This window comes from Bacteroides stercoris ATCC 43183, assembly GCF_025147325.1.
GTDB classification, from domain to species: domain Bacteria; phylum Bacteroidota; class Bacteroidia; order Bacteroidales; family Bacteroidaceae; genus Bacteroides; species Bacteroides stercoris.
The window spans coordinates 1152624-1210294 of sequence record NZ_CP102262.1 but is presented as its reverse complement, the minus strand read 5'-3'; the positions used below and the strand labels follow the sequence as shown (position 1 = coordinate 1210294).

54 protein-coding genes, 2 tRNA genes and 1 pseudogene (2 of these 57 cut by a window edge) are annotated in these 57671 nt (G+C 46.2%); 28 read left to right on the top strand and 29 right to left on the bottom strand.

Going from position 1 to position 57671, the window contains the following annotated elements; translation table 11 throughout:
* Nucleotides 1-1003 carry the beginning of an alpha-L-rhamnosidase gene (locus NQ565_RS04985; protein WP_081448455.1) on the bottom strand. Its footprint begins 1787 nt before the window's first position, so 1003 of the gene's 2790 nt are visible here — the first part of the coding sequence; the start codon lies at nucleotides 1001-1003; its stop codon lies beyond the left edge, outside the window.
* 2 nt (nucleotides 1004-1005) lie between these two features.
* Nucleotides 1006-3534, bottom strand: coding sequence for a glycoside hydrolase family 88 protein (locus NQ565_RS04980; RefSeq protein WP_005652812.1), 2529 nt, complete (start codon nucleotides 3532-3534; stop codon nucleotides 1006-1008).
* Between the two features lie 431 nt (nucleotides 3535-3965).
* On the opposite strand from NQ565_RS04980, the gene NQ565_RS04975 reads away from it, so the two are divergent.
* The 9 genes from NQ565_RS04975 (at nucleotide 3966) to NQ565_RS04935 (ending at nucleotide 11861) form a co-directional block, all read left to right on the top strand.
* Nucleotides 3966-4439 (top strand): arginine repressor, encoded by a 474-nt coding sequence (locus NQ565_RS04975; RefSeq protein WP_005652816.1) that lies wholly within the window; start codon nucleotides 3966-3968, stop codon nucleotides 4437-4439.
* Between the two features lie 45 nt (nucleotides 4440-4484).
* Nucleotides 4485-5042 carry a GNAT family N-acetyltransferase gene (locus NQ565_RS04970; protein WP_005652819.1) on the top strand — a complete coding sequence of 186 codons (558 nt, stop codon included), beginning with the start codon at nucleotides 4485-4487 and terminating at the stop codon, nucleotides 5040-5042.
* Nucleotides 5043-5137: 95 nt separating this feature from the next.
* On the top strand, nucleotides 5138-6346 hold the full coding sequence (locus NQ565_RS04965; protein ID WP_117740470.1) for an argininosuccinate synthase: 1209 nt from the start codon (nucleotides 5138-5140) through the stop codon (nucleotides 6344-6346).
* Nucleotides 6347-6565: a PspC domain-containing protein gene (locus NQ565_RS04960; protein ID WP_005652822.1), complete on the top strand. Its 219-nt coding sequence runs from the start codon at nucleotides 6347-6349 to the stop codon at nucleotides 6563-6565.
* On the top strand, nucleotides 6558-7526 hold the full coding sequence (gene argC, locus NQ565_RS04955) for an N-acetyl-gamma-glutamyl-phosphate reductase (protein ID WP_005652824.1): 969 nt from the start codon (nucleotides 6558-6560) through the stop codon (nucleotides 7524-7526). Before NQ565_RS04960 ends, argC begins: the two co-directional genes overlap by 8 nt.
* A gap of 33 nt (nucleotides 7527-7559) precedes the next feature.
* The gene (locus NQ565_RS04950; RefSeq protein WP_005652826.1) at nucleotides 7560-8681 is read left to right on the top strand and encodes an aspartate aminotransferase family protein; all 1122 of its coding nucleotides are present in this window, start codon (nucleotides 7560-7562) and stop codon (nucleotides 8679-8681) included.
* A gap of 123 nt (nucleotides 8682-8804) precedes the next feature.
* Entirely contained in the window at nucleotides 8805-9578 is a 774-nt protein-coding gene (gene proC / locus NQ565_RS04945) for a pyrroline-5-carboxylate reductase (RefSeq protein ID WP_005652827.1), read from the top strand.
* Nucleotides 9579-9606: 28 nt separating this feature from the next.
* Nucleotides 9607-10161: a helix-turn-helix domain-containing protein gene (locus tag NQ565_RS04940; RefSeq protein WP_005652831.1), complete on the top strand. Its 555-nt coding sequence runs from the start codon at nucleotides 9607-9609 to the stop codon at nucleotides 10159-10161.
* A gap of 44 nt (nucleotides 10162-10205) precedes the next feature.
* Nucleotides 10206-11861: an AMP-binding protein gene (locus NQ565_RS04935; RefSeq protein WP_040315571.1), complete on the top strand. Its 1656-nt coding sequence runs from the start codon at nucleotides 10206-10208 to the stop codon at nucleotides 11859-11861.
* A gap of 128 nt (nucleotides 11862-11989) precedes the next feature.
* Here the strand turns inward: NQ565_RS04935 and NQ565_RS04930 are convergent, their stop codons facing one another.
* Nucleotides 11990-12115, bottom strand: coding sequence for a hypothetical protein (locus tag NQ565_RS04930; RefSeq protein ID WP_259319068.1), 126 nt, complete (start codon nucleotides 12113-12115; stop codon nucleotides 11990-11992).
* A gap of 201 nt (nucleotides 12116-12316) precedes the next feature.
* Between NQ565_RS04930 and NQ565_RS04925 the strand changes: the two genes are divergently transcribed.
* Both NQ565_RS04925 and NQ565_RS04920 read left to right on the top strand, forming a co-directional pair.
* Nucleotides 12317-13534, top strand: coding sequence for an acyloxyacyl hydrolase (locus NQ565_RS04925; protein WP_005652837.1), 1218 nt, complete (start codon nucleotides 12317-12319; stop codon nucleotides 13532-13534).
* 48 nt (nucleotides 13535-13582) lie between these two features.
* Nucleotides 13583-14068, top strand: a complete 486-nt coding sequence (locus NQ565_RS04920) for a GNAT family N-acetyltransferase (protein WP_005652839.1) — start codon at nucleotides 13583-13585, stop codon at nucleotides 14066-14068.
* A 690-nt stretch (nucleotides 14069-14758) separates the two neighbouring features.
* Here the strand turns inward: NQ565_RS04920 and NQ565_RS04915 are convergent.
* The 7 genes from NQ565_RS04915 to prmC form a co-directional block, all read right to left on the bottom strand.
* Nucleotides 14759-14843, bottom strand: a tRNA-Leu gene (locus NQ565_RS04915).
* Between the two features lie 16 nt (nucleotides 14844-14859).
* Nucleotides 14860-14932, bottom strand: a tRNA-Gly gene (locus tag NQ565_RS04910).
* A gap of 176 nt (nucleotides 14933-15108) precedes the next feature.
* Nucleotides 15109-16449 carry an argininosuccinate lyase gene (gene argH / locus NQ565_RS04905; RefSeq protein WP_005652845.1) on the bottom strand — a complete coding sequence of 447 codons (1341 nt, stop codon included), beginning with the start codon at nucleotides 16447-16449 and terminating at the stop codon, nucleotides 15109-15111.
* A gap of 12 nt (nucleotides 16450-16461) precedes the next feature.
* Nucleotides 16462-16872 carry an SRPBCC family protein gene (locus NQ565_RS04900; RefSeq protein ID WP_005652846.1) on the bottom strand — a complete coding sequence of 137 codons (411 nt, stop codon included), beginning with the start codon at nucleotides 16870-16872 and terminating at the stop codon, nucleotides 16462-16464.
* A gap of 94 nt (nucleotides 16873-16966) precedes the next feature.
* Entirely contained in the window at nucleotides 16967-17605 is a 639-nt protein-coding gene (gene pyrE / locus NQ565_RS04895) for an orotate phosphoribosyltransferase (RefSeq protein ID WP_005652848.1), read from the bottom strand.
* 78 nt (nucleotides 17606-17683) lie between these two features.
* Nucleotides 17684-18163 carry a regulatory protein RecX gene (locus tag NQ565_RS04890; protein WP_005652850.1) on the bottom strand — a complete coding sequence of 160 codons (480 nt, stop codon included), beginning with the start codon at nucleotides 18161-18163 and terminating at the stop codon, nucleotides 17684-17686.
* The gene (gene prmC / locus NQ565_RS04885; protein WP_034535871.1) at nucleotides 18160-18996 is read right to left on the bottom strand and encodes a peptide chain release factor N(5)-glutamine methyltransferase; all 837 of its coding nucleotides are present in this window, start codon (nucleotides 18994-18996) and stop codon (nucleotides 18160-18162) included. Before prmC ends, NQ565_RS04890 begins: the two co-directional genes overlap by 4 nt.
* A gap of 55 nt (nucleotides 18997-19051) precedes the next feature.
* Between prmC and ribD the strand changes: the two genes are divergently transcribed.
* The 15 genes and pseudogenes from ribD to NQ565_RS04810 all read left to right on the top strand — a co-directional run bounded on the left by ribD (nucleotide 19052) and on the right by NQ565_RS04810 (nucleotide 34459).
* Entirely contained in the window at nucleotides 19052-20095 is a 1044-nt protein-coding gene (gene ribD, locus NQ565_RS04880; RefSeq protein ID WP_005652852.1) for a bifunctional diaminohydroxyphosphoribosylaminopyrimidine deaminase/5-amino-6-(5-phosphoribosylamino)uracil reductase RibD, read from the top strand.
* Between the two features lie 136 nt (nucleotides 20096-20231).
* A complete protein-coding gene (locus NQ565_RS04875; RefSeq protein ID WP_005652856.1) occupies nucleotides 20232-21596 on the top strand; it encodes a DUF6242 domain-containing protein in 1365 nt (454 codons plus the stop codon).
* A gap of 82 nt (nucleotides 21597-21678) precedes the next feature.
* Nucleotides 21679-22413, top strand: coding sequence for an isoprenyl transferase (locus NQ565_RS04870; RefSeq protein WP_005652858.1), 735 nt, complete (start codon nucleotides 21679-21681; stop codon nucleotides 22411-22413).
* 52 nt (nucleotides 22414-22465) lie between these two features.
* A complete protein-coding gene (gene bamA, locus NQ565_RS04865; protein WP_005652859.1) occupies nucleotides 22466-25105 on the top strand; it encodes an outer membrane protein assembly factor BamA in 2640 nt (879 codons plus the stop codon).
* A gap of 25 nt (nucleotides 25106-25130) precedes the next feature.
* The gene (locus NQ565_RS04860; protein ID WP_005652861.1) at nucleotides 25131-25646 is read left to right on the top strand and encodes an OmpH/Skp family outer membrane protein; all 516 of its coding nucleotides are present in this window, start codon (nucleotides 25131-25133) and stop codon (nucleotides 25644-25646) included.
* 57 nt (nucleotides 25647-25703) lie between these two features.
* The gene (locus tag NQ565_RS04855) at nucleotides 25704-26210 is read left to right on the top strand and encodes an OmpH/Skp family outer membrane protein (protein WP_005652863.1); all 507 of its coding nucleotides are present in this window, start codon (nucleotides 25704-25706) and stop codon (nucleotides 26208-26210) included.
* Between the two features lie 109 nt (nucleotides 26211-26319).
* Nucleotides 26320-26493, top strand: a pseudogene (gene glpT, locus NQ565_RS04850) (glycerol-3-phosphate transporter); the annotation flags it as partial.
* A gap of 31 nt (nucleotides 26494-26524) precedes the next feature.
* A complete protein-coding gene (locus NQ565_RS04845; protein WP_016661167.1) occupies nucleotides 26525-27502 on the top strand; it encodes an HAD family hydrolase in 978 nt (325 codons plus the stop codon).
* A gap of 33 nt (nucleotides 27503-27535) precedes the next feature.
* Nucleotides 27536-28711, top strand: coding sequence for a porin (locus tag NQ565_RS04840; protein ID WP_005656382.1), 1176 nt, complete (start codon nucleotides 27536-27538; stop codon nucleotides 28709-28711).
* A 21-nt stretch (nucleotides 28712-28732) separates the two neighbouring features.
* Nucleotides 28733-29701, top strand: coding sequence for a YncE family protein (locus NQ565_RS04835; RefSeq protein ID WP_005656379.1), 969 nt, complete (start codon nucleotides 28733-28735; stop codon nucleotides 29699-29701).
* A 140-nt stretch (nucleotides 29702-29841) separates the two neighbouring features.
* On the top strand, nucleotides 29842-30681 hold the full coding sequence (gene murI / locus NQ565_RS04830; RefSeq protein ID WP_005656378.1) for a glutamate racemase: 840 nt from the start codon (nucleotides 29842-29844) through the stop codon (nucleotides 30679-30681).
* Nucleotides 30682-30761: 80 nt separating this feature from the next.
* Nucleotides 30762-31001 (top strand): DUF2007-related protein, encoded by a 240-nt coding sequence (locus NQ565_RS04825; protein WP_005656376.1) that lies wholly within the window; start codon nucleotides 30762-30764, stop codon nucleotides 30999-31001.
* A gap of 28 nt (nucleotides 31002-31029) precedes the next feature.
* The gene (gene proB, locus NQ565_RS04820; protein ID WP_005656374.1) at nucleotides 31030-32154 is read left to right on the top strand and encodes a glutamate 5-kinase; all 1125 of its coding nucleotides are present in this window, start codon (nucleotides 31030-31032) and stop codon (nucleotides 32152-32154) included.
* A gap of 63 nt (nucleotides 32155-32217) precedes the next feature.
* Complete coding sequence (locus NQ565_RS04815) at nucleotides 32218-33465, top strand: glutamate-5-semialdehyde dehydrogenase (RefSeq protein WP_005656372.1); 1248 nt, start codon at nucleotides 32218-32220, stop codon at nucleotides 33463-33465.
* Nucleotides 33466-33505: 40 nt separating this feature from the next.
* On the top strand, nucleotides 33506-34459 hold the full coding sequence (locus NQ565_RS04810) for an N-acetylornithine carbamoyltransferase (protein WP_005656370.1): 954 nt from the start codon (nucleotides 33506-33508) through the stop codon (nucleotides 34457-34459).
* A gap of 357 nt (nucleotides 34460-34816) precedes the next feature.
* Here NQ565_RS04810 and NQ565_RS04805 read toward each other — a convergent pair whose 3' ends face one another.
* The 7 genes from NQ565_RS04805 to glpA form a co-directional block, all read right to left on the bottom strand.
* Nucleotides 34817-35203: a rhodanese-like domain-containing protein gene (locus NQ565_RS04805; protein WP_016661162.1), complete on the bottom strand. Its 387-nt coding sequence runs from the start codon at nucleotides 35201-35203 to the stop codon at nucleotides 34817-34819.
* A 198-nt stretch (nucleotides 35204-35401) separates the two neighbouring features.
* Nucleotides 35402-36745, bottom strand: coding sequence for a porin (locus tag NQ565_RS04800; RefSeq protein WP_005656365.1), 1344 nt, complete (start codon nucleotides 36743-36745; stop codon nucleotides 35402-35404).
* A 33-nt stretch (nucleotides 36746-36778) separates the two neighbouring features.
* Nucleotides 36779-38191, bottom strand: coding sequence for a glycerophosphodiester phosphodiesterase family protein (locus tag NQ565_RS04795; RefSeq protein WP_005656364.1), 1413 nt, complete (start codon nucleotides 38189-38191; stop codon nucleotides 36779-36781).
* A 57-nt stretch (nucleotides 38192-38248) separates the two neighbouring features.
* Nucleotides 38249-39646, bottom strand: coding sequence for a phosphoglycerate transporter protein PgtP (gene pgtP, locus NQ565_RS04790; RefSeq protein ID WP_005656362.1), 1398 nt, complete (start codon nucleotides 39644-39646; stop codon nucleotides 38249-38251).
* A gap of 24 nt (nucleotides 39647-39670) precedes the next feature.
* Entirely contained in the window at nucleotides 39671-40924 is a 1254-nt protein-coding gene (gene glpC / locus NQ565_RS04785; RefSeq protein ID WP_005656359.1) for an anaerobic glycerol-3-phosphate dehydrogenase subunit GlpC, read from the bottom strand.
* A 4-nt stretch (nucleotides 40925-40928) separates the two neighbouring features.
* On the bottom strand, nucleotides 40929-42173 hold the full coding sequence (glpB, locus tag NQ565_RS04780) for a glycerol-3-phosphate dehydrogenase subunit GlpB (protein WP_005656357.1): 1245 nt from the start codon (nucleotides 42171-42173) through the stop codon (nucleotides 40929-40931).
* Nucleotides 42174-42184: 11 nt separating this feature from the next.
* A complete protein-coding gene (gene glpA / locus NQ565_RS04775; protein ID WP_005656355.1) occupies nucleotides 42185-43789 on the bottom strand; it encodes an anaerobic glycerol-3-phosphate dehydrogenase subunit A in 1605 nt (534 codons plus the stop codon).
* A gap of 326 nt (nucleotides 43790-44115) precedes the next feature.
* Between glpA and NQ565_RS04770 the strand changes: the two genes are divergently transcribed.
* A complete protein-coding gene (locus tag NQ565_RS04770; RefSeq protein ID WP_005656353.1) occupies nucleotides 44116-44901 on the top strand; it encodes a DeoR/GlpR family DNA-binding transcription regulator in 786 nt (261 codons plus the stop codon).
* An 89-nt stretch (nucleotides 44902-44990) separates the two neighbouring features.
* On the opposite strand, the gene NQ565_RS04765 is transcribed toward NQ565_RS04770, so the two are convergent.
* The 6 genes from NQ565_RS04765 to rpmH form a co-directional block, all read right to left on the bottom strand.
* Nucleotides 44991-45677: a NigD1/NigD2 family lipoprotein gene (locus NQ565_RS04765; RefSeq protein WP_040315990.1), complete on the bottom strand. Its 687-nt coding sequence runs from the start codon at nucleotides 45675-45677 to the stop codon at nucleotides 44991-44993.
* A 49-nt stretch (nucleotides 45678-45726) separates the two neighbouring features.
* Entirely contained in the window at nucleotides 45727-46866 is a 1140-nt protein-coding gene (locus NQ565_RS04760) for a 1-acyl-sn-glycerol-3-phosphate acyltransferase (protein WP_005656349.1), read from the bottom strand.
* 92 nt (nucleotides 46867-46958) lie between these two features.
* On the bottom strand, nucleotides 46959-47933 hold the full coding sequence (locus NQ565_RS04755) for a D-alanine--D-alanine ligase (protein ID WP_005656348.1): 975 nt from the start codon (nucleotides 47931-47933) through the stop codon (nucleotides 46959-46961).
* The gene (locus NQ565_RS04750) at nucleotides 47930-49000 is read right to left on the bottom strand and encodes an RluA family pseudouridine synthase (protein WP_005656347.1); all 1071 of its coding nucleotides are present in this window, start codon (nucleotides 48998-49000) and stop codon (nucleotides 47930-47932) included. The genes NQ565_RS04755 and NQ565_RS04750 overlap by 4 nt, the downstream gene beginning before the upstream one ends.
* A 53-nt stretch (nucleotides 49001-49053) precedes the next feature.
* Nucleotides 49054-49707: a PASTA domain-containing protein gene (locus NQ565_RS04745; protein ID WP_005656345.1), complete on the bottom strand. Its 654-nt coding sequence runs from the start codon at nucleotides 49705-49707 to the stop codon at nucleotides 49054-49056.
* A gap of 221 nt (nucleotides 49708-49928) precedes the next feature.
* Complete coding sequence (rpmH, locus tag NQ565_RS04740) at nucleotides 49929-50090, bottom strand: 50S ribosomal protein L34 (protein WP_004292199.1); 162 nt, start codon at nucleotides 50088-50090, stop codon at nucleotides 49929-49931.
* A 189-nt stretch (nucleotides 50091-50279) separates the two neighbouring features.
* Between rpmH and efp the strand changes: the two genes are divergently transcribed.
* Nucleotides 50280-50846 carry an elongation factor P gene (gene efp / locus NQ565_RS04735; protein ID WP_005656303.1) on the top strand — a complete coding sequence of 189 codons (567 nt, stop codon included), beginning with the start codon at nucleotides 50280-50282 and terminating at the stop codon, nucleotides 50844-50846.
* Nucleotides 50847-51015: 169 nt separating this feature from the next.
* On the opposite strand, the gene NQ565_RS04730 is transcribed toward efp, so the two are convergent.
* The 6 genes from NQ565_RS04730 to NQ565_RS04705 form a co-directional block, all read right to left on the bottom strand.
* Entirely contained in the window at nucleotides 51016-51276 is a 261-nt protein-coding gene (locus NQ565_RS04730; protein ID WP_005656301.1) for a hypothetical protein, read from the bottom strand.
* Between the two features lie 143 nt (nucleotides 51277-51419).
* The gene (locus NQ565_RS04725) at nucleotides 51420-51779 is read right to left on the bottom strand and encodes a hypothetical protein (protein WP_005656297.1); all 360 of its coding nucleotides are present in this window, start codon (nucleotides 51777-51779) and stop codon (nucleotides 51420-51422) included.
* A 130-nt stretch (nucleotides 51780-51909) separates the two neighbouring features.
* Nucleotides 51910-53073, bottom strand: a complete 1164-nt coding sequence (locus NQ565_RS04720) for an IS4 family transposase (RefSeq protein ID WP_016660807.1) — start codon at nucleotides 53071-53073, stop codon at nucleotides 51910-51912.
* Nucleotides 53074-53182: 109 nt separating this feature from the next.
* Entirely contained in the window at nucleotides 53183-55330 is a 2148-nt protein-coding gene (locus NQ565_RS04715) for an alpha-galactosidase (protein ID WP_005656282.1), read from the bottom strand.
* A 7-nt stretch (nucleotides 55331-55337) separates the two neighbouring features.
* Nucleotides 55338-57020 carry an alpha-amylase family glycosyl hydrolase gene (locus NQ565_RS04710; protein ID WP_005656281.1) on the bottom strand — a complete coding sequence of 561 codons (1683 nt, stop codon included), beginning with the start codon at nucleotides 57018-57020 and terminating at the stop codon, nucleotides 55338-55340.
* Nucleotides 57021-57150: 130 nt separating this feature from the next.
* A protein-coding gene (locus NQ565_RS04705; RefSeq protein ID WP_005656279.1) for a RagB/SusD family nutrient uptake outer membrane protein crosses the window boundary here: on the bottom strand, nucleotides 57151-57671 show its final stretch. 1249 nt of this gene lie beyond the right edge of the window; only the last 521 of its 1770 coding nucleotides appear in the window; its start codon lies off the right edge, out of view; it ends in the stop codon at nucleotides 57151-57153.

Sequence of the window (57671 nt, the reverse complement as noted above, 5' to 3'; positions counted from 1 at the left end):
TGGTTTTAGCCCCGTGCCGATGTGCCCACTCCGTCCACTGACGGGTGAAATTCTCCTGCAACAGTTCACCGAGAGTTTCACGATAATCGGAGATGATGCGCCGGGTCTTGTCCGAACGCTCCCCTGCCGCCAGAAACTCCGGCAGGTGTTCTTCCAGTTTATAACCGCGACGCGCCAGAAACTCATCAAAAAGTCCTTCCGACCAGTCCGCCCCGTAAACCTCATAGGAGTCGTTAAAGAAATTATGGGGATAAGCTGTAGCACCACCTGCCGTATCCTTGAACTTTCCGTCAAAAGCGCGTTCAAAGCGTCCGAGATAGTTTTTCACGGCACGGGCCGAGAAATGATTCATCACATACCCCTCACCGCCGGGTGCCGCACGCTTCACCTTCTGCAAAGTCTTGCCGCAAAAGGCGGCAATCAAACGCCAGTTCCCTTTCGGAGCTTTCCAGCATAACATTCCGTCTTTTACCTTATCCGTCAAATCCAGACACTTCCCCGTATCGGAAAAGGCCATCAGACGCTCCAGTTTGGCATAAGGCTTTTGTTTTTTATCGGCAACCTCTATTCTCTGATCAAGCGTATTCCCGCCTTCTAACCGATATTCCGTAACAAACAGTTTGCAGGCGGCATCCTCTATCCCCACTTCAGGGCCTCCGAAAGGCCAGCCGGTACCGGTGTTCATATCAATCTGCATGCCCAGACGGGACGCTTCACTTTCCGTATATTGCAGCATCTGCATCCATCGGGGGGAGAGAAACGGAATATCCTTCGCATCATTTCCCTGTACGCCATAAATCGGAGTAATCTCCATCGTACCCATTCCCGCCGCAGCATATGCTTCCAGATTACGGGTCAGGTTTTCCTTATCCACCGCACTTCCCATCCACCACCAGCGTGCAGCCGGTTTGGCATCCAAACCAATCTCCGGCCACGAAACATCTTGTGCAGACAAAAAAACTGCACAAAATGCAAACATGGCAATACAAAACAATCGATTCATACCTATTTTATTTTCTCCAGTTCCAGACATCCCATAATGAACGGTCCCGTTGCTTTGGCGTCATTATCTCTCATCTTTTCACCTATATAATATTCAAAACTTCCGTCGCGATACGGATGACCTCCCAAACCGCCAACCTGGCAACAACGGGTCAGAGTCAGCGTTCCGTCCTGTTTCTCCACCAGCAATTTATCTTTCAAGCCCTTCAGAGCCTTTTCCGCTACAGCGCGGTATCCGGCATCGATATATCCTTTATTCACTGCTTTTGCATAAGCATACATACATTGGGTGGTCACGGATGCCTCAGGGAAATTACCCTTGCGTTTAGGCTGGTCGATAACCTGATACCAAAGTCCCGCTTTATCCTGATATTTCGGCAATGTCTCCGCCAATCCGCGGATATAGCCAATCATGTCGGCACGTCCCGGATGATTTTCGGGTATATAGTCCAAAGCATCTACCAGCGCCATAAACCACCAGCCTATACTGCGCCCCCAGAAGTTGGGAGAATGTCCGGTTTCCGGGTTCGCCCAACGCTGGCTCTTGCTTTCGTCCCACGCATGATGATACAGTCCTGTCTTGGCATCATAGGTATGTTTATGGCAGAGACGGAACTGTTTCACCGCCTCATCAATCCATTCCGGTTTATTGAATTCCGCACCATACTGCGCCATAAACGGAGAAGCCATATACAGTCCGTCCAGCCACATCTGATGCTGATAAATCAGTTTATGCCAGAATCCGCCTTCCAAAGTACGGGGCTGGTTCTTCAACTGTTTGATAAGGATATCCATTGCCGCTTTATATCGTTGGTCGCCGGTTTCACGGTAAAGGTCAAACAGCACCTTTCCGGAGTTAATGAAATCCAGGTTATAAGTGGACTTATCATACAGATGGATTTCCCCCTTTTCATTAATCAGAGAGTCGGCCCATTGCTTCACATAATCATAATAACGACGTTCGCCCGTTATCTTCCACATCTGCAACATGGCGCAGCAACCCACTCCCTGGGCATAACCGAAGAACAGACGCTTGCCGTGATCCAACCGGTAAGCCTGCGGGAAACGCATCATCTCGGAGTCGGCAAACCAACGCGCATACGAGCCTTGTTCCCATGTATCCGTACGGAAAGGCACTGCGGGCAAACCCGACTTATTATAAAGATTTACACGGAAGAAGTTACAAAAGCCGTAACGTACGGCAACCGGCTCCGCCACCTGCGGAGCGGAAACTTCCAGCCGGCTGCCTTTTATCACAGCCACCGCCGGATAGAAACGCCGGTCGGCTCCCGCAACCAGAAAGCCCTTGACCGGAGCATTCTCAGGTGTCATCAAACCGTCTTCGGCATATTCAAAACTCAATACAGCCTTATTGCCGCTGACTTTCATCGTTTTGAAAAGCGGGCCGGAGTATGCCACATCCTTCCCATATTGTTTGGCAAGCGCCCACAAAGCCATGCGTTCACCCGCCACGCGCTTATTACGCGGATGAATATCCGTAGAATCCGCCGCATCCGTAACAACCGCCATGCCTACATTCTTCAGCCCGCTTTGCCATGTTTTGAGCTGTGCTTCACGAATACCGGCCGGCTGTCCTTTATGCGGAGCAATCTGCATGAAATAGAACGGCATGTCGGGTTGCTTCCATTCTTTCCGCCAGCTGTTAATCATATTGGTGAATACCTGCTGATATTTTTCATGACGAATGGCATTCGATTCTCCCTGATACCAGATATTTCCTTTCACCGTATATCCCAGAATAGGATGAATCATACCGTTCCAAAGCGTAGCGGGGACCTTGCAATATCCCTTCTCCTGCTTCACATTCTTCAAAGCAAAATCTTCAAGTACATCTGCATAGAGCGGATTGTTCTTCATAACACTCATTTTCGTCCACGATTCCGCATGCGTACCTCCCCATGTAGACTGTATCATACCTACCGGCACATTCAATTCCTTATGCAACCGGCGTCCGAAAACGAATCCCACAGCCGAGAAGTCATACAGGTTTTTCGGCGTGCACACCAGCCACCGGCCTTGACAGTCATCCATTTCACCGTCGGGAGCCAACTGATGTTCCACCCGGAACAGACGAAGTTCCGGATAATCCGCGTCCTTCATCTCCTCGGCTTCCGTTATCATACCGGTCATCCATTTTTTATCGGGATGCCTGGAAACCGGATATTCCATATTGGATTGTCCGGTACAGAGCCATACTTCACCTACCAGTACATTATTAATAGTAATCGTATTCTCACCGCTCACCGTAACAGACTGCCCTTTTGCAGCCGCAGGCGTTTTCAGCTTCACAGTCCATTTGCCGTCAGCCGCAGCCTTGGTTGTCACGGTTTTATCCGTCCATGACGCTTTTACCGAAACCCGTTCACCGGGCGTTGCCTTTCCCCACAAATTGACTTGCGCGTTTTGCTGCAATACCATATTGTCGGAAAAGATAGCCGGAAGTACCACTTTGGCAGAAACGGAACCTGCCAATACTAAAAGAAAGGAAATTAATCCAAGTAGTTTTTTCATGTGCCTTTGATAGTTTTAATAGAATTAAGAAATGAACTTTATTCTGTATTGCAAAAATAAGAGCTTCACGGCAAACGGACTCTGAGCCTTTTGGCAGTTCTCTTATTGTTTTTGTCGTTTATCACCAACTCCACCCCGCCCAAGACACGGTTATACTTGCCGTTTCTCTTACGGCAGCCAGAGATAAACCGCACGCAGACAGCTTGCACTTACCCCACACTGAGTTTTTCAGGCTACCTGTCTGAAGTTGTCGCAAAGATATAATTAAAAGATTTCCGATAAAAGGCTTTTAATTATATTCCAAACCTGCATACATATACCGTCTTTTTTACGTTTTTTGCATATTAAAGAATAAAAAAATCCCATTTCTGTATATTCTTTCCAAAATATTCCCTACTTTTGCACCAACTTAAGAATAATTATACAGAAACATGAAAAAGAAAGCCAATCGGTTAGATGCCATCAAGATGATTATCTCAAGCAAAGACATCAGTTCTCAGGAAGAGCTGTTGCAGGCTTTGGACAAAGAGGGCTTTGAGCTGACACAAGCCACCTTGTCACGCGACTTGAAACAGTTGAAAGTAGCCAAAGCGGCCAACATGAACGGGAAATATGTATATGTTCTTCCCAACAACATCATGTACAAGCGCAGCAACGACCAGAGCGCAAGCGAAATGCTGATGACCAGCGGCTTCATTTCCCTCCATTTCTCCAAGAACATTGCCGTCATCCGCACCCGGCCCGGCTATGCCAGCAGCATGGCTTATGACATCGACAACCGCGAATGTCCCGCCGTACTGGGCACCATTGCCGGCGACGACACGATCATGATGGTTCTGCACGAGGCTGCATCCCACGAAGAGGTGCGTATGTTTCTGTCACAAATCATTCCTAACATAAAGTAAACCTGTACAACTATATTACAACGAATATATAACGAAATAAAAGAAATGGATTCGAAACAGATTGATGTGATGGTGGCCGACGCCTCACATGAAGTTTACGTGGATAAGATTTTGGATACCATCCGAGAAGCTGCCAAGGTGCGCGGAACGGGCATCGCAGAACGCACACACGAATATGTGGCGACTAAAATGAAAGAAGGAAAAGCTATCATAGCTTTATGTGGAGACGAATTTGCAGGTTTCACCTACATAGAAAGCTGGGGAAACAAGCAGTACGTGGCAACATCGGGCCTCATCGTACATCCCGATTACCGCGGCTTGGGACTGGCCAAACGTATCAAGACGGCTTCTTTCCGCCTGGCACGCCTGCGGTGGCCCAAAGCCAAGATATTCAGTCTGACCAGCGGAGCGGCCGTTATGAAAATGAATACCGAACTGGGCTACGTACCGGTTACTTTCAATGAACTAACAGACGACGAGGCTTTCTGGAAAGGCTGCGAGGGCTGTATCAACCATGACATACTGGTAGCCAAAAACCGGAAGTTCTGCATTTGCACGGCAATGCTTTACGACCCGAAGTTACACGAGGAAGATAAAATATAATTAATTATAGATTTTGAATTATGAATGGGAACACACGGACTCGTTATAACCAGCCTGATTCCTAATTTATAATTCAACATTCAAAATTCATAAGTATTATGGAAAAGAAGAAAAAAGTAGTAGTTGCATTCAGCGGTGGTCTGGACACCTCATTCACAGTTATGTATCTGGCCAAAGAGAAAGGATACGAGGTATATGCGGCTTGTGCCAATACCGGCGGTTTCAGCCCCGAACAGCTGAAGACAAACGAAGAGAACGCCTACAAACTGGGTGCTGTAAAATATATTACTTTGGACGTAACGCAGGAATATTACGAAAAGAGCTTGAAATACATGGTATTCGGCAACGTATTGCGTAACGGTACTTATCCTATTTCCGTAAGCTCCGAACGTATATTCCAGGCGCTGGCCATTGCACGCTACGCCAACGAAATCGGCGCAGACGCCATTGCACATGGTTCGACCGGTGCGGGTAACGACCAGATTCGTTTCGACATGACTTTCCTTGTCATGGCTCCGGGCGTGGAAATCATCACGCTGACACGCGACATGGCTTTGAGCCGTCAGGAAGAGATAGATTATCTGAACAAACACGGCTTTGCAGCCGACTTCGCCAAACTGAAATATTCCTATAACGTAGGTCTGTGGGGTACTTCCATTTGCGGCGGTGAGATTCTGGACTCCGCACAGGGACTTCCCGAAAGCGCCTATCTGAAACATTGCACCAAAGAAGGCAGCGAACAGTTGCGCCTGACCTTCGAGAAGGGTGAGCTTAAAGCGGTCAACGATGAAAAATTCGACGACCCCATCAAGGCTATCCAGAAGGTAGAGGAAATCGGTGCGGCTTACGGCATCGGCCGTGATATGCACGTAGGCGATACGATTATCGGCATCAAGGGGCGTGTAGGTTTCGAGGCAGCCGCTCCCATGCTGATTATCGGCGCACACAAGTTCCTTGAGAAATACACATTAAGCAAATGGCAGCAATACTGGAAAGACCAGGTAGCCAACTGGTACGGTATGTTCCTGCACGAAAGCCAGTATCTGGAACCGGTAATGCGCGACATCGAAGCCATGCTGGAGTCTTCGCAACGCAATGTAAACGGTACTGCGATTCTCGAACTTCATCCGCTCTGTTTCTCTACCGTAGGCGTGGAAAGCGACGACGACCTTGTAAAGAACAAATTCGGCGAATACGGTGAAATGCAGAAAGGCTGGACAGCGGAAGACGCCAAAGGTTTCATCAAGGTAACTTCTACCGCACTGCGTGCCTATTACTCAAACCACAAAGACGAAGAAATCTAAATGATGAACCGAAAGCAAAAATTAACGCGCCCCCGAAACGGAAGAATGCTTTCCGGCGTATGTGCAGGACTGGCAAACTTTTTCGGACTCGACGTGTCACTGGTACGCATCATCTACGTTTTTGCTACGATCTTCACTGCGTTTGCAGGTACGCTTATATATATCATACTATTAGTTATAATACCAGAAGAACCCAATAGATATTACCAACATGATTAAAGTAGGAATCATCGGCGGAGCCGGATACACGGCAGGCGAACTGATACGCCTGTTACTGAACCATCCCGAAGCGGAAATCGTATTCGTAAACAGCTCGAGCAATGCCGGCAACAAAATAACCGACGTACACGAAGGGTTGTACGGAGAGACGGATTTAACGTTTACCGACGCACTTCCGTTGGACGAAATCGATGTACTTTTCTTCTGCACGGCGCATGGCGACACCAGAAAATTCATGGAAAGCCACAACGTACCGGAAGACCTGAAGATAATCGACCTCTCCATGGACTATCGCATCAAGAGCGACGACCATGACTTCATCTACGGCCTTCCCGAGCTGAACCGCCGTGCCACCTGCACGGCAAAGCATGTTGCCAACCCCGGCTGCTTCGCCACCTGTATCCAGTTGGGCCTGCTTCCGCTTGCCAAGCATCTGATGCTGAACGGCGATATTATGGTGAATGCCATCACCGGCAGTACCGGTGCAGGCGTCAAGCCGGGAGCTACGAGCCACTTCAGCTGGCGCAACAACAACCTGAGTGTGTACAAGGCTTTCGAGCACCAGCACGTGCCCGAAATCAAGCAATCGCTCAAACAGCTCCAGAACAGTTTCGATTCGGACATCGATTTCATCCCCTATCGTGGTGATTTTCCCCGCGGCATCTTTACCACTATCGTGATAAAGACCAAAGTGGCATTGGAAGAGATTGTCCGCATGTATGAAGAGTATTATGCCAAAGACTCCTTCACGCATATCGTCGGCAAGAACATCGATTTGAAGCAGGTTGTCAACACCAACAAATGCCTTATCCATTTGGAAAAGCATGGCGACAAGCTCCTTATCATCTCCTGCATAGACAACCTGCTGAAAGGAGCCAGCGGACAGGCCGTACACAACATGAACCTGATGTTCAATCTGGAAGAGACTGTCGGTTTGAGACTGAAACCCAGTGCTTTCTAAAGTATCTTTAATTTGTAATCAGTTACTGAAAGAATGAAACTATTCGATGTATATCCCCTTTTTGACATCAATATTGTCAAAGGAAAAGGCTGCCATGTATGGGACGATAAAGGTACGGAGTACCTCGACCTCTATGGCGGTCATGCAGTAATCTCTATCGGACATGCACATCCGCACTATGTAGAGATGCTCGGCAAGCAAGTAGCCACGCTTGGATTCTATTCCAACTCCGTTATCAACGAACTGCAACAGCAACTGGCAGAACGGTTGGGAAAGGTCTGCGGATACAATGATTATTCCCTTTTCCTTATCAACAGCGGAGCCGAAGCCAACGAAAACGCGTTGAAGCTCGCTTCGTTCCATAACGGACGAACTCGCGTGGTATCCTTCTCGAAAGCTTTCCACGGACGTACTTCATTGGCGGTAGAGGCAACCGACAATCCCAAAATCATTGCTCCCATCAACAACTGCGGACACGTTACCTATCTCCCGCTGAATGATACAGAGGCGATGAAAGCCGAACTGGCGAAAGGCGATGTATGCGCTGTAATCATCGAAGGCATTCAGGGAGTGGGCGGCATACAGTTGCCCACCGACGAGTTTATGCAAGCCTTGCGCAAGGCCTGTACAGAGCACAATACGGTACTGATTCTGGACGAAATCCAAAGCGGTTACGGACGTAGCGGCAAGTTCTTCGCCCATCAGTACAACGGTATCAAGGCCGACATCATCACCGTAGCCAAAGGCATAGGCAACGGATTCCCGATGGCGGGCGTACTTATCAGTCCGATGTTTACTCCTGTTTACGGCCAGCTCGGAACCACTTTCGGCGGAAATCATCTGGCTTGCAGCGCTGCGCTTGCCGTACTGGATGTCATAGAGCAGGAAGCTCTTGTAGAGAATGCCGCCCAAGTAGGCGCATACCTGATGGAAGAGCTGAAGAAATTCCCGCAAATCAAGGAAGTGCGCGGACGCGGACTGATGATTGGTCTCGAATTTGAAGAGCCTGTCAAAGAACTGCGTTTGAGGTTACTGAAAGAACAGCATGTATTTACCGGTGTCAGCGGCACGAACGTACTCCGCCTGTTGCCGCCCCTGTGTCTCGGCATGGACGAAGCGAACCTCTTCCTGGAACGTTTTAAGAAAGCACTTTGACAATTTACGGATAATCAGCCGGCAAAAGATACGACCGAAAGAAGAATACCTTCCTGTTTCGGTCGTTTTTTCATTAAAATCTTTACCTTTGCCCGAAGACAACTTTTTAAATGACAAGATGATATGAAAACAGCAATTATCGGTGCAGGAAATATGGGCGGCTCCATCGCCCGCGGTCTGGCAAAAGGAACCATCATCCCCGCCAGCGACATCATTGTTTCTAATCCCACGCAAGGCAAACTGGATGCGTTAAAGGCTGAGTTCCCCGCTTTGCAAACCACACGCGACAATCAGGAAGCCGTTACCGGCGCCGAGCTCATCATACTCGCCGTCAAACCGTGGCTGATAAAACCGGTGGTAAGCGAACTCAAGCTGAAAAGCAAGCAGATACTTATCTCCGTAGCTGCCGGCATCCCTTTCGAAGAACTGGCACACTACGTGGCAGACAAGGAGATGACCATGTTCCGCCTCATCCCCAACACCGCCATCAGCGAGATGGAAAGCATGACGCTCATTGCAAGCCGTAACGCCAGCAAGGAACAGGAACAGCTTTTGCTCGACATCTTCAACCAGATGGGACTTGCCATGCTGATTCCCGAAGATAAGATAGCGGCAACCACCGCCATGACTTCCTGCGGCATCGCTTATGTACTGAAGTATATCCAGGCAGCCATGCAGGCCGGAATAGAACTGGGCGTTTACCCCAAGGACGGCATGCGCATGATAGCCCAGTCGGTAAAAGGCGCCGCCGAACTGATTCTGAACAACGACACGCATCCCGGCATAGAGATTGACAAGGTATGCACTCCCGGCGGAATTACAATCAAGGGTATCAACGAACTGGAACATCAAGGATTCTCTTCCGCCATTATCAATGCCATCAAAGCAAGTAAATAACCGTACTAATCCACTTAATAAAAACCACATGGACGAACAGATTAAACAAATAGCCGAACGCCTGCGCGGACTGCGCGACGTATTGGAATTGAATGCCGAAGACATCGCCCGAGATTGCGACATCCCGGCAGAAGAGTACCGTCTTGCCGAAACGGGAGAATTCGACATCTCCGTAAGCATGCTGCAAAAGATAGCTCGCCGTTACGGCATCGCACTGGATGCCCTGATGTTCGGCGAAGAGCCGAAGATGAGCAGCTACTTCCTTACCCGTGCCGGCAAGGGAACCAGCATCGAGCGTACAAAAGCCTATAAATACCAGTCACTGGCTGCCGGCTTCATGAACCGCAACGCCGACCCGTTCATCGTCACCGTCGAACCCAAGCCGGATAACGAGCCGATACACTACAACAGTCACTCCGGACAGGAATTCAACCTTGTACTGGAAGGCCGCATGATGCTGAGTATCGACGGCAAAGACTTGATTTTAAACGAAGGAGACAGTTTGTATTTCAACTCCAAACTGCCTCACGGCATGAAAGCGCTGGACGGAAAGAAAGTACGTTTCCTTGCCGTAATCATGTAACAACACATAAATGAAGAACGGTGAATGAAGAAATTCCAAAAGTTATGGTAGAAAGATTTTTATCGCAAACGTCCTTTACATCTCAAGAGGACTTCATCAAGAATTTAAAGATTAACGTACCGGAGAATTTCAATTTCGGTTATGACGTAGTGGATGTCTGGGCGGCCGAACATCCCGACAAGCCCGCACTGCTCTGGACCAATGACAAGGGCGAGCACATCCAGTTCTCATTTGCCGACATGAAACGCTATACGGACATGACGGCTTCCTATTTCCAGAGTCTCGGCATCGGCCACGGCGATATGGTAATGCTCATTCTGAAACGCCGCTATGAGTTCTGGTTCAGCATCATCGCACTGCATAAGCTGGGAGCCGTCGTTATCCCCGCCACACACCTGCTTACCAAGAAAGATATTGTATACCGCTGCAATGCCGCAGACATCAAGATGATTGTCTGTGCCGGCGAAAGCGTCATTACCGACCACATCACAGCTGCCATGCCCGACTCTCCGAGTGTGAAGAAGCTGGTCAGCGTAGGCCCGGAGATAGCCGAAGGTTTTGAGGACTTCCACAAAGGCATTGCCGATGCCGCCCCTTTCGCACGACCGGAGCATCCCAACAGCAACGACGATATTTCTTTGATGTACTTCACCAGCGGCACTACCGGCGAACCCAAAATGGTGGCGCACGACTTCACGTATCCGTTGGGGCACATCGTTACCGGAAGTTTCTGGCACAACCTGCACGAAAACAGCCTGCACCTCACCATTGCCGATACGGGCTGGGGTAAAGCCGTATGGGGCAAACTGTACGGACAATGGATAGCCGGAGCCAACATCTTTGTATACGACCACGAGAAATTCACTCCTGCCGATATTCTGACAAAGATACAGGACTATCACGTCACCTCGCTTTGTGCACCCCCTACCATCTTCCGGTTCCTGATTCACGAAGACCTGACGAAGTACGACCTCTCTTCATTGCAGTATTGCACCATTGCCGGAGAAGCGTTGAACCCCGCCGTATTCGATACATTCAAGAAACTGACAGGCATCAGCCTCATGGAAGGTTTCGGACAGACCGAAACCACCCTTACCGTAGCTACCATGCCGTGGATGCAGCCCAAACCGGGCAGCATGGGATTGCCCAATCCCCAATACGACGTAGACCTGATAGACCATGACGGCCGTTCGGTAGAGGCCGGTGAACAAGGACAGATTGTAATCCGTACCGACAAAGGCAAGCCGCTCGGTCTGTTCAAGGAATATTACCGCGATGCCAACCGCACCCGCGAAGCATGGCACGACAACATCTATTACACCGGCGATGTTGCCTGGAAGGACGAGGACGGCTACCTATGGTTTGTAGGCCGCGCCGACGACGTTATCAAGAGCAGCGGTTACCGCATCGGCCCGTTCGAAGTGGAAAGCGCCCTGATGACGCATCCCGCAGTTATAGAATGTGCCATCACCGGAGTTCCCGATGAAATACGGGGACAAGTGGTGAAAGCCACCATCGTACTGTCCAAAGACTATAAGAACCGCGCCGGCGAGGAACTGGTCAAGGAGTTGCAGAACCACGTAAAGAAAGTGACCGCTCCTTACAAATACCCCCGTGTCATAGAGTTCGTTGACGAACTTCCCAAGACCATCAGCGGTAAGATACGCCGTGTGGAAATCCGGAAGAATGACGAGAAATAACCGCTTCGGAATAAGCAGAAGCGTAGATGGCTTGTAAAAGAGACAGCGGTTGTATCAAAATGATGACTGACGTATTATCTGTCATTCTGTAATTGATACAACCGCTGTCCTGTTCTTTGGAATAAAGACTACCGCTTCCGTACTATATCCTGCAAACTCTTCTCTGCCGGCAACCACACATTCTCGGCCAATGCCGCCATACGAGGAAAGAGCGAGAACTCCGTTTCCATGTAACAGGAATATACCCTGTCCATAAGCACCCCGGATAAGTTCAGTCCGTCGAATAGTCAACGAATAAGGAAGCCACCGGAAATTCCACTGTTATTCCGATTGACCAGCATATTTCTTGAATAACATAGATGACGAATTATTAACCTTGCAAATATAAGATTTTCATGCAAATAAAAAGATAAAAGGATTATATTTGCACAAGATTCAGAGAACGCCACGACATCATGAATAGTAAAATGCGGACCGGAAGAGATATGATTCTCTTAATGATTATACTGTTTCTGTCCAATAATATATGCGCACAAGATGCTTATATCCACCGTCTCGGCATTGAAGGCCGGGCGGGATATATTTTCCTCACCAGCTCCTTTCTGCGGGGTGAAAACGATATGCGCAAAATAATGAGGTCTGCTTGCTCCGCCCACTTGAAGTACTCATTCCGGCTGCCACCGGGTACTGCCGCCGACCGGGTATACGGAAGTTCCTATCAGGGAATAGGATTGGGCTATTTCGATTTCGGCAACCGCAGGGAAATGGGAACTCCCGTTGCCCTCTACGCCTTCCAAGGCGCCCGCATCGCCGGAATCACTCCCCGCTTGTCGCTTAACTACGAATGGGGGTTCGGCGCATCTTTTGGCTGGAAGCCGTATGACTATCTCAGCAATCCCAACAATACTGTAATGGGAAGCAAAGTAAACGCCTATCTCAGCGCAGGCATTCACCTGAACTGGATACTTTCCCCGCGGTTCGACCTCAATATCGGCGCAACGGCAGTACATTTCTCCAACGGCAATACCCGGTACCCCAACACCGGACTGAACACGATAGATTTTAAAATCGGAGTGGCATATAATTTCAACCGGGACATCGACAAAACCTTGCAACCGTTGCAGCAAATTCCGGTTCCGGCATTCCCCCGGCATGTCAGCTATGACCTTATGCTGTTCGGTTCGTGGAGACGGAAAGCCGTAGACGTTCCCGGAGGACAAGTCCCCGCTCCCGGCAAATACGGCGTAGCCGGGTTCTGTTTCGCTCCGATGTATAACTTCGGATATAAATTCCGTGCAGGAGTATCTCTGGACGGTGTCTATGATGCCAGTGCCAACATTTATACAAAGGATTACGCTACCCAGCTCGACGATGCCAGCGAGGAAGAGGCATTCGGCACTCCCCCGCTTCGCAAACAACTCTCTCTGGGTGTCTCGGCACGCGGAGAATGGGTAATGCCCTACTTTACCGTCGGCATAGGTTTCGGAGCCAATATCCTGCATGGCGGGGGCGACTTGCAATCATTCTACCAAATCCTGGCCCTCAAAATAGATATGACCCGCGACACATTCCTGCATGTCGGCTACAACCTGAAGGATTTTCACGAGCCCAACTATCTGATGCTGGGTATAGGGTATCGGTTTAATAACAGGCGTCCCCGGCTGTATCGTTAATTAGCAAGCACTTACCTGCTTAAATTATCCAAACAATGATTTTTCGGTATGATTAGACCTGTACAACCTCAAGATGTCAAGTACATCACCGATATTTATAATGAGTACATCCTCAACAGTACCTATACATTCGAAACAGAGCCGATATCTGAAGATGAGATGCGCCTGCGTATAGCAGAAATTTTTCCCCACTTTCCCTTTTTCGTATGCGAAACAGACCATAAAGTTGTGGGATACTGCTATGCACATCCCTGGAAACAACGGACGGCTTACCGATATACCCTCGAAACGACAGTATACCTGTCTGCCCGACATAGAGGAAAAGGACTCGGCAAACTGCTGATGCAGGTTCTCATCGAAGAATGCCGGCAACATAATTATCACACACTGATAGCTTGTATTACCGCTTGTAATACGGCCAGTTGTTCCTTACACAGCAAACTTGGCTTTACACAAGTTTCCCACTTCAAGGAAGTAGGCATGAAGTTCGGAGAATGGCTGGATGTAGCAGATTATGAACTGATATTGAAATAAAGAAAACTGTTTTTTGGTCGTCACTCGTCACCTATTGCCCGTATCCCTTTACCAGAGGGCGATACAGAGGTGACGAGAAGTGTGACGACCGGTGACGAGAAACTATCGGTCATCACTAAAATGTCCGCTTTTTCAGCATTTCATCTTCTATAACTACTTAATTATCTGTTACTTTACCCAATAATACACATCTCATCATATTTTGAGGCATTCTGCCCATATTAAGGGGAAAAAGTACCCCAACCCCTTACATTTTGTCCCAAAATGCACAAGGAAAATACACTTTCTCCTTGTTCTTTTTCTTGCGTTGCACCTTATATTATGCCGTCATAACTCTTGATAAATTCCGTTTTGCAGCTGCGAACCATACGGTTTCCATCTGCGGGCTGTACGGCCCGCAATTGGCAACCGTAGAGCCCGCAATTGCAAAACGAGGTTTTTGCTGATATACAGCTGCATTTACAATGCTCCTTTACGACATAATACACTATGGACAACGATATTTCTTACAGGGGATTCCAACTGAAACAGCTAACGTATATACTTTTTCGGTTTACATCTTGGTTTACATGAGCGGCATAATTCAAGGTAAAATGCAACTCTATTTTTGCTGAAAAATAAGATTTCCGATTTAGATAAAGAGCATAAAAAAAGCTTCATAAATCAAAGATTTACAAAGCCTTAGATGAGTACTCGAAGCGGGACTTGAACCCGCACAGCCATTACTGGCCAAAGGATTTTAAGTCCTTCGTGTCTACCATTCCACCATTCGAGCATCCTCAAAAAAGGAGAGCGGAAAACGAGACTCGAACTCGCGACCCTAACCTTGGCAAGGTTATGCTCTACCAACTGAGCTATTTCCGCAGGTTTCTGGAGAACGGGTGCAAAGATAAACAGTTTCTACGTTACAGCCAAACTTTTCACCGGAAAAAAGTTAAATAAATAGGGATGTACGATATTAACCAGACTGTCATTAATAAGTTTATATCCTAAACAGAGAAAGCCAACATCGTACACCACAAGCAGTTAATCAATTATGATTACCGGCCGAGCAACGTTTTTTCGGCCTGTTCCATTACCTCAAAATTAAAGCCGTCCACAACTTTCTGCATCAAACCGGATATTTCATCATTGCAGAGGTTGCCGATACTGCCTTCGTGCGTATGATGCACTGTCTTGTCATGAGAGAAATTGCCAGCCTCAATGTCCAGACCGACCTTCTTATAAGCATCTCGGAACGGCATGCCTTCGCGCACCAGACGGTTTACCTCTTCCACGCTGAAAATAAGCAGGTACTTATCGTCATCCAGAATATGTTCGTTCACTTTGATTTCATTCATAATATAGGTCGTCATCTGCAAACAATCCTTCAACTCCCGGAAAGCAGGCAGGAATACTTCCTTAATAATCTGCAAATCGCGGAAATACCCGGAAGGCAGGTTATTGGCTATCATCATTATCTGCTGGGGCAATGATTGCAGTTTGTTGCATTTAGCACGTGTCAGCTCAAACACATCCGGATTCTTCTTATGCGGCATTATGCTCGAACCGGTAGTACAGTCATCGGGCAGTTTCACAAATCCGAAGTTCTGGCTGTTGAACATACAGGCATCGAACGCAAGCTTGGAAACGGTGCCCGCAATGCTTGCCAGCGCAAAAGCCACGTTACGCTCCATCTTACCGCGTCCCATCTGGGCATACACCACATTATAATTCAATGAATCGAAGCCCAACAGCCGGGTAGTCATTGTACGGTTCAAAGGGAAAGACGAGCCATATCCGGCAGCAGAACCCAACGGATTGCGGTTGCACATTTTAAAGGCGGCTTGCAAAAACAGCATATCATCCACCAGACTCTCGGCATAAGCGCCAAACCACAGTCCGAACGACGACGGCATCGCTATCTGCAAGTGGGTATAACCCGGCATCAATACATCTTTATAACGTTCGCTCTGCATGACGAGCACATGGAAAAGCTGTTCTACAGCCTCGGCTATGTCCCTTATCTCCGCACGGGTAAAGAGCTTTAAGTCGAGCAGCACCTGGTCATTACGGGAACGTCCGCTATGAATTTTCTTTCCTACATCACCCAATTTACGGGTCAGCATCAATTCCACCTGAGAGTGAACATCCTCTACCCCCTCTTCTATCACAAACTCCCCGCTCTCAGCAGTTGCGTAGATATTCTTCAACTCCGCAAGCAGCAGGGACAATTCTTCTTTTGTCAGCAAACCGATACTTTCCAGCATCGTGATATGTGCCATGGAACCCAACACATCATGCTTTGCCAGATAAAGATCCATCTCACGGTCACGTCCCACCGTAAAACGCTCTATATCCTTATTTACCTGAACGGACTTTTCCCAAAGTTTCTGAGCCATAAGATTTAGTAATTAATAATTAATCAGCGACAAAGTTTCCGCCATTTTCTCCAATCCTTCCTGCAAAGGTTTCTGCACCATGGTTTTCATAAACGGATTCAGCTCCATTCCGATGGTAAGCTTCATTTTACATTCCGTCTCCGTAACGGGCACTATCTGTATCCACAGGTTAAAGGGCAGAGGCGAGGTTGTTGTTGCAAACTTGATGCACTTGCAAGGCTCTTTCTCTACAATCTGTAATACTATTTTCCCAACCGGCGGTACTTCTATCGACAATGTTTCCGCATCGAAACTCAAATTCTTCACTTTGTCCTGCGGCAGGCGGTCTTTCACTTTTTCCAAATTGCTAAGGTCTGAAAGCTTCTCATAAACAGCTTTTTGCGAAGCAGGTATCACCTTTACCGCACTTTCAAATTTAGTCATAATACAATGGTCTTTAAAAGACAAAAAGAACTATCCGGACAGCAACTATCCGAATGGCTCTTTTGTCATAATCTATCATTATGTAAAATAAGTCTTATTTTCCGGCTTCCCAATGCGCGGGGTCTTTACGCCATTCGTTCAGCGTAGGCACATCTTCCTCTTCGATGTAACCGGTGCGAAGGGCAACTTCCATCACTGCTTCGTAATTGGTCAATGTCACCAAAGGAACTTTTGCATCCTTGAATGCTTTTTCTGCAATGGGGAATCCATATGTGTAAGCGGCAACCATACCGATTACTTCGCATCCGTCGCGACGGATGGCTTCAACAGCTTTCAAACTGCTTCCGCCGGTAGAAATCAAATCTTCTACCACCACCACTTTCATACCCGGACGAAGTTCACCTTCTATCAGGTTCTCCAAACCGTGGTCTTTCGGGGTAGAGCGTACATATACAAACGGCAGGTTCAACGCATCCGCCACCAATGCACCCTGGGGAATAGCTCCCGTAGCAACACCGGCAATGGCATCAACCTGACCGAAACGTTCCAGAATCAGACGTGTAATTTCCACTTTCACGAAATTACGGAGAGAAGGATATGAAAGAGTCTTACGGTTATCACAGTAAAACGGGGATTTCCATCCTGACGCCCAGATAAACGGGTTAGCGGGTTGTAGTTTAATCGCCTTAATCTTCAGCAACTTCTCTGCAAACAATCTTTCTAAAGTTTTCATAGCCAAACTAACTATTATGATAAATATGCCGCAAAAATACAGAAAGCTGACGAGAATAAAAAAGAATACGGATAAATTTTATTCCAATTCGTCATTTTCATCAGAAAGCGTAATACAGTGGCGGATATCTTTCATTTCGAACCCCCGGCTCAAAGCAAAACGCACCAGTTTATTGTTCAGTTCGTACTCATTCTCCGCATGCACGCTCTTGCGCTTTACCGCCAGCAAATTATCCAGCACGGCAAGATATTCATCCTCGTCGATTTCGTTCAGGTAACGGTAAAATACACTTTGGGGAATTTTCTTCAGTTGAAGCGCCTGCCCTATCTTTATCTTCCCCCACTTGGCAAAGCGGTACTTATCATGAATGAAGGCACGGCAAAAACGTTCCTCATCAATATATTTCTCCTGTTCCAAACGGTTGATTATGCGGTCTATGGCATCATAGGGAATACCCCAACGCTGCAACTTCTCCGTAACTTCCGCACGGCAATGCTCCGCAGTGGAGCAATAAGCAGCCACGCGGCTTAAAGCATCTGTTTCTGTAATTTCTATCATCGTTCTGCGATTACTATTCGGTCATTTCCGGAAATATCTTTCAACACCCGTAGATTGGTGTACCCCTGTGCGCGAAGCATCGTTGCCGTAGCTTCCCCGAACGCACGGTTTATCTCAAAATAAAGTCTGCCGCCGGACGCCAGCATACCCTTGCCCAGCTCTGCAATGCGCCGGTAAAAAAGCAGCGGATCATTATCCGGAACAAACAATGCCGAAAAAGGTTCCCAGTCCAAGACATTGCGCTCCATTTCCTGCTTTTCCGATTCAGTGACGTATGGCGGATTGCTGACAATCACATCATACCGTTCCCCGCTGCCGGGAACATACGCCAGCACATCCCGCTGTACAAAACACACGGATGCCTGCAATGCCTCATTATTGCGGCGGGCTATGCGGAGGGCAGTGTCCGAAATGTCCCATGCCGTCACTTTGGCATCCGGCAGCATCTTGGAGAGAGAAATGGCAATGCAGCCGCTCCCCGTCCCAATGTCAAGAATACGGGCTCCGGACGGAACTTCCTTCAGCATCACCTCCACCAGCTCCTCCGTTTCCGGACGGGGAATCAGCACGCCGGGGGCCACATAGTAGGAGCGTTCCAGAAAACGGGCGGTGCCCTGCACATACTGTATCGGCTCGAAATTACGCAAGCGGGCAAGAATGGTGTCTAAATCCTGCATCTCTTTTGGGGATAAAATCATATCTTTGCCCAGGTAATAATCGACCGCAGTCTGCCCCAGCATTTCGCAACAGACAATGCGGGACAGATTGGCAGCTTCTTGCGCAGAGTAACTCTCCTGCAAAGCATGGCGGATATGAGAAACGGAAACAGTCATAACATTCGGCATTTCGGGCTGCAAAAATAGTGGAAGTTTAAGAGTAATACAAAGTATGGAAGAAGAAAAATACATGCGCCGCTGCATTCAGTTAGCCCAAAACGGGTTATGCAATGCAGCCCCCAACCCGATGGTGGGCGCAGTAATCGTATGCGACGGAAAAATTATCGGCGAGGGATACCATGTGCGTTGCGGCGAAGCGCACGCCGAAGTCAATGCAATCCGCTCCGTAAAAGACCCCTCGTTGCTGAAGCGTTCTACAATCTACGTCAGTCTGGAGCCTTGTGCCCACTACGGAAAAACACCGCCCTGCGCCGACCTTATCATAGAGAAAGAGATTCCGCGCATCGTAATCGGCTGCCAGGACCCGTTTGCCAAAGTAGCAGGACGGGGAATCCGGAAGCTGAAAGATGCAGGACGGGAAGTCATCACCGGGGTGCTGGAAGATGAATGCAGAAGTCTAATCCGGCGTTTTATCACGTTTCATACCCTTCATCGCCCCTACATTACCCTGAAATGGGCGGAGTCTGCCGACAAATACATCGATAAGAACCGTGAGGACGGGCAACCGGTCATTCTATCCACCCCCCTGACATCCATGCTTGTGCATAAGAAACGGGCAGAGCACAATGCCATCATGGTAGGTACACGTACGGCAGAGCTGGACAACCCCAGCCTGACCGTACGGAACTGGCAAGGCCGGTCGCCAGTACGAATCGTAACAGACAGACAGTTGCGGCTGTCTCCCAAGCTGCGTGTATTCGATGGAAATGTCCGCACACTTGTGTTCACCGAAAAACCGTGCCAGCCACAGCCCAACGTTGAATACATCCCCATTGACTTCCAACGGAATATACTGCCGCAAATCATGGAACACCTGTACATGCAGGGACTACAATCTCTGTTAGTCGAAGGCGGAAACATCCTGTTACAGTCCTTTATCGATGCGGAATTATGGGATGAAGCCTTTGTCGAAGAAAGTCCTTTAACGCTATTATCCGGTATCAAGGCACCAGAAATTGGCAATAAAGCGCCCTGTACCAACGAAGTTTATTTCGGCAGGAATTTCCGGCATTACAGCGCCACAAGATTAGGCTAACAGCCTTATTCAAGGGCATTTTTATCGAGAAAAACAGCCATATTATCTATAATTTTATATAAAACTTGCCGATAAAGCTGTTTATAGAAAAAAATGTTCCTATTTTTGCAACTTGTAAATAAACACTATCTTTCAAATGAGAATAAAGTTTTTAGCTATAATCGCAAGTTTTCTTTTTGTATCAATCGCAATAAGCTCGTGCCTGGACTCTGACGACACGGTAGAACTAAGTTCCGATGCAACGGTACATGCTTTTGGCATTGACACGGTATACGGCAAACATTATAAATTCACGATAGACCAGTTAAGAAGAAAAATCTACAACCAGGATTCATTGCCTATAGGAGCAGATACGATTATCGACCGCATATTGATTGACACGTTCACCGTAAGCGGCTGGATTACTTCAAGAGATGAAATGAATAGTATCAGCGGTGATACGATATTCAACAGAGCCGACTCGGTAAATCTTACGAAAGCCATAAACACCGAAAACGGGATGAAATTCAAAATACATGCCCCGGACGGCTTTACCGTAAATGAATATTCCCTTGAAATCAGAGTACACAAGCAGGATCCGGACTCCTTAGTGTGGGATGAGATGGGAAGTGCACCGACACTTTCAGGTGAGCAAAAGGCCATCCTATTCAACAACGAGCTGTGGGTATTTACACAATCTGCGGCACAGAAAACACAGACAAGAGCAGGTGCATATTGGCTGGACACAGAAGAAACATACGGCTGGGATGCAGTGTCCGGAGCTAAACTTCCCGACAATGCAAAACTGGAATCCCTCGTCTGCCTGAAATACAAAGACGGAGAAAATGAGAAACAAAGACTTTACATCGTGACAGAAGACGGTACGGCACATTCTTCCGATGACGGAATAAATTGGACACCAGCCAATTGGGAAGGAAACAGCAATATCCGGACACTGATTGCCGGTTTTACCGATGTGCTGACTGTCGTTACCTCAAACGGTGAAGTTTACACAGTTGACAATCAAGGCAACAAGACAGAGGGAAATATGGGTAAGGCAGAGGCTGACTTTCCTACATCACATATCTACTCCACCAACTTTGACAGCAACAATCAGTCACAGGCAATGGTAGTGGGTCGTACCGTTAATGACGTTCAGCAAACCATTCCCTGGGTTTCTTCCAACGGCAAAGACTGGTATTCATTGGCAAACACCAGTTCCTATGATGTGTATTGTCCGAAATTTGCCAATCCTGCCGTAATGTACTATGGTGAGAACTTTTATATCTTCGGCAGCAAAGATGAAAACAAGCTTGATGCCATTTATTCTTCCGTTGACGGTATTTCCTGGCGTGAGCCTCAAAGAAAATTCTTGTTACATAAAGATATGACAGATATAACTGCTCCCTATTCCATTGTTGCAGACAGCCCTTATATATGGGTTATCTTCGGCGGAAACGGAACAGATGCTGCCGTTTGGCGCGGACATCTCAACAAGCTGATGCCAGTCAGGGTGCAATAAATTCATTATTTCTGTTTCCTTTATATATATAAAAGTATAAAACGAGAATAGTAACCAAGACAAGAGATGTAAGTATAAAAAGATGCTAAATAAAGAAGAACTTGATTTAAGCCGGATTCCACAACACGTGGCAATTATCATGGACGGCAACGGACGTTGGGCAAAGTTGCGCGGACAAGAGCGCAGCTATGGACACCAGGCCGGCGCCGAGACAGTGCATGTCATTGCAGAAGAAGCGTCTAAATTAGGCATCAAATATCTGACTTTATATACGTTCTCCACCGAAAACTGGAATCGCCCCTCTAATGAAGTCGCTGCATTGATGGCGCTTCTGTTCGACTCTATCGAAGAGGAAACATTCATGAAAAACAACATCAGTTTCCGGGTTATCGGAGATCTGACCAAGCTGCCCGACAATGTGCGGGAACGTTTGGAAACCTGTATAGCACATACCGCAAATAATACTGGGATGTCTCTGGTACTGGCAATCAGCTACTCGTCCCGCTGGGAAATAACGGAAGCCGCCCGCCGCCTTGCAGTCTTAGTGCAAAAAGGCGAACTGACTCCCGAACAGATTGACAGCACCCTGTTGTCCCAATATCTTGCCACCGACTTCATGCCCGATCCGGATTTATTGATACGTACGGGCGGAGAAATCCGCTTGAGCAACTACCTGCTCTGGCAATGTGCTTACTCGGAACTTTATTTCTGCGACACCTACTGGCCTGACTTCCGTGAAGCGGAACTTCACAAAGCCATCCACGACTATCAGAAGCGTGAACGCAGGTTCGGAAAAACCAGCGAACAAATCCGCTGACCGGACAAACACAAATTGTAAATAGTAAATCGTAAATATAGTAAATAAAAAAATGTACTATCGTATTTCCTCCATACTCGTAACGTTTATCTGCCTCTTTAGCTGTGTACTGACCAGCTCGGCACAGGACACCAGCAATACCGATGAAACCGAAAAACCGGTTATTCTTTATTCGGGAACACCCAAGAAATATGAAATAGCGGATATTAAGGTAGTTGGAGCCAAGAATTATGAAGACTATGTAATCATCGGTTTATCCGGATTATCAAAAGGCCAGACAATTACCGTGCCCGGCGATGAAATAACGCAAGCCTGCAAACGCTACTGGCGTCACGGATTGTTCTCCGACGTACAAGTTACTGCGGATAAAATCGAGGGTGACCGGATTTGGCTTACAATCCACCTGACGATGCGCCCCCGCGTTTCCGATATTCGCTATCACGGTGTAAAGAAGTCGGAACGTGAAGATTTGGAAGCCCGGGTAGGTCTGATTAAAGGAAACCAGATTACCCCCAACCTGATAGACCGCGCCAAGACGTTGATTAAGCGCTACTTTGACGATAAGGGTTTCAAGAATGCCGACATCATCATCACGCAAAAGGATGATCCCAACAACGAGAACCAAGTCCTGGTAGATATCAATATCGACAAAAAGGAGAAAGTAAAGGTACATCAGATTACAATCACCGGTAATCAGGCCATCACAACCAAGAAGCTGAAACGTGTGATGAAGAAAACGAATGAAAAAGGTAAACTGCTCAACCTTTTCCGTACCAAAAAGTTTGTTGAAGAAAATTTTGAAGCCGACAAGCAACTGATTATAGACAAATACAACGAATTGGGTTATCGTGATGCCATGATTGTAAAAGACAGCATCAAGTCTTATGACGACCGTACGGTGGATATTTTCATGGAAATCGAAGAAGGACAGAAATACTACTTGCGCAATGTAACGTGGGTAGGTAATACCCTCTATCCTTCCGAACAACTGAATTTCCTGCTCCGTATGAAGAAGGGCGACGTCTACAATCAGAAGCTGCTGGAAGAGCGTACCAGTACAGATGAAGACGCTATCGGCAACCTCTACTACAACAACGGTTACCTCTTCTACTCGCTCGACCCCGTGGAAGTAAATATCGTAGGTGACTCCATCGACCTGGAAATGCGTATCTTCGAAGGCCGTCAGGCTACTATCAATAAAGTCAGCATCAACGGTAACGACCGTTTGTATGAAAACGTAGTCCGCCGTGAGCTCCGTACCCGTCCGGGACAGCTTTTCAGCCGTGAAGACCTGATGCGTTCCATGCGTGAAATCCAGCAAATGGGACACTTTGACCCCGAACAAATCCAACCGGATATCCAGCCCAAACCGGAAGACGGTACGGTGGATATAGGTTATGACCTCGTCTCCAAAGCGAACGACCAGGTAGAGTTCTCTGCCGGTTGGGGACAGACTGGTATTATCGGTAAACTGAGTCTGAAGTTCACCAACTTCTCCGTTGCCAACCTGTTGCATCCGGGTGAGAACTACCGCGGTATCCTGCCGCAGGGTGACGGCCAGACACTGACTATCAGCGGCCAGACCAATGCCAAATACTATCAGTCATACAGCGTATCGTTCTACGATCCGTGGTTCGGCGGCAAACGTCCGAATGCGTTCTCCGTATCTGCATTCTACTCCCGCCAGACGGATATCAGCAGCCGTTACTATAACGATGCGTACATGAACAGTTATTACAACAGCTACTATAGCGGCATGTACGGTTATGGTATGTACAACTATGGCAACTATAACAATTATGAAAACTATTACGACCCCGACAAGTCCATCCAGATGTGGGGATTGGCTGTAATGTTCGGTAAGCGTTTGAAATGGCCGGATGACTACTTCCAATTTACGGCAGAATTGTCCTACCAGCGTTATATTCTGAGCGACTGGCAATACTTCCCCGTTACCAACGGTAAGTGTAACAACCTGAGTATAAACCTCACCTTGTCGCGCAGTTCTATCGACAATCCTATCTATCCGCGCCAGGGTTCCGAATTCTCGCTGTCGGCACAACTGACACCGCCCTACTCCCTGTTCGACGGTACAGATTACAGCAAGTACAGTACCAGCAATCAGGATGATATGAACAAGATGCACAAATGGATAGAATACCACAAGTGGAAATTCAAATCCAAAGTATACATCCCGTTGATGGACCCTATCGCCGTAAAACGCACTCCGGTGCTGATGGGACGCGTAGAATTCGGTCTGCTGGGACACTACAACAAATACAAGAAATCTCCGTTTGAAACCTTTGACGTAGGTGGCGACGGTATGACAGGATATTCCAGCTATGCAACCGAAAGTGTCGCCTTGCGTGGATATGAGAACAGCTCTCTTACTCCTTATGGCTACGAAGGTTATGCATACGCACGTCTCGGTTTGGAATTAAGATATCCGCTGATGCTGGAAACAAGTACCAGTATTTATGCGTTAACTTTCGTTGAAGCCGGTAACGCCTGGCACGACGTAAACAAGTTCAACCCGTTTGATTTGAAACGTTCTGCCGGTGTCGGTGTCCGCATCTTCCTGCCTATGATTGGTATGATGGGTATCGACTGGGCCTACGGTTTCGACAAGGTACTCGGTTCCAAGCAATACGGCGGCAGCCAGTTCCACTTCATCCTGGGACAAGAGTTCTAATTTGTTTAACTAAAACCAGAACATTATGAGAAAGAGTTTATTAATCATGTTTCTGCTGTTTGCCGCAGGCATTACAGCCAATGCACAGAAATTCGCCCTGATCGACATGGAATATATCCTAAAGAATATCCCTGCCTATCAAAGTGCGAGCAATGAATTGAACCAAGTGTCCAAACAGTGGCAAAACGAAGTCGAGAAGCTGGGTAAAGAAGCCAAGAGCTTGTACGACAGCTACCAGGCATCCGTCAAAACTCTTTCCGATGCACAAAAGACAAAGAAAGAAGAAGAGATTGTTGCCAAAGAGAAATCCGCAGCCGAACTGCGCCGCAAATACTTCGGTCCGGAAGGCGAACTTTTCAAAAAGCGTGAAGCGCTGATGCAGCCCATCCAAGATGAAATCTATGAAGCTGTAAAGGAAATCTCCACACAGAAAGGTTATGCGGTAGTAGTGGATCGCGCATCCGCATCAAGCATCATCTTTGCCTCTCCGAGTATTGACATAAGTAATGAAGTGCTTGCAAAATTAGGATATTCAAATTAATTTCATACATTTGCAGCCTATACAAAGAATTATCATTCAAAATAAATAGTAAATATTATGCTTAAAAAAATCGCACTGCTCGTAGTTATGTTTGCCCTCCCCCTGGGAGCTATGGCGCAAACTAAATTCGCTCACATGAACTCTCAAGAAGTAATTGTCACCATGCCGGAATACACAAAAGCACAAGCCGACCTGGATGCTATGTCTAAAGAGTACCAAACAGAAATGCAACGTACCCAGGAAGAGTTCAATAAGAAATATCAGGAATTCTTGGCACAAGCCGACTCACTTCCGAAAAACATTGCAGAAAGACGTCAGAAAGAACTGCAGGACATGGCACAACGCCAGGAACAGTTCCAGCAGGAAGCATATCAGTCTATGCAAAAGGCACAGCAGGATGCCATGACTCCTATCTACAAAAAGCTGGACGAAGCTATCCAGGCTGTAGGTAAGGCTGAGGGTGTAGTATATATCTTCGACCTGGCCCGTACTCCGATACCTTATGTAGGTGCACAGAGTGTAGATGTAACTGCCAAAGTTAAAACGCAACTCGGCATTAAATAACACCGGTATCAAACAAACCGCATACCTCTAAACGAGGAATTCATCGAAAAGGTTAAGCCATCAACGGCTTAACCTTTTTTTTATATCCCCTCTGCTCCTCTTAATTTGTACCAAGTTCTTCGGGTACTTCTTCGGAACCGCCATTCTTGCCAACGTCGTTCTCGGTTACGTAGCCGAAATGGCAGGCTGGGATTGGACGTTCATACTGCTGATAATAGCCTGCGCCCTATCCATTGTTTTCACATCATTCACATACAAAGAAGAAAAAGCTGCAAGAAAGTAACAATACAGTACTACAAAATAAGAAAATAAAAATGAAAGAATTGAATTCCACCCCAAGTAAAAGAGATAAGAAAACATTTCTTATTCATCAATTTCTATTTATAATTCTGTTAGCGACCAGTTACCCTACATCTGTTTTTTCACAAACTTATCGTAAAATAGCAGGTTGGTCGGATGAGGTCAACAATAGAATTGAAAGTTTTTTGAATACAACACTTACAATGAATAACCGTAAAGTAGCCGTATTCGATGGTGACGGAACAGTTATCGGACAGGTTCCCTATTATCTTGCAGATGAAGCCTTGTATCGTTATGCCGATAAAAACTACAAGGATAGAAACGATCCGCAAGCAAAAAGCAAAATTGCTATACTGAACCGTATGGTAAAAGACGGTAATAACGTAGGCAAAGCCTATGTAGAAGACCGCGTTCATTTTTTGGCAGGTATGACTCCTGCTGAAATCATGGATATGGGTTATGAATGCTACCTTGATTCATACCAAGGAAAATTCTATCCCGAAATGAAACAACTGATTGCTAATCTGAAAGAATACGGTTTTGAAGTATGGATACTTACTGCATCTCCGGAATTCCTCTATCAGAAATTCCTTGCTGAAGAGTTAGGGTTGCCCGATACACAAATTCTCGGAGTCAAATCCGTTGTAGCTAACGGAAGATTGACAGATGAGATAATTATGCCTATTCCACAAGATGACGGCAAAGCGAATGTAATTCCCACATTTATTAAGGCACGGCCGCTTATAGTCGGCGGGAATAGCCGTGGAGACATGGACATGCTGAACCAATCGTGCGGATTGAAAATTGTTGTAAATCCGGATGACACGACCATACGAGGGAAAGAAGATGGCCCGATGAACGGATACACAGTCAAGCAATATTGGGAAAAAGAGGGAGCGGTCATCGTGAAATGTAACGACGTTCCAAATCCTGAAATAAAATTTCATACAGAAAGTTGGAAAATCAGAACAAACAAATCAAATCCTCAATAAGAGGGACATTATTCACATTAAATCTATTACGACATGAAACAGAAAATCATCAGTGCGCTCTTTTTGAGCGGTACCATGCTGGTATCAAATTTCGCATTTGCAGAGTCAGTTCCGGAAACTGCAACGACAACAACAGTGACTGAATCAGTAGCCGCAGCTACCGAAGAGTCTGAACCTACAAAATGGGAAAAAGTTTTGGAAAAACTGCCTAAGCTCTCCGGCTATCTTCAAACCGGCTGGAACTACAACTCAGTAGGTGACGGTTCATCATCATTCCAAGCAAAACGTCTCCGTTTGATTATGGATGGAAATGTAGTTAAAAACGTGTCTTTCCGTTTACAAATTGAGGCTTTTAACGGCATTGCGGGTTCTACCAATGGAAATGGACAGAAGAACTTACAAGTAATGGATGCTTTTGTCACTGCTAAAATTTCAAAAGCATTCCAAGTACGTGTCGGCCAGTACTATCTGCCACTCGGTTATGAGAATTACGATCTCTCCCCTTCAACATTGGAAACTGTCGACTTCTCAAACATCTGCTATCGCATGGTTTGCCGCAATGCTATAGGTTATGACTTTGTAGATTATGGACGTGACCTTGGTATAATGGCATTCGGCGACTTGTTTACAGACGAAGCAAGAGGATTCAGCCGTTTAAGTTATAACCTGTCATTATCCAACGGACATCTGCCTATGAAAGACGATAACAATAAGTCTAAAGACATTGTAGCTGCTCTGACTTTCCGTCCTACAAAATTCTTCAATATAAAAGCTTCCTACAATTGGGGAGAATACAAAGGAACAGTCAATGATGAATCATTTAATTACCAACCTATGAATCGTGTCATCGTAGGTGCTTGGTACAACGACCCCAAAGGGCTCGACCTGCGTGCGGAATACGGGCACATAGGAAGTAGCAAAGACGGACGCGACATAATCAAAGAAGATGGTTTCTACGCTTTGGCAGGTTGGCATGCAGGTAAGTTCCTGCCGGTAGTACGTTATGATTTCTATCGTGATAAGGTAAACGACAGCAGCCTGAACAATTATGACCGTATTCTTTTGGGGCTCACTTACAATCCTTGCAATCATGTGAAGATACAAGCTAACTATTGTCACTCTTTCTATACCGACAAAGCAAAAGAAATAAGCAACAACGGTAAGCGAGGCTCTGATCAAATTCAACTAATGGGCGTTTTCTATTTTTAAACATATAAAAATCATACTATCATGAAAAAGTTATTTGTTTTATTGGCACTCGTTATGGGTGCAATGTCTGTAAATGCACAGCATTTAGGCAGTGAATACCGTTTGAAGAAAGTGATTCCTGTAGCCGGACGCCAAGGAATTGCCGTAGACAAGGACTACTATTACGTATCGGATACTAAAGTCCTTTACAAGTACGATAAAGAAGGTAATATGTTGATGAAGAATGACCAGCCGTTTCAGCACCCGGAAATAGCCAATCACTTCGGTGATATTGACGTCTATAATGGTGAAATCTACTGCGGTGTAGAAAAATTCGAATATGGCCGCGGCTACAATATTGCAGTATCGGTATACGATGCTGAAACATTGAAATGGAAAAGAGACCTACCTTGGTGTCCTGAATCAGGTCAGGTAGAAGTTTCCGGTCTGGCAGTAGACCGTGACAAGAACATGGTATGGATGTCCGACTGGGTAGACAGCCGCTATGTATATTGCTACAGCCTTGAAACCGGCAAGTACTACACCAAAATGCAATGTCGTCCCACTCCTTATTGGTGTCAGGGCATCTTCATTGCCGACGGTAAAATGCTTTTCACATCAGATGACGGTGAATCACTTTATCAGATACCCGATAATATTTATATCGCTGACATCACCGAAGTACCCTATACTGGACTGAAAGAAGGAGTAGAACCTGTACGAGACACTCCTTTCAGCGTAAAACTGGACAAAAGCGGAAAAGTAGTGACACGCAAGGGTAGTATTGCAGCCGGTGCTAAAGCCGGAAAGGTTGAACTGTTCCGGGAAATGAGCGACTTCCGTCGTGCCGGTGAAATAGAAGGTCTCTCCATTGACCCTGTGAACGACGACCTCGTTGTATTGAACAACCGCGGCACTCAAATTATTTTGGGTATGTCTCAAGGTCCATTCACCGAAGAAGGCTATAAGGGAGAAATTCACGAACTCTACATCTACGAAAAGATTAAATAAATATCCTAAGGGCACGAATTATACTGAATGACTTACAAAATCAATTCTTCTGTTCGTAAAATCCCGTATAATCCGTGCCCTATCCTCACAATTTACACTATCTTTGCTGCACACTATACTCTTAGCGTCAGAAAGATTGTATGAAACAAAAACTACCTTCCACTCCCGGCCCTATCGGTGTATTCGATTCTGGATACGGCGGGCTTACTATTTTAAGTAAAATACGGGAAGCCTTACCGGAATACGACTATATCTATTTGGGCGATAATGCCCGTGCCCCTTACGGAACGCGTTCTTTTGAAGTCGTCTACGAGTTTACATTGCAGGCAGTTACCAAACTGTTCGAGATGGGTTGCCACCTTGTAATCCTTGCCTGCAATACAGCATCCGCCAAAGCTCTGCGCAGCATACAGATAAACGACCTGCCGCACCTTGACCCGGCACGCCGTGTATTAGGCGTTATCCGCCCTACCGTGGAATGCATCGGCAATATAACCCGCAGCCGCCACGTCGGAGTCCTTGCTACAGGCGGAACCATCAAGTCCGAATCCTATCCGTTGGAGATACATAAACTGTTCCCCGACATCAAAGTCAGCGGAGAAGCCTGTCCGCTATGGGTGTCACTTGTAGAGAACAATGAAGCACAAGGCGACGGAACGGATTACTTCGTCCGCAAATACATAAATGAACTCCTTGCCAAAGACCGGGAAATAGACACCGCCATCTTGGGTTGTACGCACTATCCGATACTGCTACCCAAAATCCGGAAATATATGCCGGAGAGTATCACGATAGTATCACAAGGCAAATTAGTGGCCGACAGTTTGAAAGACTATCTCCACCGCCATCCCGAAATAGACGCCCAATGTACCCAGAACGGCAAATGCAGTTACTATACCACCGAAGCGGAAGACAAATTCACCGAATCCGCCTCTATCTTCCTGAATGAAGCGGTAACGGTGCAGCGCATCGAGCTATAGGCATAAATTGTCCGGTATTAAACATTAAATCGAAAAAACTTGTTATATTTGTAGGACAAGAACTCTAAATTCATACCGCTATGAAAGAAGAAGATAAAAGCAAGCTCGTCGAAGTATTCAACGGATCGCTTTGGGAAGCCGAACTTGTAAAAAGTTTGCTGGAAAACAATGGCATCGAATCAACCTTGAAAGACGGGATGATAGTAAACATTGTCCTGCCCGAGACAGCAGTCGATGTAGCAGTACTCGTCAATGAAGCGAATTATGAAGCAGCCATGGAAGTGGTTCGCTCATACGAAAAGAAAGAAGACGGAGATTAAATCTTCCCGCATCGGGAAACACACAAATATGGAACAACAACTAACGAGAATTGCTGTCAAAATAGGCAGTAATGTATTGACACGCCGTGACGGCACATTGGACGTAACCCGCATGTCCGCCCTTGTAGACCAAGTGGCGGAGCTGCATAAAGCAGGCGTGGAAATCATTCTCGTTTCTTCCGGAGCCGTTGCTTCGGGACGAAGCGAGATACACCCCGCCAAAAAGCTGGATAGCGTAGACCAGCGCCAACTGTTCTCTGCCGTGGGGCAAGCCAAACTCATCAACCGTTATTACGAACTATTCCGTGAACACGGCATCCCTGTGGGGCAGGTGCTCACCATGAAAGAGAACTTCGCTACCCGCCGCCACTATCTCAACCAGAAAAACTGCATGACCGTAATGCTGGAAAACGGAGTAATTCCCATTGTCAACGAGAACGATACCATTTCCGTCAGCGAACTGATGTTCACCGATAATGACGAGCTCTCCGGACTGATAGCTTCCATGATGGATGCGCAAGTCCTGATTATCCTCAGCAATATCGACGGCATCTACAACGGCTCGCCTGCCGACCCTGCATCGGAAGTCATCCGTAAGATAGAGCACGGCAAAGACCTATCCTCTTACATACAGACTTCCAAATCCAGTTTCGGACGCGGAGGCATGCTCACCAAAACCAATATTGCCCGTAAAGTGGCCGATGAGGGAATTACCGTTATCATCGCCAATGGCAAGCGCGACAATATCCTTGTAGACCTGCTGCATCAGGAACTCCCCTCCCTATTCCCCGATGTTCAATCCTCTGCTCTCGATTCTCAACTAACTTACACCCGCTTCATTCCCGCTCCCCAGCCTGTATCCAGCGTAAAGAAGTGGATAGCCCACAGTGAAGGGTTTGCCAAAGGCGAACTGCACATCGACGATTGCGCTACAAAAGTACTTGCATCCGACAAGGCAGTCAGCATCCTTCCCATAGGCATTACCGATGTGCGGGGTGAGTTCGAGAAGGACGACATTGTGCGCATCATAGACTTTGAAGGAAATCCGATAGGCGTAGGCAAAGCCAATTGCAGTTCGGAGCAGGCTCGCGAGGCTATGGGAAAGCACGGCAAGAAACCTGTAGTGCACTATGACTATCTTTATATAGAATAAGTCCGGTTAATACCGATTATAATCACTACATTTGCAGAAGTATCAATTAATAAATCACTGAAAATGGATTTAAACAAGACCTTTTCCGCCGTACAGTATGCCAGTCGCAAGCTTTTGGCGCTGAACGACGAAAAGATTAACCAGATATTACTGGCCGTTGCAGATGCAGCCGAGAACCGGAAAGACTTTATCCTTGCCGAGAACCGGAAAGACCTGGACCGCATGGACATCTCTAATCCGAAGTACGACCGCTTGAAGCTGACGGCAGACCGCCTGAAGGGAATTGCAGACGATATCCGCAAGGTAGCCAAGCTACCCTCACCGGTAGGGCGCGTACAAAAGCAGGCAGTAATGCCCAACGGACTGAAGATAAAACGTGTAAGCGTTCCTTTCGGAGTAATCGGCATCATCTACGAAGCACGCCCCAACGTCAGTTTCGATGTATTCTCGCTCTGCCTAAAGAGCGGCAATGCCTGCATACTAAAAGGCGGAAGTGATGCAGACGCTTCCAACCGCGCCATTATCAGCGTGATACACGACGTACTGAAACAGTTTGAAGTAGACCTGCACGTTGTGGAGCTGCTTCCTTCCGACCGTGAAGCCACCGCAGCATTACTGCATGCCAACGGTTATGTCGATTTGATTATCCCGCGCGGCAGCAGCAACCTCATTAACTTTGTCCGTCAGAATGCCACCATCCCGGTGATAGAAACCGGTGCAGGCATATGCCACACCTTCTTCGACCGTTACGGAGATGTAAAGAAAGGAGCCGCCATCGTCAACAACGCCAAGACGCGCCGCGTCAGCGTATGCAATGCTTTGGACTGCCTGCTCGTAGACGGCGACCGCATGAAAGACCTGCCCGCCCTCTGTGCACCGCTGCAGGAAAGCAATGTGATTATCTACGCAGATACACTTGCATACGCCTCTTTGCAAGGCCACTATCCGGCGGAACTGCTGAAAGAAGCCACGGAAGAGGATTTCGGTACGGAATTTCTGGACTACAAACTGGCTGTAAAAGTCGTTGAAGGCATGGACAGTGCCATAGCACACATACAGCAGTATGGTTCCAAACACAGCGAATGTATCGTAACCGAAGACAAAGGACATGCCGACTGGTTCTGCCGCGAAGTAGATGCCGCCTGCGTCTACGTCAACGCCCCGACTTCCTTTACAGACGGCGCACAGTTCGGACTGGGTGCGGAAATCGGCATCAGCACACAGAAGCTGCATGCCCGCGGTCCTATGGCTTTAGAGGAAATCACCACGTACAAGTGGATTATTGAAGGAGAAGGACAGATAAGAAAGTAAATTAACGCTTAATCGCTAATCACTAATCGCTAAAAAAAATATGAAGAACTTTACTTGTGTGCAGGATATCGGCAATCTGAAAACTGCACTGGACGAAGCATTCGAAATCAAAAAAGACCGTTTCAAATATGTAGAGCTGGGACGTAATAAGACACTGATGATGATATTCTTCAACTCAAGTCTGCGTACCCGCCTCAGCACTCAAAAAGCCGCTCTGAACCTGGGCATGAATGTCATTGTATTGGACATCAACCAGGGAGCATGGAAGCTGGAAACCGAACGCGGCGTCATCATGGATGGCGACAAGCCTGAACATCTGCTGGAAGCTATCCCCGTAATGGGTTGCTACTGCGACGTAATCGGTGTGCGTTCCTTCGCCCGCTTCGAAGACCGCGAATACGATTACAACGAAGTAATACTGAACCAGTTTATCAAATACTCCGGCCGGCCGGTATTCTCTATGGAAGCCGCCACGCGCCATCCGCTGCAAAGTTTTGCAGACCTCATTACTATTGAGGAATATAAGAAAACGGCACGTCCCAAAGTCGTCATGACATGGGCTCCGCATCCCCGTCCGTTGCCGCAGGCTGTTCCCAACTCCTTCGCGGAATGGATGAACGCCACGGATTATGACTTTGTCATTACCCACCCTGAAGGTTATGAGCTCGACCCGAAATTCGTGGGCAATGCCCGTGTGGAATACGACCAGATGAAAGCCTTTGAAGGTGCGGACTTCGTATATGCCAAGAACTGGGCTGCCTATACCGGCGACAACTACGGACAAATACTGAGCAAAGACCGTGACTGGACCGTGAGCGACCGCCAAATGGCCGTAACCAACAATGCCTATTTCATGCACTGTCTGCCGGTACGACGCAACATGATTGTAACGGACGACGTGATTGAAAGCCCGCAATCCATCGTAATACCGGAAGCTGCCAACCGAGAGATTTCTGCGACAGTCGTGTTGAAACGCCTGATAGAAGGGTTATAAATACCATTTTATCGTAATCTCCGTATCTCTCATAGATAATACGCTTATATACGATACAAAACCTTAGTATGCCTTATGTTTTTTTTCGTCCCGCAATTGCGGGACGAATAGTTTCCAGCTGCGGGCTGTCGGGCCCGCAATTGGCAACCGGGCAGCCCGCAACTGCAAAACGAAGTTTTACTATAAGCATAACGACATTTTACATGTGCCCGAAGAATAAAACACAGCATACCGGCCAAGGATTTGCCAGCACTGTTCTTTATATTTGCCAGCACTCACACAAGCTCCTTTCTGCAAAACGGCAGCTCGGTCAGTGCTATGTGTCGGTAAGGGGGACAGAATCAGAATTAAAAGAAACTATTTCTCCGTTTCCTTTCCGGCCTCTTTCCACCCGATAAAGCCCTTGTCGAGCTCATAAACCTTATACCCTTTCCGGCTCAAAATAGCGGCGGCTTTCTTACTACGCTTTCCGCTGCGGCAATAAAGAGCTATCGGTTTATCTTTTTGAAGTGTAGAATCCGCAATGGCAGCAAACTGTTCGTCCAGCACATTGATATTGATACTGCCCGGAATATGCTCTTCCGAATATTCGGCAACCGTACGTACATCCAATCGCTGAATGTCGGAATCTGCTATCAATGTGGCAAACTCGTCCGCCGAGACGGATTCGAAATCCTCTCCTTTCTGCTGACATGAGAAGAGAGTGGAGAAGAACAGGCAAATGCCCGCAAAGAATACTTTCATAAGTCTACTTATTTTAGTCTGAATTAAAAATGCAATCAAAGTTATAACTTTTTCGTTTATTATGCCGCCCATACCGGGAAATATCTGCACCTACACCTCTGTACAACAAAAAAGAGGATGCTTTTCACTGCATCCCCTTTCTTGTTTTTACCTCATTACAGAGGCTCACTAACCATTATTATAAACAAATGCACACAATCAGAATTGGAACATCAGACGGGCCTGGAGCACGTGGAAGTTCTTGTCATATTGGAACTTGTCACGGTCAAGACGATTGTAAGTGTAGCTCAACATTACTTGGGCAAACTTGTTGAAAGAGTAGTTTACACCCAAAGTAGCGGAGTGCATGTTACCGCCACCGACACTTAATGATGTAGCCGGATAGTCTGCCAATATACCGTTGGGATAGTATTGGTCGCGTCCGGGAATATATTTCTCGCCTTCAACGAGGTCATTCAGACCGGTATAACTATAACGGGCAACCACTTCAAGCGCTCTTCCGTTCAAGCCTTTCAACAAAGCATCGGAATTGCTGTATTGATACGGATCACCGAAGATTTTGTAACCGGCTTCGATATAAGCTCCGTGGAAAGAGTTCTCACCAAGCGGATTACCTTTCTGCCATGCTTCGAGTGAACCCCAAGAGTCGATAGAACCCAGATTAGCTTCGAACAATGCCTGGTCGTCACGTTCTTTGGTAACATGTTTGTACATATATTCACCACGGGTAAAGAAGTTATCTGTCTTGTATAAGAATTCAGCACCTACATCAAATACATTCTTCGCCCACGGCAGTTTGGCAGACAGGAAGTCCTGAGTAGCATCTACGTAAGTTTCCAATGAAGAACCGAGATCCAGTTCTGTTTTCAATACGTTGTTCTCCACCACACCCGTAGCGATATTGGCATAACGGAAAGCTGCTCCTACGTGGAATGTTCTGTCTTCGTTATTAATGGGACGCCATACCCAACGGCCGCCGAATGACATGCCCTGATATCCCGACGGCTGGTCGTTGTACTTGTTCTCGGCAAATACACCCTGATTGGCGAAGAAGTGGTTGTTGTAGAAAATATAACTCAAACCCAGCTCACGTGACGGTGAGAAAGCGTTGGCTGCCGCCGAGCGGGAAATGAAGTGCAGGCTTCCGCGGCTGGTATTGTTTGCCATGGATGCCGGATTGTTGTAATAACCGGCTTTAAAGCGATGAGTACCTTTTACACCTTCCAGCGAGTATTGCAGGAAGATATTCTTCTGTGAGAACTTGCCTTTGGAAAAGTCGAAATCGGCATAGAAGTACCAGTCTTCATAGCTCATAGAGGTACGGATGCGCGCATCGGTAATAGCAGCTCCCGATTTCACCGGAGTGAAATCCGAATGATAGTATGCACCGTCCATCATAAAACGTGCGCCAATCGTAAAGTTCAGATTCTCCTTGGAGTTGCTTACATTAACAACCGGCTTATTATCAAAGTCCTGGGCTTGGGCAACCGATCCTGACAGTGACAATGCAGCCAATACCGGCATTAAAATATACTTTTTCATATAATATAATCTGTATTAGTGTTAATAAATTAATTAGTAACCAAGTCTCTTAAGTGTTTCAACAGCATCCGGCACTGTCTGAGGAGCCGGAGCCTTACGCAGACCGTTGTCAATTAAGTATTTCAAGCTCATTTCAGAACGGTTGGTAAACAGACCGTCGCCATAGATGCCATGCAGGAGCTCATCATATTGTACTGTATTTCCCCAGTTGTACTGACCGAAATATTTTCCCATTTGCGCATAAGAATCGAATGAGTACGGATGGTTGAGCATACCGGATTTCTTGATAAGATAGGCCTGCCACGGAGCATTCATTTCCGGATAGTCGTTGGGAGCGCCTGCGATGCAAGGACCGATGATATGAGCCTTGTATTCCAAACCGAGATTAATGAAAGAAGCATAACCCTGAGGAGTATCGTGTTTCAGGTCGGTAGCGCCGTTACCTTCCCACAACAGGAAGCACATAGGAATTTTGCCTTTGAATTCTTCTGCCGTACGGCGAAGGCTTTCGAGAGAGAATGTCTGGAGAATGACCTTACCGTTGGTATTACCGACATTTACTTTATTATTCTTATAGAACGGTTCGCCGTCGCAAGGTTTGGTAATGATGTTCCAACCAAGTTCGTCAAGTTTATTGTAAACGCGCTTTTCAAAGTCCGAAGGGTTCAGCCAAGACTCTTTGAATTCAATATAGACACCCGGACGGTTGCCTGTATCCTGCGGATCATCCACATATTCAAATTTATATGTCAGACAGTCGCGGGGTTTATCCGGATTCCAAGTACCGGTAACAGTGTATATGCGTTCACCGTTAACATCACGCTTCAGCATTTTTCCTTCGGCGTAACGGATTTGGTCTTCAAGAGCCGAGATATACTGGTGTTGTTCGGAAAACGACTCACGAGCCTGCTCAATGCTTGTTTCATTAAACCAACTGCCGGCATCGAGTGCAAGCAACTCCTCATACATGTAAGACATTGCATAGTAAGGACGGAAACTTGCTTTATCGGCTTCTACAAGTTTTTCGGCTTCCGCCTCACTCATTCCATGACGCATATAGAACGCCTTACGGGTTGCCGGAACCAGTTCGCTATATACATTTTCAATATTAGTGGTACGCTTCAGGTTGTCATCGTGATTGGCAAGGATAACACCGTCTTTCGTACACTGAAGGTCGGATTCGAGGTAGTCCGCACCCATTTCGCGTGCCCAGCGCCAGGCCGATTCCGTTTCTTCCGGAGCCCAGAAAGTAGAACCGCGGTGAGCCATTACAGCATAAGGGGGTACATAGTCGCGCACTTTTGCCATTTCGGCAGAGATTGTGTTTACTTCAACACGTGTTGCATCGTTATTCACATCTGTAAAATCTTGATCTTCACAGGAAGTGAAAGCTACTAAGGCCATACCTAACAAGGTTGCACTTAATTTGATTGGATTCTTCGACATAGTTCAATTTTTAAGGTAAATACTGGTTTAATGTCATTCTATATTATCTTAAAAAGATTATTTTTTATTTCTTTCTGCAAGCAATGCCTTTTCGTCCTTATAGGTAAAGGACATCAGAATAATTGACAGGGCGCAAGCTATAAGCAGCAGTATGAACGTCCAATCCCAGCCTGCCATTTCGGCTACGTAACCGAGAACGACGTTGGCAAGAATGGCGGTTCCGAAGAAGTACCCGAAGAACCCGGTAAGTCCGGCAGCCGTACCTGCGGCATTCTTGGGAGCAAGATCGAGCGCCTGAACACCGATCAGCATTACCGGTCCGTAGATAAAGAAACCGATAGCAATCAGAGACAAGGTTACGACTATATAGTTATCGGAGAACTGCCAATAAAGGAAGATGAACAAGGCAACGATAGCCATAAAGATGATAGTAGTCATTGCGCGTCCGCCTTTAAATACTTTGTCACTCAACCAGCCGCAAACCAATGTTCCGGGGATTGCAGCAAATTCATAGGCAAAGTATGCCCAGCCGGCTTGCTTGATATCATATCCCTGAGCTTCTTTCAGGAAAGTAGGAGCCCAGTCGAGACATCCGTAACGTACCATGTAGACAAAAGCATTGGCAATAGCAATGTACCAAAGCATCTTGTTGTTGAATACGTGCTTGAAGAAAATCTCCTTTGCAGTAAGCACTTCTTCCTGCTTCTCGCTATAGTTTTTAGGATAGTCGTTACGGTATTTCTCAATAGTGGGAAGCCCGCAAGACTGAGGGGTATCGCGAATCAGGCAATATGCCACCAACGCTACAAGAATAGCCACCGCTGCCGGGAATACATACGTACCGATGAGGAAGTAACGGGATGCGTCGGCACCATAGAACCAGGAACCGAACCACAACGCACCGTAAACTGCCATCGGGCCGACCAATGCACCGCCCACATTATGGGCACAATTCCAGATGGACATCATCGTTCCGCGTTCGGTCACCGAAAACCAGTGGGTCATGACACGTCCGCAAGGAGGCCATCCCATACCGTTGAACCAACCTACCAGGAAATTTAAAACAGCCATTACGATAATGGCCAGTGATTTCTGTTCCGGGCCGAAGAACTGCACCGGCACAATCATAAACATCATGGACACGGCAGCCAAAACCAATCCTAACGGAAGAAATACACGTGCGTTACTGCGGTCGGACACGCTTCCCATCAGAAACTTGGACAAAGCATAAGCTACGGCATTCATAGAGAGAACGATACTCAGCTCGCCCTTTTCAAAACCAAACTGGGCAAGTTCCGGAATGGCCATCGAGAAGTTCTTACGCACGATATAAAAACCTGCGTAACCGATAAATATACCCAGGAAGACTTGCCAACGGTAACTCTTATACGCCGAATCAATCTTCTCTGCCGGTAATTCCTGCTTATGAGCAGGTGGTGCTAAAAAATTCCACATAGTACTACGATTTTAAGAATAATATTATTTATCACTGTTTAATTTACGGGTTGCTTCCAGGTCGAGCGCTTCTGCCAGTATCGAAATGGGATGCTTCACCTTTGCCGAAGTGGACATTTCAATCTGCCATTTGCAAGTTTCGCAATCGGTAGCGACAAAGTCGGCAGCCACTTCTTCTATCTGCCGGAACAGCGAAGCGCCAATTCCCTGCGATGTTTCGTAATTCTCCTTTTTAAAGCCGTATGTACCCGCAATTCCGCAACATTGGGAATTGAGCACGGTAAGGTTTATATTGGGAATACTGCGCAACAAAGCGATGGAATAGTACGCCCAACCAAGCTTTTCCATGTGGCAAGGAGTATGATAGGCAATCTTCATCTTCACGTCATCACGGAATTTCAGTTTTACGTTTCCCTCTTCGAGCAGACGGAATATGAACCGGGTAGCCAGTTCTATGCTGTCGCGTACGTCCGCATTGTCAATGCCAAGCAGATGCGGGTATTCGTCGCGCATCGTGAAAATACAAGTCGATGAAGCTCCGATGACCGGACGCTTATCCTCAAAGACCGACTTACGGACTGAACGGAGATTTGCCTCAGCCTGCTTACGTGCCTGATTGATCAAGCCGTTGGAAATCAAAGCCACTCCGCAGCACTTCTCCTTTTCAAGCAAATGCACTCCATAGCCTATTGCATTAAGCACGCTTACCATATCTTTGCCCAACTGAGGGAAATTATAGTTGATATAACAGCCGTGGAAAAAACTTACATGCTTCTTGTAATTATCCTGCGAAGCCATCGCATTCTTTTTGAACCAGCTCTCGAATGTCTGGGAAGAATACTTCGGGAACACACGATGATGGTCTATCTTCAGGACTCCGTCCATTACCATTTTCACCGGCTTCAGAGACAATGTGGTATTCACAATGGGAGCAAAGGCAGATGCCATGGTTCCTACGAAATCCGTATTTGCCAGCATAATATCGCGCAATGCCGGTTTCTTCTTGCTGTATTTGATACGCGCCAACTGGATAATGTCGCCAATCTTCACATTCGACGGGCAAGCCACTTCACAGCGTTTACAGTTCAGACAATATTTCAACGCCTCATCAAAGTATTCGCCTCTCTTCAAGCGAAGACGCTCCTCATCCGGACCGGCCTGCTTCGGACCGGGATACTCGGGATTCACCGGAATAACCGGACAATATACCGTACAGACCGTACACTTGATACATTGCTCAAAATTGTTTTCGCTTATATTATTCTGCTGCATATTCATGACGTCATCCTTTTATTAAGTTATCCGCTACAAACAATGCCGTAAGCATGGAAACACCGGCACCGCAACCTTCATGTATCGTATTAGAGCCGCTCAGTACCGAACCTGCTGCAAACAGGTTCTGCTGCACTTCACCCTTAATCTTTATCCGCAACTTGGCGTCGGTGGCCACACCGAACGTCATATAATTCTGCTTGTTGAAGAACGATTTGTCATACCAACTGTCGCGGCCCGCCGTAAAATCCACATCACTGCCAAAAACCGGTTCGATAACACTGTCCGGCCGCGCCACCAGTCCATTGCTGAAATAGCTGCCGGAAGCAAGCACGAAGTTTTCCGCCACAAACGAGATATCTCCATGATTGACGGAATACACCGCCTGCACTCTATTGCCTTTGAAGTCGGCTTTCACTACCGTATCGCCCAGCATATAGACTCCGCCCAGCGCTTCAAAAGAACGGCGTAGCTGTTGCTGTGCACGGATGCCCGGCACAGAGGGCGGCATTGTCGGAATCAGCCATACCGGAATGTCCAACGCTTCTTTCAGCTTTCTTACCGGTGCGGCAGACGACAGTCCGAATACAGCCGGCAAAGCAACGCTGTCGAAGCCGGATACCTTTCCGGCCAACTCCCTGATTAAAGTCTCAAGCGTTTTGTCATTCTCCAGAACCCTGGCAATATTGGTGGAACGCATTTCCGTCGGACTAATCCGCAATCTTTCCAGTTCGGGAAGATTGATAGAAGATATACGGCATTCAGCACCGCACTTCTCAAAACTGTCGGCTACAAACTTCGTATTGAAGTCAAGAAATCCGGCTATATTGACCACCAGCACTTTCTTGCCTGCTATATCATGGGGCGATGAAAGTTGCGTGAAGTCGGAGAACGTCAGCCACGTCGGCTTCAACGTGCCCATCGGAGTTATACGCAAATGATTACGTTCCGCATCACCGTTCACTTCAATACCGCAATCAAGGAACAACTGTTTCGCCTCACGGACATAATATGCAAACTTACCGTCCAGCTTGGCGTAGGGGTGATTTGCGCCAACCCTGCCGGCAGCCGCAAGCGGATTATCCACCTTTGTCCCGTCGGCCAGTTCGTTGAGCAAATCGAATGAACCGGAAGAAAAATGCAATGCACTTTGTCCGGTGGAAATGATAGCACACTTCACGCCATTCTTCTGCAAACGGATGCCACACGTCAGACCGGCAAGCCCCCCACCTACTATTAAAGTATCAAATTTCATCTTTATTCATTTTATTCCATTCCACAAACTCCACCATATATCCACTGGGTATATTCGCTTTCGCGCAGCGCCTCGCCCCATGCCACAGGATACAATCCTTTCCAGCGTTCGTTCAGGAACGAAGCCAAATCCTCTTTCGCCTTTTGGGAGCAATTATGCGCCTCGCCCAGCAATCCTGCCGCACGACAGGCACAGAGTTCCCCCTGACACGTACCCATGCCGACACGTGTGCGGCGGCGCAAGTCTATCAGGTTGTGCACATCAAGTTCGTTCACGGCATAGTTCACTTCACCTACGGTCACATCCTCACATTCGCAAACCAGGCTGTTATCGTACTTGCTTTCCGATGCAATCCTGGCAGCCATTTCACCGTGACGGCCTACCGAAGAACGTTTTGGTTGTTCCGCCACCACCTGCTTGCCCCCCGAACGATCCTCTTCCATGCGCGAACCGGGAAGGGGGTCGTTCATTGTAATGCAAGGCTTGTCGATGCCAAGCTTCTTGCAAGCCAGGTCTGTGGCCCATTCCGCCATCAGCCGGTATGTCATCAGTTTTCCGCCGGTGATAGTTACGAAACCCGGAACACCGTCGCGCACTTCGTGATCCAACAACACGATGCCGCGGCTGATGTTACGGCCGGAAGGGTCATTATCGGCAGCCACCAGCGGGCGAACGCCGGCGTATGCACGCAAAATACGGGTTGTAGCCAGAGCAGGAGCCAATTTCTCGCCCTCCGACAACAGCAAATCCACCTCTTCCGGTGTAACCCGCACATCATCCACCTCATCAAAACCCACGCGGCTGGAAGTCGTTCCAATCAAGCAGATTGTATCTCCAGGAACAAGAATATCTGCATTAGCCGGTTTACGACAACGGTTAAGCACTACATTATTGATTCGATGCCCAAAAATCAATAACGAGCCTTTTGCCGGGAACATGTCCACCCTTATGCCTGCTTTTGCAGCAATGCCATGTCCCCAAATGCCACCCGCGTTTATAGTCAGAGGTGCGTAATAATTATGTTCGGTTTTTGTTTTATGATTAAGTACCGTGACTCCTACAACTCTTCCCTGCTCTTGAATCAATGCGGTCACTTCGTGATACACCAGCACTTTCGCACCGTGAGCCTTGGCGTCGATGACATTTGCCAGCGTCAGTCTGAAAGGGTCTATCGAACCGTCGGGCACTTTCACTGCACCTATTATCGCAGGATTCACCGAAGGTTCTATCAACCTCGCCTCTGCAGGGTCGATTACCTGTGCATCGATACCCGCTGCCCGGCACGATTCTACAAATAAGTTTTGATATGAAAGGTCGTCTTCCGGAAGAGAGATAAACAGACCTCCGTTTTCCTCTACGCAATGGCGTGCTATCTTCCGGAGAATCATATTCTCTTTAATACATTCGGCTGCCGATTCTCTATCGGTCACTGCATAACGGGCGCCGCTGTGAAGCAAACCGTGGTTTCGTCCGGTGGCGCCGGCAGCAAAATCAAAGCGTTCAACAAGCAAAACGCGCATTCCGCGCAAAGCGCAATCTCTTGCCGTACCTGCTCCGGTTGCGCCTCCGCCAACAATGATGACGTCAAATTCGTTAATCTCGCTATTAAGTATCATGTCTCTTATAATATTAGTTAACGCAGTTTGATTTTCAAGATTAGTATAACAGCACCGCTGCTTTCTTATCAAAACAAACAAGGTTTCATTTCGCAACAAATATAAAAGCTATTTTTATAACTACGAAACTTTTTCGCTGTTTTTTCACTGAATAACAGAAAAAAAATCTTCAGGCAAGAAGTTTAATACCTGTAAGCACAGATTATACTTACGTTTCAAAAGGGAATATTATCGGACAAACATTTTATCATTTCTTAGCATTCTGAGTTTCTTTATACTGTTTTTTTCAGCTATATTAGCGCATTGAATACTATTTAAGGCCTATTATGACAAAAGAAGAGAGACAATCTATCATACTGGAGTTGTTGATACAGCATAATTCTATTTTGGTAACAGATTTAGCCACACACCTCAATGTTTCGTCAGTTACGATACGTAAGGATTTAACAGACCTCGAAAGAGAAAAGAAACTATACCGAAACCACGGAAAGGCTATTTTGATAGACCCTTACATCGACAACCGGAACGTCAGTGAGAAAGAAAAGCTGTATGTCGAAGAAAAGAGACTGATTGGAATGAAAGCCGCCAGCCTCATCACTCCCAAAGATTCCATATTGATAGCATCGGGAACAACCATGCACGCACTTGCCCGCAGCATCGTTCCGGCAGATGAACTGACCGTTATTACCGCTTCCATGGAAGTATCGAATATCCTGGCAAGCGAAAAGAACATCTATATTATTCAACTCGGCGGCATATTGCGGCACAGCAGTCTGTCCGTGGTAGGGAAATATGCAGAAAACATATTGGCAGACTTTTCGTGCAGCAAGCTGTTTATCGGCGTAGACGGCATCGACCTCGACTTCGGCATCACCACTACCAATATGATGGAAGCGAGCCTCAACCGCGTAATGATGCAGACTGCCCAGAAAACGATAGTGCTTGCGGATTCCTCCAAGTTCGGACGGAGAGGTTTCAGCAAGATTGCCGATATGGAAGATGTAGACCACATTATTACCGACTCACGCATCCCGCCTTCCACCGCTTTACGCCTGGAAGAAATGGGCATTGAAGTGACAATTGCCGACAGCGTTCATCACAACAGCATCTGAATATAGACAAGAAAGTGTATCAAAGCACCGGCATATAAATCCCGCCCCACTTTGATACACTTTCTTATCTATATATATAATGTATAAAATCAGCCTTCCTCTACACGAAGCCCCGCTTCGTCCAAAACATAAGTCTTAAAACAGCCGGAATAAGTATAAATCCTAAACCGGACATCCACCCCCCGCACGCCTTCGGTCATATATTGCTTTAAAGGGACGGACAGATAAGCACGCTTGCCATAATCCTGCACACTGCTGCTTACCTCGTGATACAAGGTCAACCGCACCTTGACACGTCCGCTGTTTTCATCCACAACAGCCTCATCCTCCACAAAATGGAAAAGATGCTTGCCCTGCTGTTTTACCTTTACTATAATATTCAGATAATCATACCCCCGCCAGATACTCTGTATCTCCGAAGGTTCTGTTTTCACGCCCTCCTCAAACTCCGCGGCAGCCAGTGGCACGGGAGAAACCGTTTGCAGCAAAGCATACAGCTTTGCGCCCGCAACATCGCCGTCCCCAATTGCCAATGTCTCGTAATTGGCAACGATGCGAATGGCCGTGTCCGCACTTACACGCAGCCCCGATGCGCCTTCAACAATCCGAAGCCGCTCACCTTCATCGGTCAGCACCGATTCCAGCCGCCCGTCCATTCCGGAAAATGCAGTCAGGAAATCCTGCTTCACGGAAGGATAGCGGTAATCATCGTCTCCGCACGATGCCAGCAGACACGACAGCAGGACGACAAGCAGACTACAGCAATGTTTTTTCATACTTACCACGCAAACTGTTACAATTCCACTCCGGCGCACGGCAAAAACATCATTTGGTTGCAGCCAGATAATTCGTCAGCGGATTGGCATACATCAGCAGCAGCTTCTCACGCAGGAAGTCCACATCCTTATTGGGAAGGGTGATACGTTCCAACTGTCCGTCGATATAACTTATAAAACGCTTCTTATCCTCTGCGGTATAATGCTCTACAAAGCGTTCTTCCTTATACAGCAAATCGTGAGCCACGTAATTGGTGGCAAAAATACGGTAGTTGGCATGGATACGCTTGTCAATCAAAGCAGATATGGCTACGAACAGCTCCGGTTTCGGCAATGTCCGCTCCAGTTCGCCCAAATCCTCATTGATACAGGATGCCATACGGAAACAGACGCGGCCCTTATATCCCAAAAGTCCGGTCTGCATGTTCAGCAGGTCATCATCCGTGGTTTTCTTATAGTCGGGTATGTCGCGTTTCAGTTGGAACTCCTGCGCTTTCAGATAGTCGCAAGGGTCGTATTCGTACGAAATGGAGAGCGGAACGATATTCAATTCCTGAAGATTGGTGATAATGTCTCCATCGCCCCCCATTGCCAGCATCTTCAGAACGCTGTCCTGCGTAACGTCATTGGAATCTTTTGCACGCCCTTCGCGCTGGGCAATCCAGATAGACTGTTTTTTCTCCGCAATGGTGTAGTGCATATAGCGAGACATCCGTATGGACGATTCCAGCATCTGGCGCATGGTCAGCGCGCGCTGTACGGTGAAACATTTGTTGATACGCACCAGTTTCTTGATCCAGGGATAAATCAGCAGATTGTCACCGATAGCGATTTCCACGGTGTCCAATCCCTGCTCCACCAGGAGAACAGACAAAAAACCGGAGTCGAGAATAATGTCCCGATGATTGGAGACATAGGTATAGGCCGACTGTTTGTTCAGCACAGCCATGCTCTCCAATATCAGTCCGTCTGTAGTATCTTTGGCCAATTTATGCAAGATGCCGTAGCAAAGATTTTCCTGAAACTCCTGCTTGGTCTTGCTTGCACGCATCTTTTGCGCGATAGCTTCAAAAGGGACACCCGGCATAACGGCGCAAGCCACTTGTTGGAACGCCGGGTCAGCAATCAATTCCTCAAAAACCTGAGGTAATTCTTCGTCATGATAAGGGCGGATTTCTTCAAATTCCATGATATGCAATTTTAAATTTTAAACAATAAGTATTTGGTTTCAAGACTAACAAGCGGGCATCTGATAGCCGGTTGATACCTAATAGTTAATATCTAAAATTGGTTTTCTATTATATCTGTCATCACATCTTTAATATCCAGGTTCGCCGCGCGCACCTGCTGCGGGATAAAACTGGTGGCAGTCATACCCGGAGTGGTGTTCACTTCCAGCAGATTTATCTTTTCTCCTTCGGTAATGATATAGTCGACGCGGATAATTCCGGAAGCGCCGAGAATGTCGTAAATGGCGGAAGTGAGTTTCTGTACGCGGTCGCGCAGTTCATCGGGGATGCGCGCCGGAGTTATCTCGTCCGACTCACCGTTATATTTGGCTTTATAGTCAAAATACTCGTTATGCGACACCACCTCCGTAATAGGAAATACCACCGACTTCTCTTTGGTTTTGTAGCAGCCGCAGGTAATCTCCATACCGTCCATAAAAGCCTCTACCAAAACTTCTTTGGCTTCAGCAAAAGCCTTTGCAATGGCGGGTTGTATCTGTTCCTTCACATTCACCTTCGTCACACCGAAGCTGGAACCGCCCAGGCTGGGTTTGATAAAACAAGGCAAGCCTATCTTCCCGATTACATCTTCATCGGAAACCGACTGTCCCTGACGAAGCAGCAAGGAATCGGCAATGCGCACGCCGAACGCCTTCAGATACTGGTTGCAGGCAAACTTGTCATACGTCAGTGCGGCGGCAAGTACCCCACAACAGGAATAAGGGATGTGAAGCATATCGAAATACCCCTGCAGGCGTCCGTCTTCTCCCGGAGTGCCGTGGATAGTGATATAGGCGAAGTCGAACACTACCTTCGCACCGTCCAGCCGGAAGCTGAAGTCGTTGCGGTCTACCGGAGTCTTCGTTCCGTCGGGGAGCTGCACGTGCCAGTCGGTCCCGCGCATCTCCACAATATATAATGTGTATCTCTCCTTGTCGATGAAGGAGTAGATTCCTTGTGCACTGCGTAAGGAGACCTCAAATTCGGAAGTGTCTCCTCCGCATACAATAGCGATTGTGCGTTTCATTCTAATTCTCTATTACTAATATAGCCTCTCCACTTATCGAGCAGCCGGTTCATGTCGTCCGGCAGCTCCGAGGTAAAGTACATTTCTTCTCCGGTAACGGGATGCACAAACCCCAGCGTCATGGCGTGCAACGCCTGCCGCGGACAAATATCGAAGCAATTGTTTACAAACTGTTTGTATTTGGCAAAATGAGTTCCTTTCAGAATCTCATGACCGCCGTAGCGTTCATCGTTAAAGAGAATATGCCCGATGTGTTTCATGTGTACACGGATCTGGTGGGTACGGCCCGTTTCGAGCACACACTCCACGAGCGTCACATACCCCAAGCGCTCCAACACACGGTAGTGGGTAACGGCATGCTTGCCCTGGTCGTCCGGAAGGACGGTCATCTGCATACGGTCTTTGGGATTACGGCCTACGTTACCGACGATTGTGCCTTCGTCCTGTCCCACATTTCCCCAGACAAGGGCGCGGTAACGGCGTTTGGTGGTCTTGTTGAAAAACTGAAGACCGAGATTGGTCTTGGCATCCGGCGTCTTGGCAATTACCAGCAAACCGGATGTATCTTTGTCGATACGGTGCACAAGCCCCACATGCGGGTCGTTGGCATCATAATCGGGAATATCTTTCATGTGCCAGGCAATGGCATTGACAAGCGTGCCACGGTAGTTCCCATGTCCGGGGTGCACCACCAGCCCTGCCGGTTTGTTGACTACCATCAGGTACTTGTCCTCATACACTATATCCAGGGGAATATCTTCGGGAATAACCTCGTTCTCATAGCGGGGACGGTCCATCATCACCGTTATCACATCCAGAGGCTTCACCTTGTAACTGCTCTTCACCGGTTTGCCGTTCGCCATCACAAATCCGGCATCGGCAGCTTTCTGTATACGGTTGCGCGAGGCATTGGTCAGGCGGTCGAACAGATACTTGTCCACACGCACCATCTCCTGCCCCTTATCCACTACTACGCGGAAGTGCTCGTAAAGCTGCGACTCGTCACCTACAGGTTCTATATCGTCCAGTACATCATTCTCTATGTCGTCCGGTAACTCTTCGATCATCGTTTGTCCTTTTTACGGATTAAAGACACTTTCACTCTCGCACACCTTTAACATCAAAACCAGGATTCGTCGGCAGCAGAACCTTCGGAAACGGCTTCGTCCGGGTTCCCCATGCTTTCGTCCGCAGACAAAGAATCGCCTTCCATCACTTCCCTGTTGCCATCGCCTACCATTAAAGTCAGCGTTGCACCCATAGGCACTTTATCACCGATAGCGAGCATACGCTCACGGTACTTCACGCCGTACACCCAATCCTTTTCGCCGGGCACATATTGGATGTCATTCAACTTGAAGCCCGAAGCCAGGATACGCGCTTCCGCCTGACGCAGGGAACTGTTGTCCGCCACATCGGGAACGACTTGCAAAGGTATATTGATAGCATTGATTGTCAGATAAATGATACGCCCCTCTTTCACCTTCTGCCCGGCAGCCGGATTATAGTCCAGGATGCAGCCGGCAGTTTTATCCTTGACATACGTGGAGTCGGAAACGATACAAGCCAGTCCCCGGCTGTCAAACACCGCTCCGGCTTCCGCCACCGTCATGCCTTTCACATCGGGCACTACCACAGCCTCGCCGTGATGGGTATATATATCGATTCCTTTTAATGTTCCGAACATCAACAACACTACCACGGCAATCATTGCCAGGATGTTTATCCAGAAGTATTTGTTCTGCCGGAAAGAAAAAAATTCCTTTATAGTCATAATCACTACAATTTGATGCAAAGATAATGCAAACCGAGAGCAGAATAAAATGAACCCGTTCATTTTTTATGCCGGGGTGCAGTTTATCTTCGCTTTTGATGCAAAGATAATGCAATTTAGGCGCATTGCAATGATGTTTTCTTGAAAGTTTCACAAAAGAAAAGCCGCAAAACACTGTTACCAGTCCTTTGCGGCTCTCTTATCTCTATTAAAAGGAATGATTATGCCTTCACTCCGTTGTATTCGTCAGAAACAGTCAGTTTCTTTCTGCCTTTGGCACGACGTGCGGCTAATACTCTACGACCATTAGCTGTAGCCATTCTCTCACGGAATCCGTGTTTGTTTTTTCTCTTTCTGTTAGAAGGTTGAAATGTTCTTTTCATTACTGTATCTTGTTTTATGTTATTATTCTACGTAATCGGGCTGCAAAAATAGAGACTTTTTCTAAAATAACCAAGAGATAACTCTTTTTATCTCAAAACTTTTTGTGTTTTTTACCGATTTCCATTACTTTTGCACTCGCAAATTGAGCGAAACATCTTAATAAATAACAATAATAAAGACTATAAAGTATGATTAATGCCCAAGACATTAAAATCGGAACTTGCATCCGCATGGACGGCAAGCTTTATTTCTGCATCGACTTCCTGCATGTGAAGCCGGGAAAAGGTAATACTTTCATGCGTACCAAGCTGAAAGATGTAGTCAACGGCTATGTGCTGGAACGCCGCTTCAACATCGGTGAAAAGCTGGAAGACGTACGCGTAGAACGCCGTCCGCACCAATATCTCTATCACGACGGTGACAACTACCAGTTTATGAACCAGGAAACTTTCGACCAGATTCCCATCGCCCACGACCTGATTAACGGTGTGGACTTCCTGCTCGAAGGAATGGTTGTAGACGTTGTGTCCGATGCTTCTACCGAAACCGTTCTGTATGCTGACGTACCCGTGAAGGTTCAGATGAAGATTACTTACACCGAACCGGGTCTGAAAGGCGATACGGCTACCAACACGCTGAAACCTGCAACCGTAGAATCCGGCGCAACCGTACGTGTACCGTTGTTCATCAACGAAGGCGAGACTATCGAAATCGACACTCGCGACGGTTCTTACGTAAGCCGCGTAAAAGCATAAGAGGAATCATTTCTCTTAAGAATATTAAAAGCCGCCTGACTGAGCACTCATTCAGACGGCTTTTTTCTCAAAAGAGATGTTTATTAAACAGGAACCCAAAGGTTTATACTGCACAATGCAATCGAAACCATTCCCTTTAACAACTCTTTTTTCACCCCTGGTAAAGAGTCTATTTTTGTATATATTTTTTCGTAAAAGTAATCATTTCTTCTCTATCTTCCAACAAAAGAACAGAATCTAAATATTCATCCAAAAACTGATAGTCCAAAGTTGGTGAGCTTGAAATTCCTGCAATAAAAACATTATTCAAATCTGAAGACGTGTTAAGTGCATTTTTCAAATTTCTTATAAGAATTATTATATTTCCCCATTCTAAAGAAGATATACCAACATCACTATACCCCATCTGCTTAAGTTTCGTTTCAATCATCGATGACAAAGCAGAATCACTGATATTACTGCCATATCTAAGGGTTGGATTCTCCCGACAAAGTTCATAGATAGCCCTATTATGACTATTACCCAACTCTTTATGTTGCCTTGAAGAGTTAGAATACACTTTCCATTCATCATTTATCTTCCAGGCAGTTCGAGCATCCCCCCATTTATTGCCGTTACCAAAGATGTTGTTAAAGAAACACGAAGTCCTCTCCAAAAATTCATTCCATTATCACGTCCCCATCTATAGCCACCGGCATCAGCTTTTCCTAGATTTTTAAACCAGCTTCTAAAAGAACTCCAAAAGCCACGAGTGTGCACATCAAGCGGAGCAGGCACATAAGGTTTTATATCTTCCACATATTGAATTAGTTCTTCCATTTGAACTTGTTCAACACTTGGCTTTAAGACTTGCTCCTCTATTTCACTTTGCGAACAAGAACCGATTACAAGTCCTACAACAACAAACAGGATTTTCACTAACAAGTTTTTCATAATTGATTATTTTTAATTATATTTGCCTAATATATAAAAAAATATTTAAAAAAAGCACCATGAAAGAAGACCTGTTTTTTTTATTTTTATTTTTCATTAGTGTCCCGTTAAAATGGGACGAGTTAAACAATTAATCAAAAAGCCCCGGAATCAGGGGATCATTTAGATCTTTGACATCATTGAAATTAGTCTTGTCGAACAGGTCACGCAAGTGGGTTTTGTCAGTCAATGATATGCTGAGAATTTGTAAAACTTCATAGGTTGAACGTTTCAACTTCATATCATGTTGGACAATAGCCACAAGACAGTACGTGATAATAGCCACACTGATTTGTATGCGAACAGCGTTCTCTGTTGTGCCCCAGAATTTCTTTATCTTGAGATGCTGCTTGAGCCATTTGAAGAACAGCTCGATTAACCATCTTTTCTTATAAAGATCGGCGACATCCAGTGCAGAAAGTTGTTTTGCATTCGTCAAAAAAGTGAACTCACGGTCATCCTCTTCGTCGTAATATCGGACGAGTCTGAATGACTCAGGATATTTTTTCTCGGAGAGATATCCGGTCAGTTTCACTTCCGCATCTGTCATTATGTTCTTTGGCATTCTTCGCTTCCATCTGACTGTCTTATACTTTAAGTTCGTCTTGGCTCTGACAACAAAGAAAGAGTCTGTAAGATGTATCCTATAGAGTTCTTTAAAGGAGTCATAAGCCCTGTCGAATATATAATAAGCATTTGGTTCATAATGGATTGAAGACATTGCTGTGGAATCATGCTTTGATGCAGTAGTTACAGTATAGAAGGCAGGAACTTGTGCTTCAATGTCGTATAAGACATGAGCTTTCACCCCTCCTTTCTTGCTTCGGAACTTTGCCCATGGGAATGTTGCAAGACACAACGGAATCGTTGTTGAATCAAACGCATATTTCTTTCCGGAAATGTCAAGGATGTTGGTCGTCCGCTTCTCGCAGGCTTCCTTCATCATATAGAATGCAAAGTCTTCGAAGATTCTGTAATCACGGTTCTGGTTCGCTGTCGCAAGAGTTGTCTTGGCTATCGGTTCACGACCTAAACCAAGATGATATTGCTTGGCCCTATGCGCCTCGAAAGCAACGACTAAGTCTCGCAGGCTCTCACGGTTACTCAGTTGTCCAAACATCATCGCGAGCATCTGATTCCAGCAAGTGAAATGTTTCACATATCTGTTGCCATCATACTTGCGAACATAGTTGTTGAACTGAGTCCTGTTCAGAAAAGCGGTTAATTGAGAGAATACGTATTTGTCTTGGAACATAGCAGCCATTTGTATTAGACTGCAAAGTTGCAAAATCAAGTCCGTTTCATTTCAAAAAACCGTGTAATTGACTATATTTCAATAATTTCAAAGAACTATTTATCCACTTTTACGGGACAGTAGTGCCAACTTTCATTAAAAAGTCTCCGGAATAAATTTTCCCATTCGCTTTCAATTTAGAGTGTGTAGCAGGCATCAGGTTGATTTCGTCTACTCTATATTGTTTATTCGAATCTAATCCTTGTAGCTTCACCGGCATTAGTTTTTCCTTAAAACGAGGATAAATATCATAGGCAAACAAAACAGCTTTATCCCTATCTTTACTTACATAGTTAATGGCCATATGATTACTTTCATACGGAGAAACTAAACGGTATTGCATACCATCCATTATGGCATTTTGTAAGCGTTTCCAATTGGCTACAGCCATTTGACAATAAGCAATTTCACCGGTAGTAAGCTCTTTCAATCCTATATCAAAACCGAGTTTACACATGGAAGCCACATCCGTACGAAATTTGACAGAGGCTGCCTTGTTCCAACCGGTTACATGTGCACACATGGCTTTAGCCGGAAAAAACTGAGAAAAACCCCATTGAATATAAATACGTTCCACAGGATTGGTATTGTCACTACACCAAAATTCCGTAAAATATTTTAATGCTTCATAATCACACCTTGCACCCCCACCAGAACAAAGCATCATCGGTACATCAGGATAGTTTTTCTTAATACGTTTCAAGACATTATAAATACCACGCACATGCTCAATATACAACTGTCCTTGTTTCTCCTTCCAATAAGGAGAATAGATATTGGTAATCGGGCTATTGCAATCCCATTTAAAGAAAGCTACACCTGGATTCTCCTCTAAAATACCTGCCACAACATTATAAACATAGTCCTGTACTTTGGGATTACTTAAATCCAATACCAACTGATTACGATAATAATAGGTTTCTCGATTAGGCAATTTAATAGCCCAGTCAGGATGCTTTTCGAACAATGCACTTTTTGGATTTACCATTTCCGGTTCAATCCAAATTCCAAATTTTACTCCTGCTTTTTCAGCCGATTTCACTAAAGCAGATATTCCACCGGGAAGCTTATCTTGAGTTACTTCCCAATCTCCCAAACCGGCACGATCATTCTTACGAGGATATTTATTGCCAAACCATCCATCATCCAGCAAAAACATATCTACTCCCAAATATTTAGCCTCTTTCATCAATTTAACAAGTATTTCCTCATTGAAATTGAACTTTGTATTCTCCCAATTATTCAATAATGTCATGCGGTCGTTTTGCCCATCTTTAAGACTATAATTAATAGCCCATTCGTGAAAGTTTCGGCTACCTTCTCCTGTGCCATTGTAACTTAAAGTAAAAATAAACTCAGGCGTAGAAAAAACTTCACCAGCCTTCAGCTCATAGTTGGAGGCATAAGGATTAATAGCAGGAATAACGCGCAAATTGCCCACGTTGTCTACTTCAAAGGTGAAACGAAAGTTACCGGTCCACCCTAAAGTACCCATCAGAACCGTCCCCTGATGTTCATTGACCGGCTGGTCTAATCCTACTTCAAAAAAAGGATAAGCATGCATGGCAGCACGACTTCCAAGTTTGGTATCGATCACTTTCTTACCAAATTGCAATTGCTGACTGCTCATATGCGCTTCCTTAGCCCAGTCACCGCTGAATTCAGTCAGATAATAACTGGAATTATTAAAGTAAAGCATTGTGGAAGCATAAGTAGATAAAATAATCGGTTTCCGTTCTTGGTGCTTGATTTCGCTCCAAGTTTTGATGATATTCTCTTTCGGATAAGCTACATAATGTAAGATTACATCTACCGGATATTGATCATCGCGCAACTGTATGACTGTTTCCACACCTCCTTCCACCGGTTGATTGTATGAAGTAACATAATATAATATAGTAGAAAGATTTCCATCACTGTGACTGATACCAAGGGCAGGTTCAAAAAAATCTTCATTGCCAGAGCCACTATACACCTCCCAACCACGTTTACTGACACTACCGTCCGAGGCAGCATATACATTCCATGGAAAATCCCGTACATCTCGTTCATACAACAATTTCTTACCTAAATAAGTCTGATACAAACGCCCATTTTCTCCAACTTGAAGTATCAAATCTATATTATCGGTAGAGATACGAATTGTTCTATTATTCTCCGCATTTATACACACTAAAGATAATAATGCAAAAAAAGAAATAAGCAGTTGTTTTTTCATGATACTATTATTTATTAATCTTGAAAATCACAGCAGATACAGGTGACATGTTTATGCGGTCTTCTATTGTGCCTGCTTTATACTTTACCTGTTTCTTATCACCTATCACTATTTCCCATTTTCCAGACTTGAATGCCGGAAATTTAGCTGCCACTTTCTTAGCACTTGGATTCACAGCTACACAATAACGTTCTCCATCCGCTTCACGCAAATAGATCAAAGGATAAGGCTGCTCCACATTACTGATCATCTTCCAGTCTCCCGTATTTCCCAAGGCCTTGGAAGAACCACGCAATTTCAATACATCACGTACATAATTCAGCAAAGAGTTCTCATCTGCCTGCTGTTGTTCCACAGTGGGGGCATCCTCTTCCGGGTCAACCGGAATATACAACTTTTCTGCGGGAGCAGTAGAAAAGCCAAAATTAACAGACCCGTTCCACTGCATCGGCGTGCGACTTCCGGCACGATTTCGCGAAGCAAGTACACTACCTTCAACATCTGGCAGTCCTTCAATGTACTTCATACCTATTTCATCACCATAATAGATGCAAGGAACTCCTGGCATAGTCAATAAGAAAGTCATTGCTACTTTCAACTGTTTCAAATCTGTACGTTTTCCACAAGCCAGACGCCATATATCATGATTGGAAGTCGGTAGAGAGATATATCCTTTTCCTTTCGTCTTTCCATATTCTTTTTGGTACATTTCTATAAACTGCTTAACTTGTCCTGCTCCTTCCAACCCGAAATAACAATTGATATCTTCCGTTTTTTTCTTATTGAAGAAAAGGGAAGTATACCCCTTTCGTCCGATATGGAACAGAAAATCGATATGGAATCCGCCACCAATAGAATTGGTTGGCTCTCCCCATTCGGCAATAAAAGCTCCCTCTGGATATTTTTCTTTGAACCAAGTGCTAATACCTGTCCATAAACGGCTTGTCTCGATATGCTTCGGATCATTCTTTATCAGACTGTATGCCATATCCACCCGAAAGCCATCCATACCTTTGTCCATCCAAAAAGAAATAATATTCTTCAATTCACGTCGAACTGCTTGCGGACCAGGGGCATCTACCGATTGTTCCCAAGGATGCTCCGGATTGGGATTGGCATACCCATAGTTCAGTGCCGGCTGGCAATCGAAAAAATTCTTCATATAATTACCGTCGCGCTCACAATCTGTAGAGACAAACTGTTTCGGTTTTTCCGTTTTTGAAGGTGTCCAAATGAAATAATCGCTATACTGTAAATTCGCATCAGACTGCTTGGATTGTAAAAACCAAGGGTGTTTGTCAGAAGTATGCCCTGCTACAAGATCCATAAAAATCTTCATTCCTTTTTCATGTACTTTCTGTACAAGACTCACCAACTGAGAATTTGTTCCATAACGCTCATCCACAGAATAGAAATCTGTCACATCGTATCCACCATCAAAAAACTCAGAAGAAAATACCGGACTAATCCAAATCGTGTTCACTCCAATGGACTTGATATAATCTAATTGCGATTCTATTCCTTTCAAGTCGCCGATACCGTCACCATCACTATCTTTGAAAGAGGCCGGATAGATTTGATAAACCACCGCCTTTTCCAACCACTGCGGAAGATGTTGTGCCTTTACTATTCCGCTAACGAGGAACAGACTAACAAATATAATCCATTTCATAATTTCTACTCTTTTCATTGTTTTTCTATAATAATTCAAACATCAATCAATAAAAAAAAGAATAGAGACCGGGAGATGTACCCCAATGTCGCATCACTCCCGGCCTCAACCATCATTTATATAAATTACAGCAATTTATATATTATACTTAATTTTCTTCCCAGCCCGGATTCTGTGCCAAAGCCGGATTTATCACTCTAACATTTCTCGGTATAGGACGAAGATATTTCTTATCATCCCATTCCCGTTGGAATGCTTCTCCCCAAACCAAATAACCACTTTTATCACCCGAAAGAGTAAGGTTACCGCCAAGCTGCACAAACTTAACTCCTGCAATACTGGGTTTAGTACCTTTGTAGAAGCATACATCATTCTTTCCGTCACCGTCCAAATCGTACCCTTCATTCACTTTCGGGATGTAAATACCTTCCCATTTTGTCCTATTTGCAGCCAATAAATCAGCAGCTTTCCAGCGCATCAAGTCATCATAGCGACGGTCTTCGGCAATCAGCTCAATGGCACGTTCACGTCTAATTTCCAATAAATACTTGTCCGATATATTTGGATAATAAGTTTCCTGCATATAAGTATCCGCCGTTTCCGGTTCCTTACCATTGACACCGGCACGCTCGCGCAGCAATTTAATCGTCTTATTCCATATATCCGAAG

Coding starts and splice junctions, on each gene's coding strand:
- NQ565_RS04980 (WP_005652812.1), bottom strand. CDS start 3,534: ATGAAAAAACTACTTGGATTAATTTCCTTTCTTTTAGTATTGGCAGGT.
- NQ565_RS04975 (WP_005652816.1), top strand. CDS start 3,966: ATGAAAAAGAAAGCCAATCGGTTAGATGCCATCAAGATGATTATCTCA.
- NQ565_RS04970 (WP_005652819.1), top strand. CDS start 4,485: ATGGATTCGAAACAGATTGATGTGATGGTGGCCGACGCCTCACATGAA.
- NQ565_RS04960 (WP_005652822.1), top strand. CDS start 6,347: ATGATGAACCGAAAGCAAAAATTAACGCGCCCCCGAAACGGAAGAATG.
- argC (WP_005652824.1), top strand. CDS start 6,558: ATGATTAAAGTAGGAATCATCGGCGGAGCCGGATACACGGCAGGCGAA.
- NQ565_RS04950 (WP_005652826.1), top strand. CDS start 7,560: ATGAAACTATTCGATGTATATCCCCTTTTTGACATCAATATTGTCAAA.
- proC (WP_005652827.1), top strand. CDS start 8,805: ATGAAAACAGCAATTATCGGTGCAGGAAATATGGGCGGCTCCATCGCC.
- NQ565_RS04940 (WP_005652831.1), top strand. CDS start 9,607: ATGGACGAACAGATTAAACAAATAGCCGAACGCCTGCGCGGACTGCGC.
- NQ565_RS04935 (WP_040315571.1), top strand. CDS start 10,206: ATGGTAGAAAGATTTTTATCGCAAACGTCCTTTACATCTCAAGAGGAC.
- NQ565_RS04930 (WP_259319068.1), bottom strand. CDS start 12,115: ATGGACAGGGTATATTCCTGTTACATGGAAACGGAGTTCTCGCTCTTT.
- NQ565_RS04925 (WP_005652837.1), top strand. CDS start 12,317: ATGAATAGTAAAATGCGGACCGGAAGAGATATGATTCTCTTAATGATT.
- NQ565_RS04920 (WP_005652839.1), top strand. CDS start 13,583: ATGATTAGACCTGTACAACCTCAAGATGTCAAGTACATCACCGATATT.
- argH (WP_005652845.1), bottom strand. CDS start 16,449: ATGGCTCAGAAACTTTGGGAAAAGTCCGTTCAGGTAAATAAGGATATA.
- NQ565_RS04900 (WP_005652846.1), bottom strand. CDS start 16,872: ATGACTAAATTTGAAAGTGCGGTAAAGGTGATACCTGCTTCGCAAAAA.
- pyrE (WP_005652848.1), bottom strand. CDS start 17,605: ATGAAAACTTTAGAAAGATTGTTTGCAGAGAAGTTGCTGAAGATTAAG.
- NQ565_RS04890 (WP_005652850.1), bottom strand. CDS start 18,163: ATGATAGAAATTACAGAAACAGATGCTTTAAGCCGCGTGGCTGCTTAT.
- prmC (WP_034535871.1), bottom strand. CDS start 18,996: ATGACTGTTTCCGTTTCTCATATCCGCCATGCTTTGCAGGAGAGTTAC.
- ribD (WP_005652852.1), top strand. CDS start 19,052: ATGGAAGAAGAAAAATACATGCGCCGCTGCATTCAGTTAGCCCAAAAC.
- NQ565_RS04875 (WP_005652856.1), top strand. CDS start 20,232: ATGAGAATAAAGTTTTTAGCTATAATCGCAAGTTTTCTTTTTGTATCA.
- NQ565_RS04870 (WP_005652858.1), top strand. CDS start 21,679: ATGCTAAATAAAGAAGAACTTGATTTAAGCCGGATTCCACAACACGTG.
- bamA (WP_005652859.1), top strand. CDS start 22,466: ATGTACTATCGTATTTCCTCCATACTCGTAACGTTTATCTGCCTCTTT.
- NQ565_RS04860 (WP_005652861.1), top strand. CDS start 25,131: ATGAGAAAGAGTTTATTAATCATGTTTCTGCTGTTTGCCGCAGGCATT.
- NQ565_RS04855 (WP_005652863.1), top strand. CDS start 25,704: ATGCTTAAAAAAATCGCACTGCTCGTAGTTATGTTTGCCCTCCCCCTG.
- NQ565_RS04845 (WP_016661167.1), top strand. CDS start 26,525: ATGAAAGAATTGAATTCCACCCCAAGTAAAAGAGATAAGAAAACATTT.
- NQ565_RS04840 (WP_005656382.1), top strand. CDS start 27,536: ATGAAACAGAAAATCATCAGTGCGCTCTTTTTGAGCGGTACCATGCTG.
- NQ565_RS04835 (WP_005656379.1), top strand. CDS start 28,733: ATGAAAAAGTTATTTGTTTTATTGGCACTCGTTATGGGTGCAATGTCT.
- murI (WP_005656378.1), top strand. CDS start 29,842: ATGAAACAAAAACTACCTTCCACTCCCGGCCCTATCGGTGTATTCGAT.
- NQ565_RS04825 (WP_005656376.1), top strand. CDS start 30,762: ATGAAAGAAGAAGATAAAAGCAAGCTCGTCGAAGTATTCAACGGATCG.
- proB (WP_005656374.1), top strand. CDS start 31,030: ATGGAACAACAACTAACGAGAATTGCTGTCAAAATAGGCAGTAATGTA.
- NQ565_RS04815 (WP_005656372.1), top strand. CDS start 32,218: ATGGATTTAAACAAGACCTTTTCCGCCGTACAGTATGCCAGTCGCAAG.
- NQ565_RS04810 (WP_005656370.1), top strand. CDS start 33,506: ATGAAGAACTTTACTTGTGTGCAGGATATCGGCAATCTGAAAACTGCA.
- NQ565_RS04805 (WP_016661162.1), bottom strand. CDS start 35,203: ATGAAAGTATTCTTTGCGGGCATTTGCCTGTTCTTCTCCACTCTCTTC.
- NQ565_RS04800 (WP_005656365.1), bottom strand. CDS start 36,745: ATGAAAAAGTATATTTTAATGCCGGTATTGGCTGCATTGTCACTGTCA.
- NQ565_RS04795 (WP_005656364.1), bottom strand. CDS start 38,191: ATGTCGAAGAATCCAATCAAATTAAGTGCAACCTTGTTAGGTATGGCC.
- pgtP (WP_005656362.1), bottom strand. CDS start 39,646: ATGTGGAATTTTTTAGCACCACCTGCTCATAAGCAGGAATTACCGGCA.
- glpC (WP_005656359.1), bottom strand. CDS start 40,924: ATGAATATGCAGCAGAATAATATAAGCGAAAACAATTTTGAGCAATGT.
- glpB (WP_005656357.1), bottom strand. CDS start 42,173: ATGAAATTTGATACTTTAATAGTAGGTGGGGGGCTTGCCGGTCTGACG.
- glpA (WP_005656355.1), bottom strand. CDS start 43,789: ATGATACTTAATAGCGAGATTAACGAATTTGACGTCATCATTGTTGGC.
- NQ565_RS04770 (WP_005656353.1), top strand. CDS start 44,116: ATGACAAAAGAAGAGAGACAATCTATCATACTGGAGTTGTTGATACAG.
- NQ565_RS04765 (WP_040315990.1), bottom strand. CDS start 45,677: ATGAAAAAACATTGCTGTAGTCTGCTTGTCGTCCTGCTGTCGTGTCTG.
- NQ565_RS04760 (WP_005656349.1), bottom strand. CDS start 46,866: ATGGAATTTGAAGAAATCCGCCCTTATCATGACGAAGAATTACCTCAG.
- NQ565_RS04755 (WP_005656348.1), bottom strand. CDS start 47,933: ATGAAACGCACAATCGCTATTGTATGCGGAGGAGACACTTCCGAATTT.
- NQ565_RS04750 (WP_005656347.1), bottom strand. CDS start 49,000: ATGATCGAAGAGTTACCGGACGACATAGAGAATGATGTACTGGACGAT.
- NQ565_RS04745 (WP_005656345.1), bottom strand. CDS start 49,707: ATGACTATAAAGGAATTTTTTTCTTTCCGGCAGAACAAATACTTCTGG.
- rpmH (WP_004292199.1), bottom strand. CDS start 50,090: ATGAAAAGAACATTTCAACCTTCTAACAGAAAGAGAAAAAACAAACAC.
- efp (WP_005656303.1), top strand. CDS start 50,280: ATGATTAATGCCCAAGACATTAAAATCGGAACTTGCATCCGCATGGAC.
- NQ565_RS04730 (WP_005656301.1), bottom strand. CDS start 51,276: ATGATTGAAACGAAACTTAAGCAGATGGGGTATAGTGATGTTGGTATA.
- NQ565_RS04725 (WP_005656297.1), bottom strand. CDS start 51,779: ATGAAAAACTTGTTAGTGAAAATCCTGTTTGTTGTTGTAGGACTTGTA.
- NQ565_RS04720 (WP_016660807.1), bottom strand. CDS start 53,073: ATGTTCCAAGACAAATACGTATTCTCTCAATTAACCGCTTTTCTGAAC.
- NQ565_RS04715 (WP_005656282.1), bottom strand. CDS start 55,330: ATGAAAAAACAACTGCTTATTTCTTTTTTTGCATTATTATCTTTAGTG.
- NQ565_RS04710 (WP_005656281.1), bottom strand. CDS start 57,020: ATGAAAAGAGTAGAAATTATGAAATGGATTATATTTGTTAGTCTGTTC.